This is a genomic window from Caballeronia sp. SEWSISQ10-4 2, assembly GCF_030464885.1.
Taxonomy (GTDB): domain Bacteria; phylum Pseudomonadota; class Gammaproteobacteria; order Burkholderiales; family Burkholderiaceae; genus Caballeronia.
Genome location: NZ_JALPRJ010000020.1, coordinates 1 through 57,671, shown reverse-complemented (window position 1 = coordinate 57,671; position 57,671 = coordinate 1). Strand labels below are relative to the sequence as shown.

Sequence of the window (57,671 nt, the reverse complement as noted above, 5' to 3'; positions counted from 1 at the left end):
AGCCTGCCATCGTCATTCACCGGGCATAACCTCATCGCAGCCAGCGGCGAGTGCCGCGCCAATCGCATCGAGACGCTGTGTGTCGAACACCAGCGGCGGCGAGAGGATGATCGTGGTGCGGACCGGACGCGACAGCACGCCGAGTGCTCGAACCATTTCCGCCACTGCGTTGGCATAGGTGAATGCCAGGCGGATCGGCTCGCGCGTCATCTTGTTCTTGACCAGATCGAGCGCGACCATCAGCTCCTCGAGTTCGTGACGAGCTCATCGGCAATCAAAGGTACTCCATACTTATTCCACACTTGGCAAATCAGCGGCCAATAGTTCTCAGGAAGAACAATCACGCCGCCTGCACCCTGAGCTGGCGGCGTGATACATGCCACGACGGTATCCGGGCCCTGGAACACAATTTCGCGCTCCAGCATCTCCGTACAGATCTGGCCGGGTTCCTCAGGGTCCTGAGTGAACGGATCGCGGAACAACCCCGGTGTCTCGACGTAGAAGCACCCCGCCAAGTTAGGCTCGTAGTTGCGCCGGAACGCCGTATTTCGGTTCACCGACGCCTCGCCGAAATCCGTACCGTGATAACCCTGGTTTAGCGAAATGAACTTGGTGTGATCCGCCTGACTTCAAGTTTCCAGTACTGGCGGGCAAGTGTGAGTGCCGACTCCACGGCGTCCGTGCCCGTCGAGCTATGGTTTGTGCGGCGTATGCCATCGGGTTCGAGCGGGTCGATCGACACCCTCGACAGTTCCTCGGCGCGGATGCGAAATCCCGCCGAACAGCCGGAAGCATTCGAGCTCGTCAAGGTGGCGAACGATCGCCTCAATGACCTCGTGCGGTTATGACCGACGTTGACGTTCCACAGGCCGTCGACGAGCCGCTTGTGGTGCTCGTCGAGAACATAACATCCATCGCCGCGCACACATTGCGGATCGGTTGGCGGTGCTGCATCTCGCCCGGGTGCGGCATCGAGTGCCAGAAAGCTGAATCGTGCGTCCCCGTCGGCTTGGCTCCAGTTTGCTTGCCGGTTCGTGAAAGCTCGTGCGCGGCTCAGTGCGCGATGCAGACGGACTTGGTTTCAGTGAAACCTTCGATAGCGTACTTGCCGAACTCACGGCCGATGCCCGACTGCTTGTAGCCGCCGAAAGGCATGCCCGGATCGAGCGGCACGTGCGAGTTGACCCAGACGGTGCCTGCGTCGATCTGTTGCACGAGGTTCATCACCGCGCGCAGGTCGTTGCTCCACACACTCGCGGCAAGCCCGTATGGAGAGTCATTGGCAAGGCGAAGCACGTCGTCGGTATCGTCGAACGGCACGACCGCAAGCACGGGGCCGAATACCTCATCGCGCATGATCGCGGCGTCGTGCGGCACGTCGGCGATCACGGTGGGCCTAACGTAGAAACCCGGCAAATCAACAGGCGTGCCACCGGCGAGAAAACGCAAGCCATCGGCCTGCGCACGCGCAATATGCTGCTGAACCCGGTCGCGGTGCTGCGCCGACACGAGCGGATTGACCTGTGCGGTCGGGTCTAGACCAGGACCGATTGTCATGGCGTTCACAGCGTCGGCAAGGCCGTTGGCGACCTGCTGGTATTTGCTGCGGTGCACATAGATCCGCGATACCGCGGCACACACTTGCCCCTGGTTGAGAAAGCCGCCGACAAGCACACCCTGGATCGCCTGTTCGACGTCGACGTCAGCCAGCATCACGGCGGGGTTTTTGCCGCCGAGCTCAAGCGAAAAGCGCGTCATGTTCTGTACTGCGGCGGTCCCGACAAGTTTGCCAGTGGGCGTCGAGCCGGTGAACGAGATCTTGCTGAGGCCGGGATGCGCCGCGAGCGCCGCGCCGCACTCGCGGCCGCCCGTCACGACGTTGAACACACCCGGTGGCACCCCTGCTTCGAGTGCCAGTTCGGCGAGCCGCAGCGCGGTAAGCGGCGTCTCCGGCGAGGGTTTGATGACGATCGTGCACCCCGCCGCGAGCGCAGGCACCAGCTTCCATACGGCAATCATCAAAGGGAAATTCCACGGCACGATGCCCGCCACCACGCCGACCGGCTCCTTGCGTGTGAACGCCGTGTACCGGACGCCGGGCGGAAAAGGAATCGACACATCGAGCGTCTCGCCGGTAATCTTGGTCGCCCAGCCGGCCATATACCGCACGTATTCGATCGTCGCACCCACTTCGACCGCGCGCGACACGTTGATCGACTTACCCTGGTTCAGGGTTTCGAGCTGTGCCAGATCCTCCGCGTTGGCTTCCAGGAGGTCGGCGAAATGCAACAGAATGCGTTCGCGGTCAGCCGGACGCAAGCCGCTCCATATGCACGCATCGAATGCGGCCCGCGCATTCCTGACGGCGTTGTCGACGTCGGTCGCATCCGCGTCCGGCACGCTGGCAAGCCGCTCGCCCGTCGCCGGATTGAAGACATCGAGCCGCCGTGTTGAATGCGCGCGTTGCGTTCCACCGTTGATGAACAGTCCGAAGTCGCGCCGAACGAAAGCCTGGACCGCGTCGCTGACGACGATTGCTTTTTCGCTACTCATATCTTCGATCTCTCGTAGGTTACAGGGGAGTTCAGGTGCCCCCGGATAGTGCTGACAATCGGGATGGCACGACTGTGCCATCCCGGTTTGCGCGTCGTTAGCGCAAATCGGCAGGCAGGCGACGGCTAAGGGAAAACATGTAGAAGATGATTCCGGCGGTCGCGTCAGTCAGGACTCGACCGGGCCATCAGGCAAGAGGCAGCGTTCGAACGCCCCGCGATGCCTGAACGGGCGTTCAGGGATCAACACCGCTTCGGCGGCGTTGATCTGCAACAGCAGCGCAAAGCGTGTACCGTCAGCATGGCCGACGATCGCGCAGTTCGCCTTATCAAAGCCACGGTTAAAGCGCGGGTCGCCGGTGAGAATGTCGATCTCATCATGCAGACCGATACAGCGCGCGCCGTCGACGATGTTCCAGCAATCAGGCAGTCGCAGCAGGATGTCCGAGACATCCTCCTCGCGCGAGATCACCGCCGCGAGTGCTCCCGGGCGACGCCGGAACCAGCTGTCCGCGCCAGCCGGATCGACTCGCAATGCGGCGACCGCATAGAGCAGCATCACATCACCGGCGGGTCCTACGCTGGCGAAATTCATAGGCGAGGGGTCCATCATCATGAGGGTGGTGTTCGTCACAGGAACAGGGCGCCGATCAGTTCGGTCCGGCTCGACACACCAAGCTGGCGAAACATATGCGGCAGATGGGTCGTGACAGTCGGCTGCGCGAGGGCAGTATCGCGGGCAATCTGCTTGTTCGACATCCCATCGCGGACACGCTTCGCGATCTGCTCTTCGCGATACGTCCGGGCGGCCGGACACCGGTGTCGGTGCGCGTCGAATGTTCGCCGCGAGCGGCACCAGAGCCGCGTCGAGAACCGGCTGCACCGCCTGTGAACGGTTCAGTTCATCGGCACGGAGCCCTCCGTCGAGCACCATGGGCACCGGCGAAACTGCTGCAACCGTGCGGGCGCTGTCTCGCAGCAACACCTCCGTCACATCTACCACCCGATGCGGCTGGAGAAATCGTCTCCGATAAACTGAACTGCCTCGCGCTGACTCCGGCCATGCGCTGGCGAGCGTCAACACGCTGCGGGTCTGACGGCCACAATGCGAAGGATGTAGAGGATCGAGCGTGCAATAGTGCTGCCGGCAAATGCGATGCATCGTCTCGGCAAGGCCGAACAACTCAAAGTCCGAGCGCTCGTTGCCCGCGCCGAGCGAATAGAAAACCGTGGCCGACGGTCGACCCGGACCCGCTAGCGCCACAGCTGCAGCGTCGATCGTAGCCACGAATTCCCTCGAAGTGACGGGAACATCTCGGTTCTCATTCAACATGCACGGTCTCCCGGGTCGAAGGCTCGGGACTATTGTAGGAAGACACCGTTGCAACGCGTTAGCTCGAATTGGCAAAGCTGAATGGCGGATTGTCGCCATTGCGATCGGCTGGACCGGTGCTGCGTAAGCGTCATGCAGAGGCCGCGCCGCCCGTTCAGAACTCAAATTCCGATAGTCGTTCGTTGACGGCAGCGAGGTCAAACGCATCGGGATCGAAGCTGCCGCCACACCATTCGAGCAGTTGCTCAGGCGCTGTCACGTTGCTCGGGCCGTCGCTTAAGATGATGTGCTGAAGAAATCGAAATCGCTCTGTCACGGTCGTCGCTTTCCGGCCGCCGTTGTCAGCTGCGCCGTGCGCTGGTATTCGCGTCCAATTGAGCCTTCGCGACGTTAAAGAGTTGCTGTTCGAGCGCGGCGTTGTCGTGAGCTATGAAACGATCCGGCGCTGGCGCGACAAAGTTGGCGCGGGCGCGCCGAGCGAAAGTGACGCGTCCTAAGCCTGGCACCACATGGCAGCCCGACGAGGTGTTCGTAACGCTGCGCGGCGAGCCATACCTGCTATGGCGAGCAGTCGATCAGCATGGCACCGAGCTTGATATTCTGCTGCAGAAGCGTCGCGACAAAGCTGCAGCCAAGCGGTTTTTCAAGCGCGTGCTGGCCTCGTGTCCCGAAGTGCCCCGCAAGATCGTGACCGACCAACTCCGTAGCTATCCGGCGGCAAAGGCCGAGATCCCCGAACTGGCGACCGTCAAGCACGTCTTCGTAAAAGCTAGTGCACGGCTAAACAATCGGGCCGAAAATAGCCATCAGTCCACGCGCGAACGCGAGCGTCGGATGCGTAGCTTCCGAGTTCCGGAACGCACGCAGGCTTTCCTGTCGAGCTTCGGTCCAATTCGGCAGCACTTCGCGCTCAAGCGACATCTATTACGCGCATCGCTTTACCGCAAGCAACTCGGCAACCGCTTTGCCTCTTGGCATCGTTTGACTGAGCTCATCCAAGATCCGTCTGCGTTCTGAGCAACAGTGCATCCTATAGGCTTTTGCGGCTTCAACTATTCAACGTATCAAAGCCGATTCAATGTCCAGTCGCTGCCTGAAGGATTTTGAGCACTGCGCTGCCCGTTGCCACGATGGTCATCGACACCATCAGCTCGCCGCGCACGAAAGCGATCTCCCGCGTTTTTTTTACCACCTCTGCTCGTGCTTCCACAAAAGATCCTGCTTTGACGGCCGAGAGAAATTGCGTATCAAGCTGAATGGTGACGCACGGTAGGCGTCCAGCTGCCTGCCACGCAGCAGTGCTAAGCACCTGATCAAGGAGCGTTACCAGCATGCCTCCGTGAACAAGTCCTGCAGGATTCAAATGATCTTCCCCCGCGATAACTCCAAATGCAAGAATGTCTTGTTCAGTCCGACTCCAAAGCGGACCGATCAACCCGGTGAAGCCCTTTGGAGCGTGCCTGCGCCATCCCTGCTGCATCAGCCTCTCGGCTGTTACGGACACGTCCATGATCAACGTACCGATATGACGGTCGACGCCAGTTCGATCGACGCTTTACTGAGATCGTTCGCAAGCGCGCTCACCTGGGTTGCGCTCAGCTGACTCATCAGTCCAACCGCGGCAAGACCAAACACCATCCGTTGCTTCGAGTCCAGCACCGGCGCCCCGACGACGGTTACGCCAGCGATGTAATTTCCCCCGTCGATGCCATAACCGTGCGTTCGGGTAATTTCGACTTCTTTCATCCAGGCATCGAACGTCGGCGGGTTCTGCCATCGAAGCGACTCGAAACCGCTTTTCAGTTCGGCAGGCGTGTAGTCGCCGAATGCGGCTACGCACCGTCCCGTCGCGCTGATCAGGGCCGGAAAGCGGCTTCCCAGCTCCACATGCAGACTGACCGGTAATTCGGACACGGATAGCGCCTTCACGACCATGTGTTTAAGACCGCTCGGCTCGACGCCCATTGCGGTGACGCCATATCGCGACGCCAGATCGTCCAGGTAGGGCTGCACGAGATCGCTGAAACCACCGCTCTTCAGTGCGCTTCGTGCGAGCGACAGCATGCCGGCACCCACTGAGTAACGCTTAGTAGATGGGTCGATCTTGACGAGCTCCTCGTCGACCAATACCCGCAGGATGTGCAAACACGTACTCGGGACCAGTTGCAGTTCGTCGGCGATCGCCTTGACACCGAGCGGCGCCGCGCTGTTGCCAAGTAGCCGCAGGATCGCAATTGATCGCGTGACTGCCGGCACAGGGCGCACACGTGGGCCTACTGTCTTCTTCTCATCGTTCTGTGCTGTCTTCCTGATGACTACCATCTTGCCTCCTTTTGTATATATACAAAAATATATGCTATTTGACAAAAATACAAGTGACGCCTAAAGTGAGTTCAACAAGATGATTCAGAAAAAAGCGGAGACACATCAAGATGACCAAACTGACGGCATACACGTCTTATGCCGATGCCCAGAAGCACTTTAGCGCACAGAAACTGTGGGAGCTCGTCGATGGAGAACCCCCGCTTCTGAACATCGCTCACGAGTGCATCGACAGACACGTAGACGGGGATCGAACCGCTGTCATCATCGCTCATGCTGATGGGCACGACGAGATTCTGAGCTTTCGTGAAATATCGGAAACCTCTTCGCGGGTGGCCCACTACCTGCATGCACAGGGGATACGGGCGGGGGACCGCATCGGCATCATGCTCGAACCCTCTCTTGCTTTCTACGCATCCTTATTCGGCGTCCTGAAGCTGGGCGCGATTGCGGTGCCGCTGTTTACGCTATTCGGTCCCGATGGGCTTCTACTTCGCATTAAGGACTGCGAACCGAAAATCCTCATCACGAACGAGACGAAAGCATCTGTGGCTGCAACGGTCGGCGAAGTCAGGACGGTTATCGCCAACGTGGACTGGCTGAATGAATTAACAGTTTATTCACCGCATTTTTCGACAGCAACTCATAGTGACGACCTGTCGATATTTCAGTACACCTCAGGCACGACACGCGAATTGCCCGACGCCGTCCGTCACACCCATAGGGCATTGGTCATGGTGCTGCGCGCGGCGCTGTATGGGACCGGTGTGCGGCCAGGCGAGCGTTTCTTCTGCCCCTCGTCGCCGGCTTGGGGGCACGGACTATGGCACGGGACACTCGCGCCTCTCGCACTTGGAGCCACTATCGGTGCCTATGCCGGGAAATTCTCTGCGGAGCGCTTGCTGAGAGCGCTGCATGAACATCGCTTCGTCAACATGTCCGCTGCAGCGACCCACTACCGGATGATCAAGAACTCCGGTGCCGCGGATCGATATACCTATGCAATCGAAAAGCTATCATTCACGGGCGAGCCGATCGATAGCGACACGACCGAGTTCGTGCAGGAGGCCTTTGGCCGCCCGGTATGCAGCATGTACGGCACGACTGAGATTGGCGTGATCCTGGTCAGCTATCCGGGCGCATCTGATTTTCCGGTGAAGGCCGGCTCGCTCGGCAAGGCGGTTCCCGGCGTGCTCGTTGAAGTCCACGATGTGGAAGCGCGCCCGTGCGATCCCGACGTGACAGGCGAGTTGGCGGTATGGCGCGGCAGCAAGTGGGTGCCGACAAAGGACCTTGGCCGGATCGACGAGGACGGTTATTTTTATCACCGCGGCCGCGCCGACGACGTGATCATTTCCGCAGGCTGGACCATCAGCGCGGTGGAGATTGAGGACGCAGTTCTTAAGCATCCTGATGTGCGCGAGACCGCGGCCATCGGCGTGGCCGATGCGCTAAGAGGTCAGGTTGTCAAAGCGTTCGTGGTAGCAGAACGCCCCGGCGATGAAGCTTTTACGAAAGAAATTCAGGACTCCGTACGAGATCGCTTAAGCCAGCATGAATATCCGCGGGTAATCGCGTATGTGAGCGAACTCCCAAAGAATCCCGCGGGTAAGGTCAATCGAAAAGCATTGCGTGACCGCGAGCGGGCCGCTTCGGAAATTCCCAATTAATACCACCAGGAGAAACGCATGGCCGAAGATCAGGTAATGTTCCCCAAGATCACCGAAAGTGGTCTCGAAGAGTTGAGCAGGCGAATCGGTGTGGAGGTGGGAGCAACGGCCGAGCCGTGGTGCTACGAAGCTACGCGTGACAACATCCGTCACTACGCACACGGCATTGGTGACGACAATCCGCTTTGGTGCGACCCGGACTATGCTGCACGAACCCGTCACGACGGAATCATTGCGCTACCCAGTTTCCTGTTCACGACGAGCCGGATCGTTTCCGGATACGTCGGCGGCTTACCAGGTGTTCACGCAATGTGGTCAGGTGCTGACTGGAACTGGCATAAGCCCGTGAAACGCAATGACGTGATCAGGACTGAAGCGAAGCTGAAAGACCTGGTCGAGCATGACACCCGCTTCGCCGGTCGTGCGATCCAGCAGACCTATCACGTCGACTTTTATAACCAGCACGGGGACCTTGTCGCCGATGCGGATAGCTGGTGTTTCCGCACGGAACGCGATCATGCGCGAGAGCTCGGCACAAAATACAGCGACGTCAAATCAAGGCCGCCACGCGTCTACACAGAAGAAGAGCTTGCAGCATCCTACGAACTTTATCGGAACGAGAAGGTTCGTGGTGCGGAGACACGCTATTGGGAAGATGTCGCCGAAGGCGAGGCGCTTCCCGTGATGTTCAAAGGACCCATGACGGTAACCGGCTTTATCGCCTACGCCCAGGGCTGGGGCGGCCTGTACATCCGTGCCAACAAACTTGCGTGGCAACTGATCGATGCGCATCCGGGTGTCGGCATCAAGAACCGGTTCGGTATTCCGGATTGCCCCGAGCGCGTGCATTGGGAAGAGGATTTTGCGCTACGCGTCGGCGCGCCAGGCGCCTATGATTACGGTCCGGAACGCTGTTCGTGGTTGACGCACCACCTGACAAACTGGATGGGCGACGACGGATTCTTGCGCCGCGCCACGTGCAAGATTCGACGCCACAATCCTGCCGGTGACATGTTGTTCATCAAGGGCCGGGTCAAGCGCAAGTTCGTCGAGGACGACCGCCATCTGGTCGAGATCGAGCAAGAAGCACGTAATCAGGACGACGAGCTCTCCGTGCTTGGAAGCGGCGTCATCGAGTTGCCTAGCCGCGGCTAGGCCGTCGAATTCCAGGGCCGAGTATAACGGCCCATTCGATCACAATCAGGAGACGCCAATGGCCGAAGCACCAGGGGATCCGCTTAACGACGGGAAAACAGCGCGCGGCGCCTTGCACGGTTTAAAGGTTCTCGATCTGTCGAGAGTACTCGCAGGCCCTTTCGCTGCCCAGATTCTTGCCGATCATGGTGCAGACGTCACCAAGATCGAACCGCCGCAGGGAGACGAGACACGCGAGTTGGGCCCGCCCTTCGTGAGGGAGAGCGCAGCCTATTTCGAAGGCTTGAACCGAAACAAACGCGCGATCTCACTCGATCTTTCGCATCCGGCGGGCCGCGATGTGTTGTTGAAACTGCTCGCCGACGCTGACGTACTGGTGGAAAACTTTCTCCCCGGGACGATGAAGAAATGGGGGCTGGACTATGCCGACGTCATGCAGAAGCAGTTTCCGCGGCTTATCTATTGCCGCATTTCTGGCTTCGGCGACAACGGGCCACTTTCGTCGATGCCCGGCTACGATGCCGTGCTCCAGGCGTTCTGCGGATTGATGAGTATCAACGGTCATCGCGAATCGGGGCCCACCAGAATTGGAATCCCGATTGTGGATACCGCGGTAGGCTTGTCGTCGGTGATCGGAATACTGCTGGCAGTGGCGGAAAGAGCATGCTCAGGCATGGGACAACTGGTCGACACGTCCCTATTCGAGACTGCGCTGAGCCTGCTGCATCCGCATCCGGCGAACTGGTTCGCGTCTGGCAACGCACCAGTCCTCACCGGCAACGCGCACCCCAACATATCTCCTTACGACACGTTTGCCGCAGCACACGGCGATGTCTTTATTGGCGTCGTCAACGACGGCCAGTTCCAGCGATTTTGCAATGTGATCGAACGCGCGGATCTTGTCAGCGATCCGCGCTTTAACACCAACCGTGCCCGCGTCGAGAACCGGGTCGCGTTGCGCTCGGAGATCGAACCTGCGTTACGTGACATCGACGCGATCGATCTGTGCCGCAGGCTGACGAATGCAGGCGTATCTGCATCGCAAATCAACTCGGTTGCAGACGTGCTGCAACATCCCCACACGTTGGCCCGCGAGATGGTTGTCGAGCTCGCCGGCTACAAGGGCGTCGGCATACCGGTCAAGCTTTCGCGTACCCCTGGTTCGGTGCGTAAAGCCCCTCCGGATTTTGCTGCCGATACTGAATCGGTGCTGCGCGAAGCCGGCTATGACCGCGACGCCACCGATGCGCTCATCGCGTCAGGCGTTGCACCGAAACAAAGACGCAAAAAGACATGACGTACCACGTCGCGCCTGCGCGCATGTACCGTTGAATAACAAGGCTGCCCGACGCGGCAGACGGAAGGAGACAGGAATGGCTAACAACGATGGCCGGGGCGCGCGCATGTCGCGCGACGACAGGCGTGTTCTTATTGCGTCGTCTCTCGGCGCGGTCTTCGAGGCCTACGATTTTTATCTGGCCGGCTCTCTCGCGGTGATCATCAGCAAGCAGTTCTTCTCGGGTGTCAATCCCGGCGCGGCGTTTGTATTCACGCTTCTCAGTTTCGCCGCAGGCTTCGCCGTGCGGCCGTTCGGGTCAATCGTATTCGGCCGCATCGGCGACAAGATCGGACGCAAATACACGTTTCTGTTCACCATTTCAGTGATGGGGATCTCCACGTTTCTCATTGGCCTGCTGCCGGGCTTCAATCAAATCGGCATTGCTGCCCCAGTCATCTTCATTGCTCTTAGACTGCTGCAGGGCCTGTCGCTAGGTGGGGAATACAGCGGCGCGGCGACCTATGTCGCCGAACACGCTCCCGCTGCCAAGCGCGGAGCATGGACCGCGTGGATACAAACGCCCGCGACCCTCAGCCTGTTGCTCTCACTGGTGGTTATTCTTGGCGTGCGGTACATCGTAGGTGACGACGCCTTTTCCGCCTGGGGTTGGCGCGTGCCATTCCTCTTATCCGCCGTCCTGCTTGCAGCCTCCGTATGGATCCGGTTGAAGCTCCACGAATCGCCCGTGTTCAGCCGCATGCAGGAACAAAACAAAGGCTCCAGGGCACCGCTGAAAGAGGCGTTCGGTCAATGGCGCAATTTGCGGCTTTCCTTGATTGCATTGTTCGGACTTGTCGCCGGGCAAGCGGTCGTCCTTTATACAGGGCAATTCTATGCGCTCTTCTTTCTAACCCAGACCCTTAAAGTCGACATCATGACGGCGAACATGCTGATTGGTATCGCATTGATCGCATGTACACCGTTCTTCATCATATTCGGCGCACTTTCAGATCGAGTCGGCCGCAAGCCCCTGATCATGGTCGGCTTGCTGATTGCGGCGTTCGCCTATTTCCCTCTGTTCAAGGGACTCACGCACTACGTCAATCCCGCATTGGAGCATGCGCTCGACCAATCTCCGATTGAAGTCGTCGCCAACCCGGCCGATTGCTCCTTCCAGTTCAATCCGACCGGTACGGCCCGTTTTACGAGCTCCTGCGACATCGCTAAACAGGCGCTTGCGAAAGCCGGTCTGAGCTACCGAAATGTTGCGACCAGTGATTCGTCGACTGCGTTAATTCGTGTTGGAGCCGATAGCGTCCCAGCCTATGTGGCAACTGGCCCACGGGCAAAAGAAGAGGAAGGACGCTTTACGGCCGCGTTGACCGACGCACTGTCCAAAGCCGGGTACCCGCGCCGCGCCGATCCAGCACAAATCAACTGGGTCATGACGCTGCTCATCCTGATCTGTCTCGGTTTGCTCATCACCGCGACGTACGGCCCCGTCGCGGCCGTCCTCGCGGAAATGTTTCCAACCCGCATCCGCTACACGGCTGTCTCGCTGCCGTACAACATCGGCAACGGATGGTTTGGCGGCTTTCTGCCCGCCACCGCGTTTGCGATTGTCGCTGCTAGCGGCGACATCTATGCGGGCCTGTGGTATCCGGTCAGTATCATCGCGCTCACGTTTATCGTTGGCATTTTCCTGCTGCCAGAAACGAGGGGCACCGATCTCGAAGCGGAGCCGGCATTCCCGTCTCTCGAACCCGACAATGAGCGATATGGGTCTGTCCACTCCCCGCCCAAGCCGGAAGGAGCCGACCCGGGATAAATACCACTCTCATCGGGAGTAGCTAATTTCATAATAATTAGTATTACTTATATAAAATCAGACATAGTTTCTCTGCGCAATTGGCTCTACAGGCTTAAGGCTCTGCCGTCAGACTGTACGCGATGGCGGCCCGCCTGCTGCCACGTCTGCAAGAAACAAAAACAGGAGTGAATAAATGAAGACGAGCGCTCTATTTATCGCAATTGTGCCTGGCCTCCTTGCATCCACAGGTGCCGTCGCGCAATCTTCGGTCACCATTTACGGGATCATTGATCAGGGCATCAACTACATCAGCGACGCGCAATCGATAAATGCATCGGGTCACCGCGTGGGACGGGCGCAGTACACCACGAGCAGTACCGTGATGGCGGGCAACCAGTTGGGGCTGCGCGGAACCGAGGATCTCGGTCAAGGATACAAGGCGATCTTCACACTGGAAACCGGCTTCGACATCGGCACGGGCAAGCTGCAGGAAGGCGGTACGTTTTTCGGGCGGCAGTCGTTCGTGGGCCTCAGTGCACCGTTTGGAACCTTGACGCTTGGCCGGCAGTATGATTCCGTCGTCGATTTTCTTCGCCCATTGAGCGCTGCGGCCGCGGGAGGCGGTGGAACTTTTACAGCGCACGGCAACGATATCGACAACTTCGCGGACACCTACCGCACCAACAATGCGGTGAAATTCACGAGCGCGTCATTCCATGGTCTCGTTGTAAGCGGCATGTACAGCTTCGGTGGAGTGGCAGGCTCGGTATCGCGAAACAGCATCTATTCGTTCGGCGCGTCATTCGCGAACGGACCAGCCAAGGTCGCAGCCGCGTACCTCAAGGTTCGCGATCCAAATCAGTCATTCTTCGGCGACAACCAGCTCAGCTCACCAACGGCGAATAACCTTGGTGCCACCGCCGGGGTTCAGGGTAATCCTGTATATGGTGGTTTTGCGTCGGCGAGCACCTATCAGGTGATTGCGGCAGGCGGTCAGTATGGAACCAGTACGTTTTCTGTAGGCGTGAACTACTCAAATATCAAATTTGGCTCCCTTGGCGATCCAGCGTCCGGGACGCTTTCATTGACCAACCCGTTTGGATACAGTGGCAATGCGGTGTTCAATAGCTACGCCGCATACGTCCGCTATCTCGTGACGCCGGCGGTTGTGTTAACGGGCGCATATGACTTTCTGACGGGCGGCGCAATCGATGGCAAAGCGCCTGCACACTACAACCAATTCAACGCGGCTCTCCACTATCTGCTTTCGAAACGGACGGACATCTATTGCCTTGGTACGTACGTGATGGCGGGCGGCACCGACTCCACACGACAGTCTGCGGTTGCGTCCATCCTTACGGTGACGCCATCGGACAGCGCGCGACAATTTATTTTGCGGTTTGGCATCATGCATTTCTTTTGAACTGCAGAGCGCAACGCTTGGTGGCGCGTAAATTCGCGCTTGCTTTCTGCTCTATTGGCGGCGACGATATTTGAGTCATTCCCCGGCAACAGATCGCGCAGCTTCCCTCCGAAGGCACTGAAGAACTGCAGGCATTATGTTCGGCGATTGGGCGGCCGCAGTGCTGTTTGCGTGCCTGAGACCTCGTCTGCAAACGTCATCACCGCCTCACTCTTCACAATGGAGATGACGCAAGGGCCGTTTACTTTTGACTGCAAGCGATGCAACGGGCAGCTCGTTCCTTCAACGTATGCAATTCATACCTAAACCGATATAGATCTTCCAATTCGATATTGGCCTTGCGCGAGCGACGCCTCTTATAATGGCCCGCCTATCGCCGAGGACAGCAGATCTCGCGCCGACGGCCTTTTCCGGAGGAAACCTTCAATGTCCACACTGTCGGCATCCCGCCGCCGTTTGCTTAGGCTCGGCGTAGCGCTGGCGGCAACCCCGCTTGCGCCTTGCCTTGCGTTCGCGTCCCCCGCACCGGCGAATGCTGAGGTGCTTGCTGGCGTCACATTACGCGTCGCCACCTATAAGGGCGGCTGGACGCCGCTGCTCACCGCGTCCGGGCTTGCAGACACACCATACCGAATAGAGTGGCACGAGTTGAACAATGGCCTGCTACATATCGAGGCAATCAACGCAGATGCGCTCGATATCGGTTCTGGCAGTGAGATTCCCGCGGTATTCGCCGCACGCCAGAAAGCAAACGTGAAGTTCATTGCGCGTACCCGCGAAGATCTGAACAATCAGGTGACGCTTGCTCGCAAGGACACTCCTATCCGGCGCATCGCCGAACTGAAAGGACAACGCGTCGGGTATGTGCGCGGGACCACGTCGCACTACTTCCTATACCGGCAGTTGACGGAAGCGGGCTTGTCGTTCGATGACATCCGCGCGATCAACCTCGCACCGGCGGACGGGCTATCCGCGTTCGCCGGCGGGGACATCGACGCATGGGCGATATACGGCTATAACGGCCAACTTGCACGCAACCGCTATGGTGCACGCGAGTTGGCAACAGGAGAGGGGTATCTGTCGGGCAATTTCCCAATCTACGCGAATCCGCGCGCGCTGGACGATGCGCGGCGCCGTGCCGCGATCAGTGACCTGCTCGTGCGGCTGCGGCGTGCGTATGCGTGGGCAAATCCGCACTTCATTGACTATGCACGTGTACAAAGCGCCGAAACGCGCGTACCGGTCGACGATCTGGTTGCCATGTTCAATCGACGCAGCGATGATTTTGAGCTACTGAACGTAAGGCCCGATGTGATTGCCAGACATCAGGAAGTTGCAGACGTGTTCGCGCATATCGGTGTGCTGGACGGCCCCGCGAACGTCGCCCCGTTCTGGGATGCGTCGTTTGCATCGATCATCCAGTCCGCGTGAAGCGAACAAGCCACCCCAGCATCACCCCTACGCCGCGGCTACCGGCGTTGTTGAATAAAGAAAAATTTGAGCAAAGCGCGCCGGTGTTCGCTATTTTTTAGACTTTCACGGACACCGGCATACCGAGACTGGTCATTCGGTTCAGTGCCGACACACTGATCCATGCCTCGGTGTTCTGCTGCGGCAGCGCGCGCGCCTTCATGGTGTTGCCGAAAATGCGCTTGTAGCGCTGCATCGCAAGCTCGGCATAGTTGCGCAGGTTGTAGCCGGTGATGCGCTGCCAGGCGAGGCGGCCTTGTTGTGCAATGACCTGAATATGGCGGTCTCGCTGCGTGTCGCCAGCGGCTGAGAGCAAGGCCGTTTTGTGCGGTGGAATGACCACCTGAACGTTGGGCTGATGATTCAGAACAGCTTGCGAAACCGGCTCACCATCGTATGCACCGTCGCCCATGAAGGTCTTAAAAGGGGTGACGATTTGGGCGAGCAGATCCGGTACCGCGCTCGGATCACCGACTTCTGGGGGGTCAGTTCGTAGGCAACAATTTGATGATGTTCGTCGACCGCAAGATGGAGCTTGCGCCAGGTCCGGCGAGCCGCAACGTCGTGTTTCTCCTGATGCCATTCGTCTTTGCCGTAGACCTTCAGTCCGGTGGCGTCAACGATCACGAGGCTACCGGGACCCATCGCCCGGCTCAGGACGTGCCGGGGTAGTGAAATGCTGATGGTGCTCTTCATGAGGCAGCTAAGCGAGTTCATGAAACCTTCAGTCTGACGTAGCGGCAGATGAAAGACCTGGCGGATGAACAAAGCGGTTTCTATCGCGAGATCAGAATATTCCTGCGGCCTGCCACGAGCGCCAGTCTTGGCCAAATGCCATGCGGCGAGCGCCACCTCGGTAAGCCAGATCGTGATATCGCCACGCTGGCGCAAGGCTTTGTTATATTCTGGCCCGTTGGTCACCTTGTAACGCGCTTTTTCGATCTTGTGTCGGCGGCTCTGGTTGCGTTTGTACGGCATCGGCTCTTCTGCAGGTCAAGTCAATTGCCGATCGTGCCAGATCGGCCGCCTTCGGGCTGAAAAATCGATTTATTCAACCACGCCGTCTGAAAGGCGGTTCTTTCAGCTCGATGAAGTAACGGTGAATTTGCCGTCTTTCGTTCATCGTCGCTACCTGCAGAGCCATCAGCTTCACGTCAAAGCGAAGTATTTTGCGCGGGATCGTGTGCGGTTTCGAAGGTAATGAACTGAGCGGATGACCAGACTTTGCTATCGTCCCGTTGCCGACCAAAGAGGTAGACCGGCCGAAAACCAAACGGCGAGTTCAGCGGCGCAATCTCCAGGCTGCCGGACAGATCCGCCGGCAATGGCTTATCGGTCAGACGCTCCAGCGCCACGAACAGATCTGTCCCACCGAGCTCGTGCCTCGCCGCTCCCTGTGCGAGCAACTCGGCACCACTGATTTCCCAGCGAAACACTGGTGCATGGGCAAACGGATTGCCTTGCAGGGGATCGCCCACCTTCACGAAACTGTCGATAGTCCCTTCGACCACAATGCGGGCGTTCGCGAGATTGCTGACATCGATTTCGACACTGTCGGCGTCGCCGTAGGTATCGCTGTGGAATTCGATGTCAGTCGTGCCCGTGCGCCACGCGGCTTCCTCGACGTGTTCGAAACCCGAGGCTCCGAAGTTGTTGATGGTGCCGTTGACAATGCGGATACGCCCCCGCCAGGAAGCCCAGCGATAGCGGTCGCGAATGCGCGCACCACCCCATCGCACGCGAATCAGCCGCGCCGAGTAGCCCAGTTCCTCGTGCAGGTTGCGCTCCCAGACCAGACCCGAGTGGTCGAACGCTGCTACGTATTCCCAACCGGCACGGCCAAGGAGGCGGTAGTCGAGCATGGCCGGTCCGCGATGCTCGAACGCATCGCCCTGCCAGTGTTCGCCGCAACGAACGAGCGCGGCGCTGTGCTCACCGGTTGTCGCCCATGTACGGCGCGCCCGCAGCGCACGACCCACAGCTTTTCGGTCGAGCGTGTCGGACAGCACGCCGGTCAACCCGCCGTGCACGCCGAACACCTGTACGCCGGGCGCACCACCGGCCGGTCTGCCGCGATGTTCGTCGCCGCTCGCCGCGACGCCGAGTTGATAGCCGCGTGCAATCACGTCGCGGTATAGCCAGTCAAAGTGACCCCAGCTCGAGGCGATCTCGACCAGCCGTTCGAGTTCCGGGTGATGCCAGTCGGGAATGTACCGGCGCCCTCCAACGTGCGGCATGATGAGATGATGCTCGGCGTCGCCGACATACGCGTCCCACAGCTCTTCGACCGGCCAGCGGCCCAGTTCGACGGTGCTGCCCTTCATGTCCTCGTTCCACACCAGTGTCCGGTTATGTTCGCCACGGGCGTTGTACGGGAATCCTGGCGGCTCGTTGCCGAGAAAGACGACATTGTGATCACCGCCCGCCGTCGAACTGCCGCACCACTCCTGAACGGGATAGACCACGAAGCGCCCTGCCTCGTTGAATTGTTCGACGGTATCCACGCCGAGTTTCCAGTTGGCATCGGTGATCTGGAAATCGTTAGCGGTGTACCCCAGCACGTCGATGCCACCGATGTCGCGCGCGTACGCAGCGTTGTAGGCTGGACTGTTGGTGCCGACCGTGTCGTGTGCATGAACATGTAGATCGGCATACAGTGAGCGCGCGACCGGAAAGCTATCGTCGATCGTTAGATAGACTTCCGCCGCGCGCACTTGATGAAGCACGGGCGCGTCTACGACAATGCGCAACCTGCCCTCCGCGCTCGGCAGGTCATCCAGCACGCAAGTGGCCCAGCCCAGCTCGGGCAAGTCCAGTTCGCGGTTATAGACGAGCTGATCGCGACTGTCGTAGGCGAGCACTCGCAACTGCCCGCCGACAGCGCGGCACGCGTTGCCCCATCGATCCAGCAACGACACGCGGAACGGCGCGGCATGCCCCGGGCGCACAAAGCGCGGCCCGTTCAGCAGGATTTGCGACGCAGCGCCTGCGTGAATATCGATCACGATGTCGCCCGGAACGGCCACGAAGCGCGACGTGCCGAGTGGGTCGACATAAAACCGAAACCGGAACTGATCCTCAACGAAAGTCTGAACACGCGTGCCCGGACCACGGCGCCGATCGCCCAGGCGAATCACGATATGATCTCCGGCGTTGAGATAGCCGTCGGCCACGTCGACGATCACCGCCTTCTGGAACGGCCGCTCATGACCTTTCTGGTCGAAGCGCACATTCAACGACTGGACCGTCGCGGGACTCTGGCCCGGCGCAAGCGGCGCCGCGTGATATTCCGCGCTGATAAAGTTGGCCGCAGTGGCATCGCTCGTCTGAAACAGCGCCCAGTCTGAGTAGAACTTGAATGTCGCCTTGAGCCACGCGCCATCGGCGATACCGGAAGCACCGACCTCGTAGTCAAGCACGATCTCGTTCCAACTGCCCGCCTCCAGATGCGTGACGTTACAGCTCACGCGTCCGGCAAAGGGTAACGCCTTATGGCGCTCATACAGTCCCGCGGGGGCAACGTGCCGCCCGAGGCGCTCGCGCAGCGCAACGCCCGCGGCTTCCATGGTTTGCTGTTCTTCACTCATTTTGTGATGCCTCTCAATACTGGTTTCGGTTTCTCGAGCAAACGCAAGTCAATGCGCAAAGGGCCACGGCGCAGCCGGGTTCCATACCGGTACGCCAACGTACGCATACCAGGGCGCCATAACGAAGATGCCATAGACAATCGCGATGAGCACCGAGACAACGCCAACCTTCGCGTAGTCCGCCGTCGTGAACGTACCGCTGCTGTACGCAATGACGCCGGCCGTGATTTGCGTGGGCAGCAGGTAAGCGAAGCTGTCGGTGTCGCTAACCAGCAGAGTGAACGCGACCGGATGCAGACCGAGGCGCGGGGCGAGCGCCAGCGCAATCGGAGCAATCATCGTGACAGCGGCTACGTTCGACAACATACCGATCCGGATCACGTGAGTGGCGACCATCACGATCGCGAGGATGAGCCACCACGCATAGCCGTGTGCAACCGTGTAGATGTGATCCGCAACCCACTGCGCGAGTCCCGAACCGCTGATGGCCGCAGAAAGCGACAGCGCACCGCCAAGCAGGAACAGCGTGCCCCAGATCGTGCGGTTCTGTATCTCCTTCCAGCTAAAGCGCAGCACGCCCGGCGCGAACATCAGCGCAAGCCCGATCAGCGCGACGATTTCGGACTGCAAGCCGTGCAAGGGTTCGGTTGCCCACATCAACGCGACGAAGGCGAACACGGCAAGTACCGCGCAGTCGTTCCGGGCCGCGGGCGGTAGCTTGCGCCGCTCATTGACGATGGCCTGGCGGCCGCCGGGAATCGCCACTGCGCGCGCCTTGAAGTAACGTTGGACCCAGAACTGCGTCAGCACGAACATACCGAGATAAGGCCATTGCAGCGTGAACCACGTGAAATACGACAGCCGGATCCCGAGCTGCTTCTCCAGCAGGCCGGAGACGACCATATTCGGCAGGTGCGCGGTAAGAATGCACATGCCACCGATCATCGAGCCGTAGACGAGCGTCTGAATGACGATGGCCTTCTTCGCATCACGCTCGCGCGCACTATTGCCGAACAGTCCGACGATGCCGTTGGTCACCGGCAGCAGCGCCGCAGCCCGCGCATTGGCTGCGGGAACGACGAGTGACAACACGAAGTTGACAGCGAACATGCCCCAGATCACACCATTTGCCGTGCTCGCTTTGAACCTGTCGAGCAGGAAAAGCGCGATGCGCCGGTCGAGACCGGCCGCCTGCATGATGGCGGAGAACAGGAACGCTACGAGGCATAGAAACACTACAGGCGCGGCAAACCCGCTCGCCGCCTTGGGGAAAGGCGTGACCGCATGGGAGAGAACCAGCAGCATCGGAACGAGTATGCCGCTCACGCCGACCGGAATCGCCTCGACGATCCACACGATGGCCACCCACGCCACGACCGCCAACGTAGCCTTTCCCTGCGCCGATAGGCCCTGCGGTGTCGGCATCAACCAGGCAATGGCAAAGAAACATAGCCACGCGAGCACGAAACCAGCACACGCCTTTAGCGCTACTCGCGGCGCGTGCATGCGCCCTGCCTCGTTCCCTCTTGCTGCGGTGGTCGCGGCGCCCGAGGTCGGCGTCGGGCTCTCTCGTTCCAGCGGCGGATTGCCCGATGTGTCGCTCGTCACTTCCCAATTCCCCCTCATTCGGTTTTAATGCGACGGTCGCTCGACGACCAGAGAGTTGGCATAATACGTATTAATACAAGTTGTCGATCTAACGCGTTTTCACATCGATATCGGAATTTGTGGAAAGGACCGCGTCGGTCAGCATCCTGCTTCGAGGAAACAAAGCAAGTCATGACACTGATTCGTGAAAACGTCACGTCGCTCTACGAACAGATTGCCGAGACGCTGCGTGAGGAGATCGAGCTCGGCAGTTACGAGCCCTCGGGAAAGTTGCCGTCAGAGGCTGAACTGAGCGAGCGTTTTGACGTAAGCCGTGTGACCGTGCGGCTTGCCATCGGCAAGCTGGCGGCCGAAAAACTCGTCGACCGAAAGCAAGGCAAAGGGACGTTTGCCACCGCAAAGCGGTTGCAGCACCGGTTGGATGTATTGCGTGGGTTTTACGACTCCCTCGCACGGCAAGGCGTCGAACCGCACATGGCACTGCTGCGCATGCAGGAACGAGATACCCCTGCTGCGCTGCGAGGCGTGTTCGGCCCGGATGTACGAACTTGTGTGTATATCGAACGACTGCACTCAGTCGGAGGTGAACCCGTCGCGCTCGCGCAAACCTATCTGTTACCGGAAGCACGGACTGTCTCGCGTGAGCAGGTAGCCAACACCCCATCGTACGAGATACTGGAATCGCTGCCTGGATGGCATATCGAGCGCGCCGACATGTCGATCAGTGCCGCTGCGGCGTCCGCTGACATCGCTCGCTGCCTCGCGGTTTCCAAGCACGCTCCGTTACTGGTGATGAAACGCACGACGTACCTCACCAATGGGCGCGCATGCGAATCAACGGTATTCCACATTCGTCCTGAGCGTTACGAATTCATCGTCAGCAACCCCATGAGCGCCATGCTGGTCGCCGGGAATCGATAAGTGCGGCTAAGCAGTTGCTTCCAGTGCCGCGCATCCCGACTGTGAACCAGGTTTCATTCAGCGTCAGTTCACAGGCCGGGATGAGGGCTAGCTGATCGGGCTGCGCCATCAGGTAAAACAGGTATCGGGAAAGTCCGTCAAAGCGTTTAACATTGGCAACAAGAACGATGTAGCAGATGCAGCCGCAACTGGTGGAGTTCCACACCATGCAGATTGACAGTTAGCGCGCCTTGCTCACCGAATACGGCGAAGTGATGAGTATGCACATGATCGCCAAAGGACAGATGAAATGTGCCCGAGGAACCCATCGGACCTGCGCCGATCAATTCTACGACCTTGCAACATAAGCAGCGCTTTGCATAGCGATCAAAATTGCTGTGCGCTCTTCACTGCGACAAAACCCCTTTTTGCGGGAGACTTTGATGCGAATTCTGATTCTTGGAGCAGGCGTGGTCGGTGTCACAAGCGCGTGGTATCTGGCGCGCGCCGGCCACGAGGTGGTGGTGCTTGATCGCCAACCCGCCGCGGCGCTCGAAACCAGCTTCGGCAACGCCGGCCAGATTTCACCGGGCTACGCGTCGCCGTGGGCCGGGCCGGGCGTACCCGCCAAGGCCGTCAAATGGCTACTGCAGAAGCATCCGCCACTGTCACTCCAGCCGGACGGCACCTTGTTTCAGGTGCAATGGCTCACACAGATGCTGGCTAACTGTACTAAAAGGCGCTATGCCGTCAACAAGGCGCGCATGGTCCGGCTTGCCGAATATAGCCGCGACTGCTTCATGACGCTACGCAACGATACCAATATCACCTACGAAGGTCGCCAGCAGGGCACGCTGCAAGTCTTTCGCACGCAAAAACAAATGGACGGTACCGCCAAAGACATCGACGTTCTGAAGGAAATGGGGGTGTCTTATGAGTTACTGTCACGCGACGAACTGGCTCGTGCCGAACCGGCGCTTGAGGGCTCGAAGGATAAGCTGGTCGGTGGCCTGCGTTTGCCAGGCGATGAAACCGGCGACTGCCATGTGTTCACCACCAAACTGGCCGAGATGGCGCAAGCGCGACACGTGCAGTTCCTGTTCAAGCGCAGTATCGATGGCCTGGTAGTCGAAGGCGGCATGCTAAAGGGTGTACGTTCCAACGGCGAAACATTGACTGCAGACGCTTGTGTTGTGGCACTGGGCAGCTATTCCACCGCACTGCTGCGCGGCTTGGTTAGCATTCCGGTCTATCCCGTCAAGGGCTATTCAATCACCGTGCCGATTACCAGCGCGGCGCAGGCACCCGTCTCGACCATCCTCGACGAAACCTACAAAGTCGCGATCACCCGCTTTGAGGATCGAATTCGCGTGGGCGGCATGGCCAATCTGGTGGGCTTCGACAAGGAACTGCACGGCACCCGGCGCGAGACGCTGGAATATGTCGTCACCGACCTTTTCCCGCATGCTGGCGACGTGACCCAAGCCAGCTTCTGGACTGGCCTGCGGCCTATGACCCCAGACGGCACGCCGATTATCGGCCCGACGGCGATCACCGGCCTATGGCTTAATACCGGCCACGGCACTCTGGGCTGGACCATGTCCTGCGGTTCGGGACAACTGCTCGCGGATTTGATGTCGGGCACAACGCCGGCGATTGCCGCAGACGATTTTGCGGTCAGTCGTTACAAGAACTGACACTAACCGGACAGGCAACAGGGTTGCGCGATCTTGACTGCAGGACCTGCTTGGTGGAATCGATGCACATGATCGCCAAGGGGCAGATGCACAACAACTGCGCCCGACAGACTCCCTCCGAGCAGTTCTATTCCTTGTACAAAGGGGCGCTATGTAAAGCCTATGTAAAGCTTTGCATAGCGATCCGTTTCTATCATTCGGCGTTGTATCGTCAACGTCTGCTCCAAGCGGTCAGGCGGACTCTGAGCATCGGCGCTTCACACTAGTCGAGCCGCACCTTTCGGGTCAAATTAGAGCAACCTGCTGGTTGACACGAGATCGATCTGCGACCGCATGGTCAATCTGCGCAGCCGATTGAGCTACCCGATGCGGCTTGCGGCCTCAACTGTCTGAGCGCTTGAGCCGCATCGAAACGGAAAAGCGTTCTGCCGGATGTACGCTGATCGACACCTCGAACATCTCGCCTGCAGCGTCCAAATATCTTCGTACGATTTCGAGGGCGGCCGTTCCCATCGCCACCTGTAAACGGTCCGCCATTTCCTGCGAGATCAACACGGCCCGAACGCCCTGCTGGATCTCCGCTATACACCGGCCGTAGCGCGCCTCGATTAGCGAACTGATCAGCGTGTCCGGTTGCGTGCGCGCTGTCTGCGCGACTTCGGTGTATGCCGGATCGATATACACATCGGTCCAGCCGACCGGCGGACTTTCGTTGTTTGCGTCGATGCGCAGACTCGAAACACGTAGCCAGTGCGTCCCGTTGGGGCATTGCAGGGTCTTGGCGAGCTTACCCGTTGCAACGACCTCCTCGGTCGACTGCACGAGCCGCAGGTGCTCGGAGCCGAACTGCACGAGATCGTCCACCGATGCGAGCGACGGCCGAAAGTCGTTTCTCGGCTGCGCCGATTCGACACGCGTTCCCGCGTTCTTGCGCCGTGAAACGAACCCAAGCTGCTGCAACTCGTGCAGCGCTGCGCGAACCGTATGCCGGCTCGTCTGGTAGTGGTCGCGCAGTTCCAACTCGGTCGGCAGATACGAGCCGACCGGATAGTGGCCGGACGCAATGCCCTCAGTCAAGTCGCGGGCGATATCGGCGAAGTGCGGTCTGTTCATTTCTGTGGCGATACGGTGGATTTGTCGGGGCTAGGGTAAATCATATCTTGCTTGATATGTCCGAACATATTAATTTATATATGTCCGGACATATTGCCAAATGGCGAATGACTCCAGCCCCCTTTTACGCCGGTTTCCTGCAAATTCAAGAGGTCGTCATGACGAGTCGCACTATCCCCATGGCCAGCACAGTGGTCGATTCCATCCTGTTTCGCGATGCGTTCGGTACCGCGAAAATGCGCGCGCTATTTTCGGACTACGCCCTCGTGCAGCGCTACATTGATGTAGAAGTCGCGCTGGCGAAGGCCGAAGCGCAAGTCGGCGTGATTCCGGCGCAAGCAGCGGAAGTGATCGCCCGTGAATCGACGATCGATCGGATCGATTTCGATCACATGCGGGAAGAAACCGACATCGTCGGCTACCCGATCCTGCCGCTTGTACACCAGCTCGTCCACATGTGCGGCGACGCAGGTCACTACGTCCATTGGGGGGCGACGACGCAGGACATCATGGATACGGCGGTGTCGCTACAGGTGCGCGATGCGCTCGACGTGATCGACGGCGACATCCGCGAACTGCGTGCGATTCTGGTGGATCTCGCGAAGAAGCATCGCGATACGCCGATGGCGGGGCGCACCCACTTGCAACAGGCACTGCCGGTCACGTTCGGCTACAAGGTGGCGATCTGGCTCGCCATGTTCGACCGGCACCAGCAGCGCCTCGCAGAACTGCGTCCCAGGGTGGCCGTCGTTGAATTTGCGGGCGCCGCGGGCACGCTCGCTTCGCTTGGCGACAAAGGTTTCGAGGTCCAGAAGGCCATGGCCGACGAGTTGAAACTCGGCGTGCCCGCGACCACGTGGCACGTGGCACGTGATGGTTTCGCCGAAGCGGTGAACCTGCTCGCACTCGTGACAGGCTCGCTCGGCAAGATCGCACTCGACATCATGATCATGGCATCCACCGAGTTCGCCGAAGTGTACGAGCCGTTCGTCAAGGGGCGCGGGGCCAGCAGCACGATGCCACAAAAGCGCAATCCAATTTCGAGCGAACTCATGCTCGCCGCGGCGAAAGCCGTGCGTCAACACGCGGGCCTGATGGTCGACGCGATGATCCAGGACTTCGAGCGCGCCACCGGCCCGTGGCATGCGGAATGGATCGCGATTCCCGAGAGCTTCATCCTGTCAGCGGGCGCGTTGCATCAAGCGAAGTTCGCGCTGGGCGGGCTGATCGTTGACACCGAGCGCATGAAACACAACCTCGGCATCACCAAAGGGCTAATCGTCGCCGAGGCGGTAATGATGGGCATGGCGCCATTCACCGGCCGCCAGCAAGCTCACGACATTGTGTACGACGCCTGCCGCACCGTGAACGAGAAAGGCGGCACGCTCGCTGAAGCGTTGGCAGCCCTACCCGAAGTCACGACGCACTTTGATCGCTCAGCGATCGATCGAATGACCGATCCCGCGAACTATCTCGGCCTCGCGCCGCAAATGGTTGACCGAGCCGTCGAATTGTCCAGCGACATCTAAGGCAAAGGCGTGGAGGAGCACACATCATGAACAACGATATCGCATCGAACGAAGCGTCGAACGTTCCACCGCCCAAAAGGCTGCCGTGGTACCGCAAGCTGGGTATGCAGGTGTTGGTAGGACTGGTTCTCGGCATTGCCGTCGGACTGGTTTTCCCCAAGTTTGGCGCACAGCTCAAAGTGCTGGGCGACATCTTCTTGTCGCTCATTAAGGCCGGTGTCGCGCCGCTGGTGTTTCTCACCATCGTGCATGGCATCGCGTCGGCCGGTGACATCAAGAGCGCAGGCCGAGTCGGATGGCGCTCGATCGTCTATTTTGAAGTGGTTTCGACCATTGCCTTGATGGTCGGACTGCTGGCCGGCAATCTGCTGCAAATTGGAAAGGGCATGACGGCCGTCGCCGTCGGATCGGCACCGCCGGCAGTGGGGAAGACCGCGCCACATGGCTTTGTCGACTTCGTCATGCATATCGTGCCGGACAACTTCATCGGCGCGTTCGCGAAGGGAGAACTGCTTCAGGTGGTCGTGCTTGCGGTGATGGTCGGTATCGGCATCCTCGCGATTCCAGAAGGACGCCGTGTCAGGATCAACGAAGGACTCGATCTCGTGTCGGAAGTGCTGTTCTCGTTCATCAACCTGGTGATGAAGCTCGCGCCCCTCGGCACTTTCGGCGCGGTCGCTTACTCGGTGGGCAGCAATGGAACAGCCGTGCTGATCGCGCTCGCTCAACTTGTGCTCAGCTTCTATGCGGTCGTGGTGCTGTTCATCGGCGTGGTGATGGGGATCATCGCGAAGCTGGCAGGCTTCAGTCTCTGGCGGTTCCTGCGCTACATCAAGGACGAGATCCTCATCGTGCTGGGTACCGCTTCATCCGAAAGTGCGCTTCCGCGTCTGCTGATCAAACTCGAAAGGCTTGGCTGTGCCAAGCAGACGGTTGGTCTCGTGTTGCCCACCGGATATGCATTCAATCTCGACGGGACGTCACTGTTCATGTCGATGGGCGTGCTGTTCATCGCTCATGCGTACGATGTGCCGATCACGCTCGAGCATCAGATTGGCCTGCTGTTGCTGATGCTGCTCACATCCAAAGGCGCGGCCACGGTTTCGGGTGGATCATTCGTCGTGTTTGCGGCGACGGTGACTTCGACCGGCATCCTGCCCGTTGAAGGGGTCGCGGTGATCTTCGGTGTGTACCGCTTCATGTCAATGGCCATTGCCACCTGCAACACGATCGGCAACAGCCTCGCGACGGTCGTGATTGCGAAGTGGTCGCGCACGTTCGATGCGCAAGTTGCCGAGCGCCATCTCTATCCGGAGCGCCATCCGGTCACGGCACAGGCTGATGAAGGTCTCGCGGATGGTAACTTACTCCCCGAGGACATCAGCGATGCGAATCCGCACCCGAGCGGTATCGTCATGAAAAACTAGGGCACCACGTGATGATCTGTTCTGTTGCCCCCCAAGCGCCCGCTGGAGGCTTCGCGTTTCAGCGCTGCACTGTGACGAGCTGTCCTTTGCGCACACTGCGGCCGTGCGCAGTGGCCGCAGGAGCAGCCATTCCTGTGTAGTTCTCAAACGTCGCAAGGTGCCCGGTCTCGGTCCGCAAGCCAGCCGAGCACGATGCAAGGCGGTCATTGCGTGCGTCAGAAAGCGAGTTTTAGCTTAAATTTAAGTTATCAGCCTCATCCGAACCTCGTGAAACCATCGGCGCTCCAGCGTTCGCTCCCTACGCCGTGATGAACGAAGAACAAACCATCGGGATCGTACCGATCTTTAACGGCGAGGAGCCTCCTGTAATTCGAGCCCCAGAAGGACCGCTGCCAGTCGACCTCGAAGAAATTGCTTTCGGAGACGTAAGAACCGGGGTCCGGAACCAGCTTGCGCACTTCGTCCATTGCGCGTCCGATGGACCGCGCGTGCCTGCGCGCCAACTCGGTGTCGGGCTCATGGCCCTGAATGCCCGGATAGGCGGGCGGCCCCTCCGCCCCGGCGATAAGCAACGCGAAGGCGTCCAGCACGGCCGGGTTCGTGGCGGTGTCCCTCGCCGCAGCGACGGTCTCCGCCGGCGCGCCCGCCAAGCCCTTGTTGACGTGCAGCGACACGCTCCATTGGCGGGTCGCGGCAAACAGCGTGTCGGCGAGCAATTGACGCTGGTCATCTTGTAGCAAGGCCGCAGGAAGCCACGCGGACTCGTAGCCGTGCAGCACTTGTCCCGCCTCTTTCCGATTCCCCGTCCAGAAGACATTGTCCTTGGGTGCGCCCGACCGGTCGTCGGTGCTGATGAAGCCGAGGAGTTTCTTGAACAGGTTCGGCGCCCAGAAGCTACGGGCCGAGATGGCGACGATCTTCAGTGGCGAGAATTCAACCTTGAAATCGTCCGGGGCTGCGGCAAGCGTATCCATGAACGGTTGCCAGACCGCTTGCGCTTCGCTGCGGCTGAGCCCCTGAAACACCATTGCGATCTTGAGGACGTTGTCGTGGCGCAGCGTGATCTGTTCGCCCCAGTGCGGATTCAGCAGGTTCTGGTGATAGAAGTCGACGATCACGCCAATCAGCCGGCGGAACGCAGGCGCCGATGTGGCCTTGATCGTCATGTTCACCGCGCCGAAGGTCTCAGGCAATTCGTGGACGCGTAGCGTCAGCCGCGTGAGCACGCCGAGGCTTCCGCCACCACCGCCTTTCAGCGCCCAGAACAAGTCGGGATTCGTGCAGGCATTGGCGATTCGAACGACGCCATCCGCGGTGACGACTTCGGCTTCGAGTAGGCTTCCCGCCGCCAGTCCGTAGGCTTTCGAAAAGCTGCCGAACCCGCCGCTCTGGACGAGGCCTGCCACGCCGACCGTCATGCAGCCGCCGCCTTGCACATAACCGCCCGCCTGCGTGGTGACCGCGTCATAGACGTGCGCCCAGAGCGCGCCGGCCCCGACCGTGACTGCTCGCACCGGCAAGGCGTGTCCCTCGCATCCCTCACCAACAAACGCGTCCTGCAGGGTGATGTCGTTCATGTTTCGCGTCCAGACCAGCAGAGAGTCCGGCGCATTCGAAGTGCCTTGATAGCTGTGGCCGCCGCCCTTCACCACGAAGCGGAGATTGTTCCGGCGTGCGAAGTTGACAGCGGCGACGACGTCGTTCGTGTTGCGGACAGCCACCGCGTAGACGCTGGGCATCGATGTCCACGCATCTACCCAGCCGAGGGCCTGCGTCAGGCTCACCTCGTCGCCGAGAAAATAGGGATTCTTGAGTTCCTCGAATAGCTGCCTGCAGTCGTCACTATCGGGCGAGTTCAGGCAAGTCACCAAGGGCGATTGCACTTTGACCAGTGCATCGCCGACTTGCTGGCTGAGTTCGTTCCACTGCGTCTCGGACGGCCAGCCCGGATCGCCCGGACGCACGCGAGCAAACGCACCGGATGCCCCCGCTTGCGCCGATGCGAGCCTCTGTTTCCAAGCCCCAGACAAAAATGTGAGTCCAACTGCGAATTGCAAAAGACGTCGTCTTTTCGGGGACGTGGTTTCGTTTGAAGGTTTCATTGATACGTGTGAAATCTCAATGTGGTCGCCACTCGGATGACTGAGAAAACAGCAGAACACTTCGAATAATGGAGCGACTGGAAGACGTGGTCTAACGTGTCAAAATGATCAGGTTCTACCGATCGGTAACGGACGGCATGCGGCGGACGGCATGCGGCACTGTGTGGCGGTTGATCGCCGTCAATGGCCAAGTCCGCGAAACGGTGTTCCGGCACGAACCCCTCGTGTTTGACGGTGATGCTGTTGCTGGATGAACCGAACAGACCCGTGGCCTGATATGGTACATGGCATCAACGTCGATGTGACCGACCGCCCCGGGACCGTGCGCGCCGCCGAAGAGACACTCCGCCGTTTCGGCAAGGTTCACATCTTGGTCAACAACGCCGCCGTTGGGACGATCACGGGGTTGGCCGACGCGACGTTTGATGATTGGCATTGGGCAACGAGCGTCAACATTGATGCGTCTTCAATGGTATCAGGGCGTTCCTCCCTTTGATCCGTGCCCATGGCGAGGGTGGTCACATCGTTAGCACATCCTCGATGGGGGGCTCGTCGTAGCCGGCGACGCCCGTGACCAGGACTTGTTTGGGACGGGAATCGCAAAAACCCCGGAATGGCTCGTGCAAAAGCAATCTTGAAGGGTGAGTGCAAATGGAGCGTGCGAGCGGTGAGCCGTCGTATTGCCGGCCATCCCAAGCAAGCTAAGAGCATAGTTATCCAATCTGCATCACAACCATTTCGGCTCTCTTTGTGTCTCAGCCTAGACAAGCTGACAGCGTCGCGCGAGCCCGTTCGCCCACTCTACCGGTTGGCCCAGCCAAATGCCGATGTCCGCCATCGCCAGGCGGCCCTGCGTGACCCACGGCCGTCGTGGCGTTTGCGCTTTTCAGAATATGATCGGCCCGCTCGGCAATGCGAGCATGCGGAACGGTGACCACGGCCGCTAATTTATGTCGCCGTTTGCGTCCGCATTGAGACTCGGAAGCTGTCCGAGTTGCCGGCCACTGGGTGGGAGGGGAGCCCAAGTGGCCGTATTTTCTGGATGACGGAATACGCGACTCAGAAAGACGCGCGTGCGCTTGCGGTTGACGGCATTTGATATTTGCAAGGCTCACTCGGTACCTCCTTTGACGAAGTACCAGCGATATTGGCTAGTTTACAAAGTTGACAAATACGACATTTGCGACTATATTATGAGGCCTAGAGATTAGTCTGGAGAACGCCATGTCAGCAACGACTTCGTTCGTGGGGGCGGATTGGCCGGACGTCACACTTGAAGAAGTGCATCGCTTCGAAAAAGCCGCGAAAATCACGGATCCGGAGACTTTCACCGCCCAGTTGAACGCGCTGATCCGCGAAAAAATCACTCAAGCCAAACAGGCGAAACCACGGCCGGAATCCCTTGCGGAAGTTTTTGCTCACAAGGCGCAGGCACTTCGGGCTGATACCCGCTGGAGTCCGAGCCCAACGGACATCCAGCGAGGCCGTCGCGCCCAGCTACAGGCGTTCGACGAGCCGCAGAACCTGCCGCTGGCCGAGTTCGCCCGCCTCGCGCATAAGTCACGTCAGCAGATCTACAAGGATCTTGCCTCCGAGCCGAAGCGCCTGCTCGCGCTCAGCGTCGGCTCCCGAAAACAGCGCCTGCCGGATTGGCAGCTCGATCCGGTCCGCCTACAACTGACGCAGGCGGTATTGAGCGGTGCGCCGGACATCGATGCCTGGACGCTCTTTCATACCCTCTCGGAACCGCTCGAGGTCCTGCGCGATCAGGCGCCCGTTGAAGTCGTGACCCGCACCAGCGTCGACGAGGTCACCAGTGCCGTCCTTAACGCCCTTGGCATTCACGCCCGAGGGAAAGCTTGAGTCCGGTCCTGCCCTTCGTGATACTTCCTGCCGGCACACTGCTACAGCACGTCAGCCGGACGCCTTACCGGGATACCCCTCTTCACTTTGGTCGTAGCCGCGTCAACCGATACGATGCCCCGGATGGCACATACGGCGTGCTTTATCTCGGGCCGGACCTTGCCACAGTCCTGATGGAATCGGTGTTTCATCAGCATCAGTGGCATCGCCGGAAAACCCGCACCATGACCATGGCCGAAGTACAAGGCCGGGTCGTGCGCGCGGTGGGCGTCATGGACGATATCAGGCTGTTCGATCTGACTGCACCCGGTGTCATGGTCCAGCACTTCGGCCTGAATCTCGAACAGTTATCATCGCGCCGTTACGTGCATACACAGCGCATATCGCACACCGTCTACGGCTTCACAGATGATGCACAGGCATCGTTGTTCGATGGCCTTGTCTATCCGTCCCGCAACAATTTTCCCGCGATCTGCATTGCATTGTTCGAGCGTGCACGGCCTAAGGTCGACGCTGTCGCAGACATCGACCTGGCGGATCATGTCGACTGGCCAGCATTCGTGACCACCTATCGTCTGGGCATCATTCCGGACATAAAGGCGCGCTGAAGTGCCATCGGCAGCCTCCACAGCAAATGATCATCTGCCGCGCGATCGCTCCGTTCTTCCGGCGCTTACTGAACTGGGTTCTTCAAGTGTGTTGGAACAGCGCGACGGGCTACATTGTCCGCTGCCAAAAACGGGGGCACTCAATGGCAACATACCTTGAACTGAAAGCCCAGGCTGAAACGCTTCTGCGGCAGGCCGAAGAGGCACATCTGGCCGGCCTGCAGTTCGTCCAGTCGCATAGCATGCGGTTTAGCTTGCCCACCATCGAGACCAAGTACTCGACCGAAACATCGCCAACAATAAGGTGGAGGCTTCTTGCGCGTCAGCGCTCGACGGCAGGGCCCCACTCCCCGGGCTTCGGACCGTGATCGAGCGCCGACCGGTCTTGAACCTCGCGCGGTGCGGTGCGCGAACGTCCCGCCTCGGGTCTGTCCCGCTGAACGGGCATCGCCCACACGAAATTCACGACCTCAATCGCCATCTTCCGGTCCTCAAGCAAGTGCGACCTAGCCATCGCCCGCGCCACCTCGCGCCACGCGGCAAACACACCGCCCTGAGCTTGCCATCCGGCACGCCGCTGCGTGTCATTCGCGACGGCACGCCAGTAGCGGGGTGCCTCCCCACGCGCGGCCATATGCACAACCGCCTGCTTCGGGTACCGCTGGGTCACCCCCCGTGTGAGCCGTGAAGTCGCGTTCGCCTCCACCCCGTGCGCGCGCAAGCGTTCGGCAAACCGCTCCCGCCAGCGCTGCAGATCGCGCTTGTACAGGTGCAAGCGCCGGCCATCCGGCCCCCTGACCTGCACGCACAGATGCACGTGTGGGTGTGCCTCGTCATCATGTGCGGCAAACACGTAGGCACGGCCATCGCCAAACTCCAGGCGCGCGAAATCCCTCGCCGCATCACGCACAGCCCGACGCTCCGTTCCCGGTGGCATGGACAGCACGATATTGAAGGCCTCGCGGCGCGCACTCTTTTCCGGGATGCCCCAACCGCCCAGTTGCCACGCATCGGCAAGATCACCCAATGCATGTGCGCCGACGATGATCTGCCCGTCCTGATCCTCCAGCTCAACTTGGCCGCTGCGCGAGATGTAGCGCAGGTGCTGGCGCACCGCCCCCATGCCCTGCGTGCTCGACGCCTTGTTGGCGATCTTGACCATAACTTCCGGCGCTCGCTTGAGCGTGCGGGCGAGCTGCGCGCGCATTCGCGCTGCCTGCGCTGCCTCATCGCCCAGACGCGCACCGGATAGCCGAGGCGCACCGACGTGCCTGAGCGGCGCGTGAAAGAGGCGATCGCCCCAGTTAAGAAGCATCGCATCGATGTAGATTTTCGGATACGACATGCTATCGACTCCAGCGATCGAGGTTGGCGCGCACGAGCGCTGCCACTGCGCGTAGATGAGCATCGAGCTCTTTCTTCATTGCTGCGAGCTGCTGCTGGTCGACGGCGTCGGTGCATCCAGCCACCCGCGCGCCGTCCCGGGCGATGCAGCCCAGCAACCTGCCGATCGACGCGAGTTGCTGGTTCGATGTCGCGAGCAGCATCATTTCATGTTCGCCGAACTGTGGCTCGTCTGTCAGATGCGCACGAATTAGCGCGACGATCCACCGGTTTTTCTTGAATCCCAACGCAGCGGCACGCTGTTCCACTGCTGTCAGTTCGGTCGTGGTCAACCGGATTGCGACGCGCTCCCGATGTTCCCTAACGACCGTCCAACGCACGGAAGATTCTGGCATCGCGTCGTGCAAGGCAGCGTCGCCCAGCATGGCCTCAAAAATCAGTTGCCGCGCGCCCGCGGCAGGCGTCAGACCGTGCCGCGCGCACCAACGGTCCCAGTGGGGCTTCGCCTCTCCCAACTCGATGTACAGATGCGCACGGGTTCTCACGGCTTACCCTCACAGCGGCGGCGCTGACGGCTCAGACAGTGCGCGCTCGATCTCACGGCTGGCGGCGCGATCCGGCGCATTCGGGGCGTGGCGGCCCCGGACGGATGGAGCCAACGGATCAAAAACCCTCGGCGGTGGGATCCGGACGCCTTCGGCGTGAAATGCATCGATCATCCGTTCCGCGTGCCGCTCCACACGGGAAATCGACCGTTCGCTAAACCCTTGCGCACGCATTGCCGCAACGATCACCGCCAGTTGCATCGCGCGCTGCGCGGTCACCGACTGCTCGCTTCTGCTGTGCCGCGGTGTGTGCGTCGGCGCGCGGGGTGCCCCTGACACGATCTCCCCCGGCGCCCGGTCGGCAGCCCCGTCGCGGGACGTCGATTGCACCGATCGTGTCTGTTCCGCACGCTCGACATCAATCTGCCAGGTGTTGCGGTAGGCCTCTTTTTCTTGCTGACCGATCACCCGGCCTGTGGCCTCAACCACTGGCGCCTCGACGCTCACCCGGCGCTTGCCGAGGTTCTCCAGCGTGATGCGCTCACCGAGCGCCGCCCGGGACTGCACGAGCGCGCGTTCAAGATCCGTGCCCGATACCACATGGTTCGCACCGACAGGATCCTGATACACGACATAGTCGGACTCGCTTCGTGCCGGATTGTGCTGGAGCTGGGCACCACCGTGCTCGACCCACTCGCCGCTCTCCCGGTGCGAGTCGGGTACATCATCGCGCGCGCTGCCTCGATCGTTGGCATCAAGCGGCGGTGCTGTTGTCAGCGCCGCTGCAGCCGCGGCGACGGGCAGTTCCGCGCCTACGCGACCGGAATCACCGACCTGCGGCACGGGTGGCACGGGCGGCACGGGTGGCATGTGCCGTATGTACGATGAGGGCTGCTCGGGTACGGCCGCGTCATCCGCTTGGCCGCTGCTACTGGCATCCGGCAGCTTCGCACTGCCTTCGATACGGTTGCTCAGATGTTCGCGACGCGCGTCGCTCAGTCGCGCGAGCTCTGCTGTCTTCGGCTCATAGCCGCTCACCCGGATACCGAGGAGCGTCGCCTGCAACCACGTCTCGCGGCGAAACGCCGTATGACCCGCCACGCGGATGCGCTGCCACGATTTCGCCTGCACCAGGTCCATCATCGACGTCACCACGTCGGACCGATGGTGCTCGGTGACGAGGGAGGGCCCGAGATCCTCGAAGGCGAACTGGTACGGTGCGTCCTTCACATCGAACTCACGTCGTCGGTGAGCCGCCACGGCATCGCGTGCTGCCTGCTCAAGATTGCCAACGCGCTCGCGGCTGCCAGATGAAGCGCCCGCGTCATTGGCCACGGGTGGGTCCTGCTCGATGATGTTGATCACCGGATCTTGCTGCGCAGCAGTTGCGAAAGTGGATGAAGCGCTCTCAGTCATGGTACCGCCTCGTATTGGTTTAGCCCCGGCCAAACGTCCCGTTGTCCGCCCACGGTGTTTATCTGTCGGGCTCATCCTTGGGTTCCCGGGCAGCCCGTTCCTTCGACTGCGCAAGCGCGCTTGCACGAGCCTGCCGTATCCGTGTCCACGAGTTCGCCTGCAACTGCTCGAGGGTGCCGTCAAGGTCCGTGCCAAAACCGAGCTCGCACGCCGATTTCTTCAGCGATGCCACGGTGCGCTCGAGCTGGTCACGCACGCGGTCCCATGGGTACACCTTCGCACGATCAGCGTCGTAGCCGATCTGCACGTCGGCCCCGTTCATCCTCAGGTTCTCGTCCATCCATTTCAGGCGGTCCGACACGAATTCCATCCGCTGCTTCGCGTGAAAGACGACACTGCGTGTGGCCACCTCCTGAATCAGGTAGTGCTCCGTGTTGAAGACCTCGCCCCGGTACGGACCGCCATTCTCACGTGGCGTCGCCATACGGATCTGCGCGCCAAAGCGGTGCCGCGCGAGCGTCTTCATCTCCGGCGGCACGTCATCAAGCCCGTATAGCGCTTCGCCGATCTCCCGGCGAGTCCACGGCGCCTTCGGTGGATCCGCCGATGGATCCGTCGGTGAGCTCTCCGCAGATGCCTGTGGGAGCTGCCCGTCCTGCGAGATCGGCCTCACCAGGGACTCCTGCGCTGCTTGCGGCGCGACCTCCTTCGGCGCCGCCTTGCGACGTTTCGTGCTGCCAGCGTCGTTCGCCATTTCCTCTTTCACGTGACCCATTTCACTACCCTCCTTCGGTTTATCCGCCCTTGCTTCGGCGCAAGGAATCGGCTCTGGTTCGGGCGTCACGTCCGCGCTCACCACCTCGCGAAACGCCACGTCCCGCAACAATCGACGTACGGCGTCCGAGCCGCACAGCACAGCCATGTCGTTGAAGTCGGTCGGCCGGGAACCGTCGATCAGCGCGTGCGGTGCAAACACAGGAAGGGCAAGCTGCGCTGCAACGTGCCTGGCCGCCTGACGCGCTGACTCCTCACCATGGCCGAGATCTCCGAGCACGATCAGCCCGGCATCAGGAAAGCGCGCGCGCAGGATACTGGCAAGCTCGCCGAGATTGCGGCTCGACAGGGCTGCCGCCGCGAGCCATCCGGTTGCCCGGTGTGCCGAGAGCACCGTCGCCACTCCTTCTCCGATCAGCATTGGAGACGCGGTTTCGCCGCTCACTGGTTCAGGCCGCGTCATCCAGTACCCACCCTTCTTCGCGCCTCCGGCGAGCGACGACTTGCGCCCGTGTTCATCGATAAGCTCAAGCGTGGACAGGCCCTCGCCCCTCCATACCGGCACGATCAACACGCGGCCCGTGAGAATCTCTTCCCCGCTCGATGCCTCATAGCCGAGCAGTGTGCGCAGTTCGAGGGCTTCCAGTTCTCGCAACGTCTCTGTCGCTTTGAGCTGCTTGCGCATCAGATACGGATGCTGCGGTCCGACAGGCCGCGCCCATTGCCAGATGGATGCGGCCTCACGGGCAACTGCGGCGTGGCGGGCACGCACCTTCCGTTCTTCTCGTTCAGACTCCTGCGCACGACGCTCCAGCGTCAGCCGGTCGGGACCGGCCACCCCGTGCGCGACGGCACCGGCGACTCTCGCGCCTTGCAGATCGAAGCCGTGGCGCTCAGCCAGCCAAAAAAGCGACGCAAGCGTCTTGCCTCCCGATGCGCTGGCCGAGCGCCACGTCACACGTGCAGCACGCTCGCTGTAGTTGTGCGCGCTACGGCTCCACTCATCCCAGATGTCAAAGCCCGCATCACCGAATCCCTGCCTCACTGCGAAGGCCATATCGACCCACGTCGAGTAGTCTTCCGAAGGAATCACGGCGAGTGCGGCCCGCGCGCGAGCGCGCTCATCAACGAACTGCGAGGTCATCGATGCTCTCCGCGTATTGGTGCAACTATTGGCGCAACTATGGGTGCAACGTCTGAGTGCCCGGACGGGTCAATCGCGCGAGCGGCCCGCGCATCCTTTGCGACGCGCGCCTTGCCGCCCGCGGCTTGTGTCTGCCCTGACGTGCTGCTTGCCCGACGGTCTCTTGAGCCTGCCGCCGGCCTGAGTTCCGCCACGTCCGGATCCGCCGCCGAGCGCCTTTGCCTTGCCTGCTCGATCTGCTCAACCGGAACGCCAAGCAACATGAAGTGCCGCTCCACGTACGCGCTCGCCTCCTCCTCGCTGATATCGGCAAGCCGCGAAGGCAGGTCTCGCGGATCCCAGGCCTGCAACACCTCCAGATACTCGACCGGCACGTGGATCGGTCCCGACGCATCCGCCTCGATTTCGTCCATCCTGAGTTCACGCACGCGCCGCTCGATCTGTGCACGAAAGCCGGCAAGATCCATCGCCGGCACGCGGGGCGCGGCGGCAAGCCGCGACGTGAAGGCGGGCTCGCGCCAGTAGCAGATCTTCTCGGCGAGGATCGGTTTGGTGTTCTCGAGCAGGATGATCTCCTTGTCCCGGCCAAGCTCTTTTAGCTCCTGCGGCAGCAGCAAGGCTCGACGCTGCTCGGAGATGCTCTCGCTCGACCCACCACGCCCCCCGAAGATGGCGTTGGAGCGGCTCACGCTGCGCGACTTGTCGGTGAAGGTGCCGAGCATCTCGGAATACTCATTGGCGTCCTTCTGCTCGCGCGGCGCATACAAAATCTGCATCGCGTGGTTGGTGACGAACGTGCGAGCATCCGCGCGGCCGTAGACCGACTCCAGTTGTGAGACCGATTGCACGATGGAGAGCATGCGCAGGTTGTAGCCGGCCATATAGGCGACTGCGCGCGCGATGATGTGGATTTTGCCGATCGCGGTGAATTCGTCCATGACCAGCAGGCACTGGAATTTGAGCGCCGGGTTCTGCTGTGGCAACTGCTTCGTGTTGAGGTTGACGAGCTGCGAGAACACCAGGTTGACGAGCAGCGCCGACTCGCTCAGATGATCCGGCGTGATACCGATATAGACTGTCATGCGCTGCTTGCGGACATCTCGCAGGTCAAAATCGTTCGCGCTCGTCGCGGCATCAACGATCGGATTGGCCCAGATGGTGAGCGGCGCATTGAAGGTTGCGAGGATGCTTGCCAGTACCTTGTCGTCATTGGCGAGGAAGCGGTTGAGCGCATCGACGCAGGGCCCCGTGAGGAGGTTGCGGTATTGCAGCAATGCCTTTTGCAGATACGCCTTCACGGGCATGCCGTTGCCCGATGACTGCCTCAGTATTTCTCCCATGGTGACGGGATGCTCAGGGATATCCGTCCTCCCGATACGCCGCGCATCGCGCCATTCGCACAGCAGCAACACGATACCCAGAAAGAGATTGCGCGCCTGGTCCTTCCAGAAATCGTCGTGGCCGCCCACCGGATAGAGGGCGTAGCCGATCGCAAGGACGTCACCCACGCGAAACACCCCATCCGAAATGGCCGACAGCGGGTTATAGCGGTGCGTTCTCCCATCTTCGGCGAAAGGATTGAACAGGTAGACCGCGTGCCCGTGGGCGCGCCTGAAGCCCGCCGTGATGGCGTAGTTCTCCTGCTTGATGTCGAGCACCACAGCCGAATCCGGATAACTCAGCAGGTTCGGAATCACGATACCGACGCCCTTGCCCGAGCGCGCGGGCGCCGCGAGCAGCACGAACTGCTGGCCCACAAAGCGCAGGTACTGCCCGCGCCACAGACCCACGACGATGGCCGGTCCCATTCCAGCACTGGCTGTCATGAGGGCACTCATAGCAGCCCCGCCGCACGGATTTCCGCGTCGCTCGCGAACCGCGCACTGCCGTAAAGACGGCGATGAGCAGAGCGGCTCCACAGTGCGCACGAGCCGAGTCCCGGTCCACCGAAGGCGACCAGCAAGCCAAACAGCGCCGAGCCGGCAAGCCGCCTGCCTTCTTTCGGCAGCGCGCCGTCATGCCAGGCGCGAGCAGCGTCCAGCCAGCCCCATATCCCCGCATGCAGCGGATTGACCTTAAGACTCGCGTAGAGGAAGAACGACGCGAGCCAGAGCGCGGCCAGAAGCGCCGTGCCCAGAACGACGAGAATCGCCAGCGTCTTCGCCGCCATATAGACGTGATGCCAACTGCGATTTTGCATGATCTGCTCCATCCTTTTCGCGCGGGTTCACCCAAACATTCACTTAACATTCACTCAAACTCGGTCCGGTACTTGCGCAGCGGATCGAACCAGACTTCCGTCATGGACCAGCGTTTGCCAGTCTGCACGCCCGCCTCGTCGAACACCGGCTGCGCCTCCATATGTGCGACCACGTCGATGGTCAGAAACAACAGGCGCTTGAGCGCGGCATCGTCATACGCGGCCGCCTCCGGGTGTTCCTTCGCCATCAGCGCAAAGCGCTCGATCGCCACCACCGCACTCGATGCGTGATAGCTCGTGATGGAACCCGAGTGCCCTGTGGTCAGTAGCTTCAGGAAGTCGTACGCTTCCGCGCCGCGCAGCTCCGCGAGCAGCACGCGATCGGGACGCATGCGCATGGTGCTGGCGATCAGCTCCGCAGGCGTGATGCGAGCCTGTCCGTGGCCGCCCTTGTTATAAATAAGATGGACACAGTTCTCGATGTGACGGATGAAAAGCTCGCGCACATCCTCGATGGTCACGACACGCTCGCTTGCCGGGATGTGCTGACAGAGCGTTTTCATGAAGCTCGTCTTGCCGGAACCGGTGTTGCCGACGATCACGATATTCAGTCGGGCAAGCACCGCCAACTCAAAGAAGGCCGCGAAGTCGCCCTCGTCTAGCCTTCGTACGAGATGCTGGTCCGTCGCTCGCAACACCTTCGCGGCCTCGTCGAGCCCCACCGGCCGGTGCCACTCGCTACGCGCAAAGAGTCCCTCGGCACGATAGAGACCGAGCGTCTTCTCCCGCGAAGACGGGCGGCGGATCGTGACCGACACCGTGCGCGCGGGCACGACCGGCGGTATCACGATCTGGATGCGCGCGTTGCCGGGCAACAGCGCCGAGAGCACCGGATTTTCGGCCGAGACTTCCTGGTTTGTGAGCGTGGCGATGGCCACCGCGAACGACATCAGGCGCTCGAAATCCAGGTCGCGATAGTCGAAGCTGTGCCAGCCAAGATGCGTTTCGGTGAGCACACGCTGCGGCCGGTTGATCACGATCTCAGTGACCTCTGCATTGTCGAGCAGTGATGCGAACGGGCGCATCAGCTCGCGCACGGACGCGTCGTCCGGCACCCTCGCGAGCAGGGTCTGCTCGGCCCAACCGGCAGTCAACACAGGCGTATTCATTGGAGCGCCTCCGGCTGCAGTGCATAGACGGAGCTGAAGTCGAGATCGCGCGCGAGCACGATCGTGAACTCAGCACCCTGGTTCTGCGTGAGCGTCGGAGCAATGTTGATCGTGCCGTCGAGCACGCGAGCGGCCATGTTGTTGCCGGTCTGCTGCGTGTTCTCGAAGACCGTGGAGCTGTTGTTGTTACCACCGCGCGTCGCCAGGTAGCCGATCGCGTCCTGCGTGATACTCAGCAGGAACGCCGCGCCCACGCGCTCGCCCCAGTGGTTGTTCACGTAGCCGCCGATGCCCGTGCGCCCGAGCGCGTCCGCGGCTGGAGAATCGATCTCTACGGTCACGCCGTTCGGCGTCTTGATGCGCGCCGACAGGATGAACACGCGCTTTTGCCCGGGAGATAGATTCGAGCGGTACTGGCTGTTGATCTGCGAGCCGCGTTCGATCAGGACCACCCGTCCATCGTCGGAATAGACGTTTCTGGTGACCGTGCAGGTGGATAGACCCGCTTCACTGGAGTCGAACGCGGTGTCGCCCGCGCAGTCGATCTTGGCGCCCTGCGCGAGGATGAGGCTGCGGTTGCCCAGACGCCCGGCGCTCACGCGCGGCGTCAGTGTGGGCGTGAGCGCCTGCCCCAGCGAGCTGTCGGTCTGGCCTCGCGTCGCCGCAAGCGGGCTCACGCCGACATTGGGCACCGACGCCCCAGCGAAAGGCGCCGCTTTATCGTCGAGTGGGCCTGTTGGAGCGCCCGCGGCATCGGCAACGCCCCCACTGGGAGCGCCACCCGCGAGCAGTGGAGCGTCGTAATAACTGCGCCCGGACATCGCGTGTGCGACGCGAGCAGGCGGCCGGCTTGCAACCATGCTCGGCACCGACGCCGGCACACCAACTGAAGATGCCTCATCGCCAAACACGCGCCCCTGCGAGGGCTGATCGAGCGCGGCATCCCGACGCGCCTTGGCTGCCGCGTCATGACGCGCGAGAAACCCGTGCACCGTCCACACTGCGCCAACGGCGACCACGACCACAATCGCGAGCGGTGTCAACCACCATGTCCGCGGACGACCTCGCAGCTGCCCCAGATCGGGCATGCCGCGATCGGCCACGGGCGGCGTGCGCGTATCGCGAGCATTGCCGCTCTCGCCATCGCCTCCATCGCGAGGCGTGCCCTCCGGCTCGATTGTGTTGCGCGTGGTGTCGTTACTCATGGCCACTGCTCCGCAGCACGCGTTTCACGCCGTTGAGCGTCGTGCCATCTTTCGGCGGCACGCCGTCCATGTCGTACGCGTCGTTCCACAGTCCCACTACCTCATTGGCCAGGCGCAACACGAAACGCTTCGCGACCTCGTGAACGACCACCACATCGCCGTCCATGTGTCTGTCAACCACGCTTTCGGTATCGTCGTCCGCGACCCGGAAAATCGCAGGCATTCGCCGGTTATTCGGGATGCGGATATAGGTAAAGCGCCCATCGTCCCATGCTGCGCTCGGTGCGATATCGTCCGAATGCGGCATCGCCTGCATCGAGTACCGGGCGTTGCGCACGACCGGCGACTGCGCGAGGCGCTCTTGCAGCAGCGCCTGCTCGCCATCGAGGTGAGTCTTCGCCTGTTCCTCATCGGGATACATGAACGTGACGCGGTACATCTCCCGGGCACTACCAAACCTTGTCCTCAGAGGCAGCACGCGCAGATCGAAGCTGTAGCTGCGCCGGTCCGTGCGGATCTCGAGGTTCGTGTCGTGCGCCGCAAGCTGCGGCTTCAGATAGACGTCGTGATCGCCCTTGTTCGCCACCACCTGCCAGCCGTCACGGTCGCCGGGTGCCACCACCAGAATCTGTTCGTGCGCATCCAGCGCGATGTGGGTGGCGAACCCGCGCTGTGCATTGATGCGCACCACTTCGTTTTGCCGGTACGGCACCTGCCGCACGCGCGAGTCGCTCGTCCAGCCGGGCAGATCATAGGCGCTCGCGAGCCGGCAACCCAGCGCGAGCATCACGACTGCAGGCGTCAGAGCCGGTTTCATCGGGTGCCTCCTTCGGCAGGCGAGGGCGCGGGCGGCGTGGGTAGTGTGGGCGGCGTGTATTCAGGATCGCGACTGTAGGCCGTCACCTTGAAGCCGAAGGGGTTTTCGACAGCCACGTTCTCCCGCGTGAACACCGGCGGCCGGTACATGAAGGCGAGCGTGACGACAAAGCGCTGTGGCGCTTCGGCGTTGTCGACCCCGTTCTTGCGCGTCGTGCGCTCGATATGCACCACCGCGCGCCCGGGTTCATCGGGCGGCAGCGTCGTCGAAAGAATCCGGATACCCTTTTCGGTACCGGCACCGAGTTGCCTGTCAAGCGCATCGGGACCGCTATATATCTGCCGGTAGTCCCGCGCGACCGTCTCATCGCTCATGTTGAGCACGCGGTCGTAGTCCATCTGCAGCAGACCCCAGTCGTAGCGCTCGCGCGAGCGTACGTACACCTCGACCCAGTGCTTGTCCTGGATCTCCTTTGTGTGAACGTGCGTCGCGTCGAGCACGTCGATTACCTGCGACTGACCGGTGAGCCGGTCCACCTCGATGGGCAACGGTACTACCCGGTAGAAGGGAACCATCACCGCGAGCGCAGTCGAACTGAGCACGGCGACGCCCACCGCCGCGTATGCGATATGCCACGCGCGTCGCTCCGAACGCTGCTGCATGTCGGACAGGCACGCCTCGATATCGAGCACCCGCGCGTAATCGGCGCCGACTTTCATAGTCCAGCTCCATCAGTCGATGACGCTGCTCGCGCCTTTGATGCCGAAGGAACCGGAGGCACGCGGTTCACCGGGACGCGGTGCAACCCGTCCGGCAGAACCGGGTTTGGTGGATTACCGCCACACGATGTAATTAGTATTACAAATTGAATAATCAGCATGATCAGAGAGATATGTCTCACGGTTGCGCTCCGTCAGTTCCCGAATGTGGCGGGGACCATCTGGTCCTGCAGCCGCGTCGTGTTTGCGGCGCGGCTCAACACCAGTTCGCTCTGCTGTTCGGCGATCAGCTTGTCCTCGCTGTCTGCGAGCATTTTGAAGAGCTGCAGCTTTGTCATCTCGTTGCCGACCGTCGTGCTCTCGGACTGAATGCGCGCCTGTAGTTCCGCGACGCCCTTAGGGTCCTGCGTCGCGTCGATCTGCCGCATCAGGCTCTGAATCTGGTTCAGTTCCTGCAGTTCCGTCTGATACGCCTGCATCCCGAACGCCTTGTCCTGAAACGGCTTGTTGAGCGCACGCTGGCAGATCTGCGCGTCGACGCCGCTCTGGTCCTGGCAGTTGTAGAGCTCGCTTGCCGAGCGCAGCGCCTGAGCGCTGCTCGTCAGGCCCGAGTAGCCGCCGTTCTGGACCGAGGTGTAGACGCTCATCCAGTTCGACGGCAGCGAGTTGGCAAGAACGGGGTTGCTGAGCAGTTGACCGAACCCTCGCGTGCCGTTCATCGACTGGTAGAGCCGGATTTCCTGCTGCACTTCCTGTTCGAGTTGTGCCACCGTTGCGATCGCCTGCGCGACGTTCTGCGCGTCAAACACCGGAATGCCCTGCGCGCTCACCGATGGCACGACTGCCGCGCCCGTGATGAGGAGCAGTGCGGCATAGGCAGACAGCCTGTAGAGTTTCGTCATGGTGATCGCCTGTGATTCCGTCGCTGTGATTCCGTCACTGTGAGTCCGTCACTGTGATTTAGTCGCTGTGATTCACTCGCCCTGCTGCCCGAGGTGTTCCCGGGCAGCCCGCTGATAGGCCGGCACCGACCGGTTCCCGGCAGGGCTTCCGCCAGAACCCGACTGGTGATGGATCGTTCCACCGGGCCTCTGTCTGCCGCCAGCAAGCGCACGGCCGAGCGCGCTGGCGAGCCGTTGGGACGTCACCCCGGCAACGAACGCGCCGAAACCGGACAGGGTCGCGCCTCCGGCAAGTCCGGACGCGACAGCCGGCAACTGCCAGCCGACCATTGCGAGAAACACGCCGGTCACGAAAAGGCCGATTGCCGCCACATCGGCCGCCGACCCTTCCAGCACGCTGGTGACGCCCGACATCAGCGACGCGGCATCCGATGCGGGAGAGGCATCGGTGACGTGCAACGGCGCGAGATAGGCGGAAAAAGCGGTCAGTGCCATGCCGAGAAAGGCCGCGACCAGCACCTGCAGGAGCGCGTAATTGGCGACCTTGGCGCTCCACGCCTCGAAGAACCGTGCCGTCGGCGCGAATGCGGCGCACGCGATGAAAATCGGGCCGAGCCCGAGAACAAGCTCGAGCAGCATCCTCGCCATCACGACCTCGAAGGCGAGCACGATCAGGAAACAGGAGCCGCCAAGCGCGGCCACGAGCCCGCACAGGAAATCGCCGATGCCGGCAATCATCCCGCTCAAGCTCAGGCCTTCGTGTGCCGCCTTGTCAAAATAGGCGTCCATCACGAGGTCGATCTGCTGGTCGTAACAGTCGAGGGTCTGGTAGATGCTGCTCGCGCTCGTGCCCGTCACGCTGGTGCCGTTCACCGAGCCGCACCCAGGGTTACCGGTGCCGCTCACGGCGGCCGCGTTCTGGATCGTCTGCGCGAGCCCCGCTGTCGCACCGTTAATCGCCGTGACCACCTGCCCCTGATAAACACCGGTGCTCAGCGCGAACGCGAGCGTGATGGCAAGCTTCAGTGCGCGCCACGCAAATGCGGGCACGGCCTCATGCGCCTCGCCACGCACCACCGCCAGTCCGTAGGTAACAATCCAGATCGTAACGGTCGTAGTCACGACTGGTACCAGTGCGCTCGATAGTGCCGCTGACACATTCGTCACATAGGAGCTCGTGCCGTTCTCCAGCGTCTCGCCAATCGCCGTGAAAAGACCGCTCATCGCACACCTCCCCTCACCTGCACCATCGCTTGCTGCGCCATTACCTGCCCAGATGCGCGCATACGGGCTTCCGTGGCCCGGCGTTTCGCAAGCGCCTCGTGGAAGACGGGCAACCAGTCTTGGGGGGCGTCACCCACCCGCGCGCGAATCGTGTCAAGCAGTTCAACGTTGTCCGTCGTCCCCGAGAGCACGTCGAGCACATCGCCAAGACCCGCCAGATCCAGCCGACCAATCGCCGAGCGGTGTCCCTGCTTGACAAGAAAGCACCGGCTGTTCTCGCCGAGATTGCGCACGATGTTGAATTCCGCCTCGCTCAGCTTGAAGCCATGCACATAATCGTCGTAGTCCGCGCGCGGGTTCGGCAGGAAAAAGAAGGTCGCGGTCTGCTCGATGAGCGCGCGTGCGATATCGCTTCTGAGCACATCGGCTGGCGACTGCGTATCGAAGATGCCAAGTCCGTTCTGCTTGCGGATCGTCTTCTGCTTGTTGTTCGCGAAATCCGTGAAGACGGGGTCGCCCAGGCGCTTCCAGAATTCGGTCATCACATAGATGAAACGCCGGCCATCGATGAGGCTCTCAGTCAGGTGCAGCAGGTACATCGTGACTGGCGTGGACACCTGCGCATCGCCCAGCAACTCGGTATCGTCGAATCCGAAGAGGCGCGCACCGGTGAAATCGAGCCGCTCGACCGGGTTGTCGAGCACCCACCCCAGTCGAGCGCCGGCGCACCATTTGGCAAGCCGCGCGTGCAGGCTGTTCTCGCCCACGTTCGGGAGCAACTGGCGCACCATTGACAGGCGCCGCAAGGGCCTGGCCATGCGGGCGACTTCCCGCACTGCACGCGAGACGTCCATCTCGTCCTTCGCCGAGAGGGGCGAACCGCTATCGACCAGCTTGCGCACGAGCCGCTCCCAGAAGTCGAGCACGGTTTCGCTCGGCTCCAGCTGAAAGGGATTGAGCCCCGTTGGCTCGCCACGCCGGAACACGGTGTAGATGCCACCCATCGCGCGGATCGCGATCTCGGTGCCGCGGTCCTTGTCGTAGAGCACTGCCGTGATGCCGTACTTCATCGCCATCGCGAGCAGGAACAGTTCGAGCACTGTCTTGCCCGCGCCGGCCTGGCCAATGATCTGCGTGTTGGCCAGAGCCTTCTCGTCGGCCGAGTCCTTCTTCTGGGGCGTCGCGTGGAAATTCAGATAGAGCGGCTGCCCGCTCGGCGTCTTGACGATCGTGATCGCCTCGCCCCACGGGTTGCCCTCGCGCTTGCCCGTCGCGAAGTTGTGCAGGCTGCCGAGCCCGCAGAAGTTGCGCGATGTCAGCTTCGCTTCACGTGGCCGGTAACGCCAGTTGCCAGGTAACTGCGCGAACCACGCCGCATCGGACACGAGGTCAATGAGTGCGCTCTGAAATCCGACGTCGGCCAGCTGTGTGCGCGCCTTCGCAACGTGCTTGGTGACTTCCTCCGGCGCATCGCCCAATACCGCAAGCGAATAGTGGTACTCACCAAGGACGAAGTCACCGTTGATCAGGTCGTTGAGCGCCTGATCCATCGAGGCCACCTGCGACACCGCGACATCCTCGCCGGCAATGAGCTGGTTGCGCTGGCGCTCGAGTGCGTCCTTCGCACTCGGTCGATCGAGAATGGCGAAGCTCTGCGTCTCGATGTACTCGAAGTCACCGTACAGCAATCCGTTGAGCATCCCCGGCTCGGTCTCCTCAGGGTAGTCCTTCAGATCGATCAGTGCGGCGTGGCGCGTGGCTGCCGGCATGCGGATCTCAAGCTTCTCGGCGCCGAAGAAAAGGCGTGAAGTCGGCAACGCCTCACAGATCCGGCCCGCGGGCACCGGTACGGGCTCCCACACGGCGTTGACGAGATAACCCAGGAATTCAAGCGACGATGAATAGGCGCGCGGGCGCTGCGCGTACTGGATCTGTTTCGTATAGACACCAAGCGCCACCGGATCGTAGGGCCTCAGGCTCGCTTCGAGCTGCGCGGCGAGTTCGGCCATCGCCTTGAGCGCCTCGTGCTGGTCTTGCCGGATATCGTCGAGCGTGCGGCGCGCCGCCTGACTGAGGATCCGTCCAAGTCTTGTCCGGTTGGGTCGATAGACGAGCGTCAGATACAACTCGTTGGCCATCATCCGGTAGCCCGCGAAGCTCGCGTAATACCGCCTCGCGAGTTCCTGGCAGAACGGGTCGGCGTAAGGTGTGGCGAAGTGATCCGACACGCGCCGGCGCACGCGGTGCGACCACAGCGCCACATGGCCGCCGGCCAATCCACGGATGAGCTGGTTGAGCCCCTCGTGGCGCACCAGGATATCTGCGGGGTCCGCCGCCTCGAACGCGATGCCCGCGACGCGCCAGATGCGCAGGTAATCGCCCTCGCGCGTCTTGATGACGTGATCGGTCACATGCGTCGAATAGGGAATGAAGTCTGCCAGTTGCACTTCCCGGTGCGCCACGGCTGCGAATTTCGCTTGGGCGTGCATCTCAGGTCCTCCTCTTCAGGCGCACCGGCGCATATGCGTGCGCGCCCCAGAACCCGCGGTTGCGCTGGCGCAGCTTCATGCGCAGGCGCAACGCACGCTGCGCGAGGCGCTGATCGTCATGACGCGCCATCGCGCGCATCGTGACGAACACCGCGAAGATCAGAAAGAGCATGGCGACACCGAGCGGTGGACTCGCGATCAGCGCCCAAATAGCCGGGATCAGCATGCCGCCGCCCACCATCAGAAAGGGCACAAGCGGCACTCCCCACAACATCGCGGGTCGGGTACAGCCCTTGAACACGGGATCGTTTAACGGGTTCATGATTCGCTTTGCATCTCGCATGGATCACGTTGTGGAGATCAGCATCGCGGCGATGACCGTCGCGCAGCCTACGAACAGCCCGCCGATAAACACGTTCGCGATGTCGCCAAACCGAGCGTGCTGAAACATCATCTTGAAACCCGCCCAGATGATCGAGATCGAGCAGACCACGCCCCCGACGCCAAGCAACGTTGTCTGGATGGTCGTGAGCAGCGTATTGACTTGGGAGAGCTCCGCGTAGGCTGGTGAAGCCATCACCAGCACCGGCACGCAGCTCGCCACCAGCCTGGCAGCTTTGGCATCCACAAAAAAGCGCCTCTGCAGTGCGTTTTTTTTCTTCAAAATATATAGGATAACTGATTTCATGATTCACTCCTGTCTACCCGTTGTCCAATGCGCTATCGGATCCGGCATTCGCTAGAACACGACCGCGCTGCTATCCGGCTTCTCCTCTTGGCCGCCCTGCCGCGGATCGGTCCGGTTGGTGCCGGGTTGACTGTGTTGTATTGCTCGCCTCCTCGTTTGGTCCGCAAGACCATTTGAGTCCAGTGGCACGACCGGCATGGGCGAGGCGCTCGGCACGATCGCCGGTACCGTGGGGATCGAACGTGCTACGGCGTTGTCAACGACCCGCTGCACATAGCCGGTGCGATAGCCCATCGAGAAATCTCCACTCGCGTAGCAAGACAGGCTTTGTCTCAACGCCTGCTGGACGTCAGCCCGCGAAGCACTTGCCTGCCGAAAGCAGTCCTGCAGGATGGCAGCTCCCGCCGCCAGATTGCGGCAGGAGTCGAATGCGTTCTGCGGTGTCAGTCCGAGTCGCGACCAGTTCGACCGGTTCACCTGCGCAAGTCCCACGCTGTAGTTCCAGCCGTTTGCATCCAGCGCGCGAACCGTAGCGATCGCCTCGTCGAGACTGGTTGGCTGGCGTAGCAGCCGGCCTCGCACCACACCAATCGCATAGGGGTTGAATCCGGACTCGGTGCGTACGATCGCAGCAAGTGTTGAGGATGCGACCTGCGGGGCACACTGCTGCGCGAGCGTGATGAAGTCGATCGCCATCATGAGGCGCCTCCCCCACCAGTGCCGTCATTTTCTCGAACCACGCGCTCGATAAACCCACGCGCGGCCGGCCTTAGGTCATACGGCACCTGGGTGTTGCCTTGGGAACTGCTCGCGTCATAGAACTCGGTGATCGTGCGGCCCTCGGCTTTGGCGTCCCACCACACCCGGGTATAGAGCTGGCCGGTGATGTCAACGTTAATGGCGCCTCTGGCTCCGCCTAGCAGTTCGCTCTGCTCGGGATCACCCCAGTAGATCGGGTCCTCGCGACAATACACGGCGCTCGCATCGGTGTTCGACGCTGACGTGCCTGGCGAGTCGCCCACAGCAAAATCACATGTCGGAAACGGATCACCGTGGCGCAGCGCATTCCAGAGCTTTTCGATCGGAGGTACACATTCGCCGTACTGCTCGGGTCCACCCGGATTGGACAGGCACAGGATCACCTGGCAGCCCCAGTCGTCGGCATGCGCGAGTCCCGGCGCACACACCGAAGTCGCGAGGTAGATGACAGAAGCGACTGGCCATCGGCACCGCGAGCACCACGCCTTCGAACGAATGAATCGATCACGCATGAAACGCCTCCCTGTTGAAGGCTTGCACATCTGCAAGACGCGTCTCAACCGAGTCGAGCTGACGCGCGATGACATCGAAGCAGGCGCACATGGCGCGCCACGCCATGTGCGCTGTGTGATCGGTGCGCGTAAGGTCCCATACCGATACGCCAACGGCCTGCGCCTTCGCGATCTCATCCAAGCGCGGCATGTGAAGATATCCATGCGGGTCTTGGGGATCGGGGATCAACCAGACGCTCAGTCGTGCCTCGAGCGCGCGGGCCTGCGCCTGCTGAAGAGGTGTGCGCTCCACCATATTCGGCAACAGACCGATAAAGCGCAGCGATGGGTTGAGTCTCGCGCGTACGTCACGCACACCCTGAACCCCGTTGATGAGCTCAGCGGCACTATCGAATGCCTCCTGTGACAGCAGGATGGGGCTTAGCATCGCGTCCACCGTCGCTTCGATGCAGACAGCGCGCATATCCGGCAGTGGCGGGCAGTCGATCAGGCAGACGTCGACAAACGGCGCCACGACACTCAAGAGGTGCCGCAGGTTGGCGTGATAGCGTGCGCCACCATCACCGCGCTCGAACGTCAATCCATGGATGGCGCGCGCCGGTAGCACCTGGATGCATCCCTTCGACGTGCTGCGCGGCGGCTCGCCTGCGAGCGTAGCTGCCCATTGCCCGCCCAGCACAGCCGCCCTGCATGCACGCGCGAGTGACGCGGTGCTGCACGCGGGCTCCGCGAGGTCAATTACCAGCACTCGCAGTTTGCCCACCAGACAAAAGTAATGGGCGAGCTGGCACAACAGTGCAGTTCTGCCGGTGCCGCCTTTTTCGGCGGCGATCAAAAGTGTCTTCATGCTCAGTTGCTCCATCGGTTTGCGCACCGAGCAACCGACATGAAAACTGCGAGGTGAAAAAAAGAACCCGCGACGCCCGGAGAGGCTGAGCGCGGGCTCAACGGGGATTGTTCCAGCGCCAGAAAACACAAAAAGCCTGCAGATGCAGGCTTTTGATGGTCTTGCGGCACACCAACGTCGTCGCAGAAAGCTCGGTACTTCGGGGCCGCTAACGCGTACTCGGTCGTGCTGCGCACGTTGACCGGATCAGATTGTTAGGTTCAATGTAGAAGGTATCCGGCGCGCAGACAAGGTGGGAAAAGAGCGTTGGGCACGGTGCCTGTTCCGTGCTGCTCCGTGTTATTCCTCGCTGTTCCTAAATTTATTTTTTCAGGCGGCACGCGATATCGTGCAAGCGAGCCCTCTGAGCATGCGACATGCCTCGCTTGTCAGCGAGATGCGAAGTGCCCAGGCGACAACAGAAACGACGCACGAATCCCGGGCCGCTTTTCTCGCGCCGCCCGTCCAGGCTTGCCACATTGACACCCATCACCCGTCGGGAGATCAAGCTTTTCGTTGCCGATAACGGGAAACAGACTGCCAACGCCATGCCACGCCACGCCACGCCACAGAGACTGACGAGAACCGTATGAGCATGGTTGAGAGCACCCTGTGCCCGGTTTCGCGGCCACTGGGCGTGTGGTGCACGACACTGCTGGCAACGCGAAACCTGCACGCGGTATTGCGGGTGGATCGTTGCGATTCAGGGTTTTCCACCGCGTCCCAGAGAATAGTGTTTCTATAGATTTCGCGTGATCGCCGGCCTCGGCCCCGCAGCACGGACGAACTCATCAGGATTTAAGGTAGCGCAAGCGCACGGGCGAGCGCTGAGCGTGCCATCGCAAGTTCAAGCTCGAAAAGATGAGGTGGGTGCCGCGTTATACGCAGACGACGGCATACGACTTCGCGATTGGCGTGCCAGAGATAAACCATGCGCAATATTTCCCGATGGTGCGGCATGAGCGTGCGCCACGCACGCGTGAGCCGCACGGCGTCATTCGCGTCAAACGCGCCACGGTTTGAGCGCCCCCAGTTCGCCAGGCGATCATCGAGGGTGGACGTGCGATTAACAGCCGACATGGTCGCCCCCATCCTGATCCACGTCACCCGAGATGCGTCGCGCGCGGTAGCGTGAGGGGTTCGCCAGGAAACGCTCGATCTCCTCCACGCGCCACCCCACCATACGTCTACCTAACGGTACCGCGGGCGGAAACGTGCCCTCCCTCATCCGCTTGTAGATAGTGGAGCGGGACAGCCCCGTTTTCTGCTCCACCTGCCGTCGCCGCAGGATGCTCTGTGACACGCTCTCATGGTCGGCCATCGCTTGCCCCCGGTTACGCCGGCCGCAACATGGCCGGGTCACAGGAGCATTTAATCAATAGAAGTCACCGTCCGCAAAACCCGACTTATCGACGGGATGATCCGACGGACGTCTGCAGACGAACCATAGCGCACATCAACTCTCTCGCACGCGAGCCTACCAACAACGGTATCGCATGCATTCTGGCGCCTCGCGAACGTGGCAGCCGTATTCGCAAAGAGGCTTTGCAGCAAGATTGCTATTGCAGTGTCGGGTGCCACCATGCCTGAAAAGTCGGCCCTTGAATTTGAGAGGTCTTTTTGGCAAGCGTGGCACCGGCAGATAAGCACGTGCCTCGGAAAGTGAAATATCCTTCTAGCTCGGCCGCGTTAAATAAAAAAAACCGACGCGCATGAGCGAAGTCCACAAGGCCTCGTTGTCGGAGATGGATTCGCTGTCAGACGGCCGCGACTGATCCCATGTCGCCGGTCAGCGACAAGGAAAACCGGCCAGCAAGAGCCGGTGACGAACTGGCGTCGAGCGTCGGAAATCAGTGTGATACCGGGCGCTCGGCGATGGGTGCCGAGGATACCGTGCGCAGCCGCTTTCGCATGCAAGAGGCCGTCGACGGACACAGCGCCGCGAATTGCCTGCATAACCGCACTTCGCCTGGGACGTCTTCGCGGCTCACCCGCTCGTAACCGGTTCGCTCAAAAAATCGCTCCGCCGTCGTTGTCAGTAGCCAAACATCCTGTCGCCCGCATGAGCGTGCGTTGTCTTCGAGGCGTGCGACGAGTGCACGTGCGATTCCGATTCCGCGTGCCTCCGGCACGACGGCAAGTGATCTCAACAGCACGCTGGAGCCGAGCTGTTCAAGTCCGCCGATGCCGATAACCGATCCGCTTGCATCTTCTGCAACCAGAAATTCTTCGATGAGCGCCTTCGAAATGTCTTCTACAGGCAAGTCATTCGCGCGTAAAAGGCTTTGGATCTCGCTCAGGTCGGCCTCATCGGCCATTCGTATCTTCATGGCAGCGCGCTCACTCGAAGTTGACTTGCCGGTCGCCGAACTTTTCCCCGGAGGCGAGCCGTGTCGCCAGGATGAACGCAACCGCTGAAACCAGAGACACCAGCAACACGCTCCATTCGACCGGGAGATAGTTTCCGCCGACCGTCCAGATCGCAGCGGCGGAAATCGGCGCAATGCCCTTGGCAATATTCGAGGGCATCGAGAGCAGTCCGCTCACGGCTCCATAGCCCTCTGTCCACATCACGTCCTGCACGATCGTTCCGCGCAAGATCGTCATCATGCCGTTGGCGCCGCCGTAGAGAATCGCAAACAGGATAAGTAACGCCGGCGAAGTGCCGGCGCACATGAGAACGATGACCGAAGCCGGGAAGGCGGTGGTAATCACCATACCCACGTTCGACGGTCTCATGTTGCGGCCTATCGTGAACCACAGCACGCGCGCCAGAACCTGTGCCGGCCCGATAACGGCCATCGTCGTCAGGATCAGTGCAGGCGACACGCGCCGCTCCATCATGAGCGGTACGAGATGGAACGTGAGCGCGGCGAATGTCGCGTAGTAGGCTGTGAAGCACACTGCGAGTGCCCAAAATGTTGGCGTACGCAGTGCGCGCTGCGTGGCCGCTGCATTGACAGCTTTCTGTGTCGACTTGTAATTTGATTCGTCATCGCGCGGTGCATCTCGGCCGATGGCGAAAACGTGCAGCGGCAGGCAGATCGCCAGATTGAACGCGGCCAGCGCAAGCAACGCGCCGCGCCAACCGAACCATTCGATGAGGCCCTGGGTCAGCGGGATGAAAACCGTACTGGCAAAACCGGCTACCAGAGTGATCAGCGTGATCCTGGTGCGAAAGCTGTCTGGAAAATCGCGTGTGACCACCGCGAAGACCGGATCGTAGAGCGTGGCAGCCATCGCGACACCAAGACCGGCCCAGACGACGAACAGTATCGCGAGGCTATGAGCCTGCGACCACAGCGCCAACATCGCTGCAGCGATGATAGAGCCGCAGACCATGACGCGTCGGCCGTGACCGCGATCGATCCAAGTTCCGATGGGATAGGCCGCGAGTCCCGAGATCAGCAGACCGATCGAGAGCGCTGCGTTGGTGGCGGTCCGGCTCCAGCCCAGCGCACTTTCCATCGGCACGACAAACAGCGAGAACGCGTAATAGGTCGAGCCCCATGACACGAGTTGCGCGGCTGCGAGCGCCCGTGTCGCGATAGCGCCACGGGCGCCGTCACTCCGTTTCGCTGTCATCGGTATCGGCGTTGACGCTCACCGCCTCCTGGTTCATCGCCGCGCTCGCCAGCGTCGTGGCAAGCTCCGGATGCGCTTGCCTGCGCTCGCTGTAACGGTCGGTCAAGTAACCCGAGCGATCGCGCACGAGCAGCGTGAACTTGAACAGCTCTTCCATCACGTCGACGACGCGATCGTAATAAGCCGATGGTTTCATCCGACCGTTCGCGTCGAATTCCTGCCAGGCCTTCGCCACCGACGACTGGTTCGGAATGGTCACCATGCGCATCCAGCGGCCGAGCACGCGCAACGCATTGACCGCATTGAACGACTGCGATCCGCCGCACACCTGCATCACCGCGAGCGTGCGGCCTTGTGTCGGACGGACGCCGCCGCTTTCAAGCGGTAGCCAGTCGATCTGATTCTTAAAGACGGCCGTTAGCGTGCCGTGACGCTCCGGGCTGCACCATACCTGTCCTTCCGACCACGCCGACAGTGTGCGCAGTTCGGCCACTTTCGGATGATCGGCAACGACGCTGTCCGTCACCGGCAGGCCGTGCGGATCGAAAACTCGCGTTTCGGCGCCGAAATGGCGCAGGATGCGTTCGGCTTCCAGCGTTAGAAGCCTGCTGTATGACGTGGGGCGCAACGAGCCGTAGAGCAGGAGAATCCGTGGCGCGTGTTGCGAAACCGCACGCGGTTCGAGTTTGCGCAGATCCGGCGTGTCGAGGTGCGCCGTGCTGATGTTGGGAAGATCCTGTGTCATTCGCGGACCCTGCGTCCTTCGCTATTGATGACCGGTTCGCCGTCCTCCTTGGCAAGAGCACCTTTTTGCGCTGCGGGCAGGATGTCGAGAACGACCTCGGAGGGCCGGCACAGGCGCACGCCAAGCGGTGTGACGACCAGCGGGCGATTGATGAGGATCGGGTGTTCCAGCATCGCGTCGAGCAGTTGCTCATCGCCTAGTGACGGATCGCCTAGACCCAGATCGGCGTAAGGCGTGCCCTTTTCACGCAACGCGGCGCGCACCGTCAGGCCAGCGCGTGCGATGAGATCTGTGAGCACGTCCCGCGTCGGCGGGGTTTTCAGGTATTCGATGATCTCCGGCTCGATGCCCGCGTTGCGGATCATGGCCAGCGTGTTGCGCGACGTGCCGCAGTCCGGGTTGTGATAAATCGTGACGCTCATACGCGTTGTCCTTTGATGCTGTGTTTTGCTTCGTACCAGTGCTGCGAGCGATTGACGACGCCGACGACGAGCAGCATCACCGGCACCTCGATCAGCACGCCGACCACGGTGGCCAGCGCCGCGCCCGAATGGAAGCCGAACAGGCTGATTGCCGTGGCTACCGCGAGTTCGAAGAAATTGCTCGCGCCAATCAAACTCGAGGGCCCCGCGACGCAGTGCGCGACGCCAAGCCGGCGATTCAACAGGTACGCGAGGCCGGAATTGAAAAACACCTGAATGAGGATCGGCACTGCGAGCATCGCAATCACGAGTGGTTCCTTCATGATCGCCTGCCCTTGGAAGGCGAAGAGCAGCACCAACGTCGTGAGCAGCGCGCAGATCGAATAGGGGCCGAGGTGAGCGACGAGATTCCGAAAATGCGCCTCGCCCTTCGCCATCAGCATCCGGCGCAGGAGTTGAGCGAGGATGACCGGGATAATGATGTAGAGGCCGACCGAAATAATCAGCGTATCCCACGGCACAGTAATGGCGGACAGACCAAGCAACAAGGCGACGAGCGGCGCGAAGGCCACGATCATGATGGAATCGTTGAGCGCCACTTGCGAGAGCGTGAAATACGGATCGCCCTTGCAGAGCTGCGACCAGACGAACACCATTGCTGTGCAGGGGGCTGCAGCCAGCAGGATCAAGCCGGCGATGTAGCTGTCGAGCTGATCGGCGGGAAGCCACGGCGCGAACACATGGCGGATGAAGATCCAGCCGAGCAACGCCATGGAGAACGGTTTGACGAACCAGTTCACAAATAGCGTGACGCCAATACCACGCCACTGACTCTTGACCTGAGTCATCGCGGCAAAATCAATCTTGACCAGCATCGGAATGATCATCACCCAGATGAGCACGCCGACCGGAAGATTGACCTGTGCCACTTCCATGCGGCCGATCGCCTGAAAGAGCTGGGGAAGCACCTGCCCGAGCAGAATGCCGCCCACAATGCAAAGGGCGACCCAGACCGTCAGGTAACGCTCGAAAAATCCGATCGCCGGCCGATTGCCGCCGACCGCCGTGTCAGTGCTGCTCATTTGATTCCTCTGCAGGCCTTTCACCAACCGCGCGCATCTCGTGTTGAATCGCGTTGCTGTCAAGCACATGGAGCGGCAGGTTCACGAACTGGCTCACGCGGCTCATGATTTGTCGATATACCTTGGTGAATACCTTGCGCTTGTCTTCATCGCTGCCCTCGAACGCGGCCGGATCTTCAAAACCCCAATGCGCCGTCATCGGTTTGCCCGGCCAGATTGGGCAGACTTCGCCCGCCGCTTGGTCGCAGACGGTGATTACAAAATCCATCTGTGGAGCGTCAGGTGTTGCGAACTCATCCCAGCTCTTGCTACGCAGCCCCGACGTGTCGTAGCCGAGCGCTTCGCATCGTTCAATGGCAAACGGATTGACCGAGCCGGTGGGATGGCTACCGGCGCTGTACGCCCGAAACTTCCCTTTCCCCAACACGTTAAATAGCGCCTCGGCCATGATGCTGCGCGAGCTATTGCCCGTGCAGAGAATCAGAATCGAATAAGGTTTATCGCTCACGTGCGGCTGCGGATCGTCACAATGGATTCAGCAGGCGAGCAGCATGCGGCCGTTGATTGCGCATGTGCTTGCGCTCGATCGTGGGACTCACCGTAGACCGGTGCAGCTTCGAGGGTTCTGAACGTCTCCCACGCGACGCCCTGCGGATCGATCGTCCACGACTTATCCGACTTGGCGTAACAACAGGTTGTCTCCGTCTGCTCCTGTAGCGGCAGCTTTGCCGCAGTGAAGCGCGCATTCATCTCTTCCAACTCCGCGTCGGTTTCAACCTGGATGCCGATGTGATCGACGCCCGGTTTCGCGCCGCGCTGCGAAATCGCAAAATTGACGGCCGGATCGGTCAGCTCCCATTTGCAGTAATCACTCTTGAGAACCGTGGGTTCCATGTTGCCGAACATGGCGCGATAGAACCGAATGCTGTCGTTGAGGTCTTCGACCGCGACATGGATGTGCATGCGCTTCATGGTGTATCTCCGCAGCAGTTGGGAAGATCGCTCGCGGCGCAGCTCGCGCCGGCGCAGCAGTTCTCCGTCAGGAAGCCAATCAGGCCCGTCATCGCGTCAAAATTCGCCGTGTAGATGATGAAGCGGCTTTCTTGTCGTGGCTTCACCAGATCCGCATGCGACAGATCCTTGAGGTGAAATGACAGGCTTGAAGGGGAAAGCCCGAGCTGCTTCGCGATTTCACCAGCGGCCATGCCGTCCGTCCCGGCGACGACCAGCAGGCGAAAGATCGCGAGACGCGATTCATGGGCGAGCGCGCTCAGGGCGCGTACAACGAGATTGGAGTCCATGCGCTGAACCTTAATCCGTTCATTTCTATATTTCAAGTAATATTGAAATCAACAGTAATGGCGAACCTCATAGCGATAGCGGGGCGGGTAGGCCGCGAGCTTCTCGTGGTCGGAGGCAATTGCGTGGCTGCGGATCGACCAGCGACCGTTGCAGGCGGCTGAAGCCGCGCGAGGAATTCCGGTCGCGCGGATTTTTGCACCAACCGTGTCAGTAGTTTTCACTTACCTGGCACAGATTCACTTTATCAGGTTGCGCGAAAGACCTCGGCCTTCAGGCCGGGGATGGACAGCGCGC

48 protein-coding genes and 8 pseudogenes are annotated in these 57,671 nt (G+C 60.9%); 17 read left to right on the top strand and 39 right to left on the bottom strand.

Annotation, left to right across the window (positions count from 1 at the left end; genetic code table 11):
- Positions 1-12 precede the first annotated feature (12 nt).
- The 4 genes and pseudogenes from M0D69_RS15700 to M0D69_RS15685 all read right to left on the bottom strand — a co-directional run.
- Positions 13-972, bottom strand: a pseudogene (locus M0D69_RS15700) (aminotransferase class III-fold pyridoxal phosphate-dependent enzyme).
- A gap of 81 nt (positions 973-1,053) precedes the next feature.
- Positions 1,054-2,553, bottom strand: coding sequence for an aldehyde dehydrogenase (locus M0D69_RS15695; RefSeq protein WP_301782877.1), 1,500 nt, complete (start codon positions 2,551-2,553; stop codon positions 1,054-1,056).
- Between the two features lie 168 nt (positions 2,554-2,721).
- Positions 2,722-3,147: a hypothetical protein gene (locus tag M0D69_RS15690; protein ID WP_301782876.1), complete on the bottom strand. Its 426-nt coding sequence runs from the start codon at positions 3,145-3,147 to the stop codon at positions 2,722-2,724.
- A 35-nt stretch (positions 3,148-3,182) separates the two neighbouring features.
- Positions 3,183-3,341 (bottom strand): annotated as a pseudogene (locus tag M0D69_RS15685) (helix-turn-helix transcriptional regulator); the annotation flags it as partial.
- Positions 3,342-4,174: 833 nt separating this feature from the next.
- Here M0D69_RS15685 and M0D69_RS15680 point away from each other — a divergent pair.
- Positions 4,175-4,902, top strand: a pseudogene (locus M0D69_RS15680) (IS6 family transposase).
- Positions 4,903-4,960: 58 nt separating this feature from the next.
- Here the strand turns inward: M0D69_RS15680 and M0D69_RS15675 are convergent.
- Positions 4,961-5,395 (bottom strand): PaaI family thioesterase, encoded by a 435-nt coding sequence (locus M0D69_RS15675; RefSeq protein WP_301782875.1) that lies wholly within the window; start codon positions 5,393-5,395, stop codon positions 4,961-4,963.
- A 2-nt stretch (positions 5,396-5,397) separates the two neighbouring features.
- Positions 5,398-6,207, bottom strand: coding sequence for an IclR family transcriptional regulator (locus M0D69_RS15670; protein WP_301782874.1), 810 nt, complete (start codon positions 6,205-6,207; stop codon positions 5,398-5,400).
- 110 nt (positions 6,208-6,317) lie between these two features.
- On the opposite strand from M0D69_RS15670, the gene M0D69_RS15665 reads away from it, so the two are divergent.
- From M0D69_RS15665 to M0D69_RS15640, 6 genes and pseudogenes are all read left to right on the top strand, one after another.
- On the top strand, positions 6,318-7,877 hold the full coding sequence (locus tag M0D69_RS15665) for an acyl-CoA synthetase (protein ID WP_301782873.1): 1,560 nt from the start codon (positions 6,318-6,320) through the stop codon (positions 7,875-7,877).
- Positions 7,878-7,895: 18 nt separating this feature from the next.
- Positions 7,896-9,032, top strand: coding sequence for a MaoC family dehydratase N-terminal domain-containing protein (locus M0D69_RS15660; protein WP_301782872.1), 1,137 nt, complete (start codon positions 7,896-7,898; stop codon positions 9,030-9,032).
- Positions 9,033-9,090: 58 nt separating this feature from the next.
- On the top strand, positions 9,091-10,329 hold the full coding sequence (locus M0D69_RS15655; protein ID WP_301782871.1) for a CaiB/BaiF CoA-transferase family protein: 1,239 nt from the start codon (positions 9,091-9,093) through the stop codon (positions 10,327-10,329).
- Positions 10,330-10,405: 76 nt separating this feature from the next.
- Positions 10,406-12,052: pseudogene (locus M0D69_RS15650) on the top strand (MFS transporter); the annotation flags it as partial.
- 262 nt (positions 12,053-12,314) lie between these two features.
- The gene (locus tag M0D69_RS15645) at positions 12,315-13,544 is read left to right on the top strand and encodes a porin (protein ID WP_301782870.1); all 1,230 of its coding nucleotides are present in this window, start codon (positions 12,315-12,317) and stop codon (positions 13,542-13,544) included.
- Positions 13,545-13,970: 426 nt separating this feature from the next.
- Positions 13,971-14,975, top strand: coding sequence for an ABC transporter substrate-binding protein (locus M0D69_RS15640; protein ID WP_301782869.1), 1,005 nt, complete (start codon positions 13,971-13,973; stop codon positions 14,973-14,975).
- Between the two features lie 97 nt (positions 14,976-15,072).
- Here M0D69_RS15640 and M0D69_RS15635 read toward each other — a convergent pair.
- The 3 genes and pseudogenes from M0D69_RS15635 to M0D69_RS15625 all read right to left on the bottom strand — a co-directional run bounded on the left by M0D69_RS15635 (position 15,073) and on the right by M0D69_RS15625 (position 20,209).
- Positions 15,073-15,992: pseudogene (locus M0D69_RS15635) on the bottom strand (IS5 family transposase).
- Positions 15,993-16,168: 176 nt separating this feature from the next.
- Positions 16,169-18,601 (bottom strand): hypothetical protein, encoded by a 2,433-nt coding sequence (locus tag M0D69_RS15630; protein WP_301782868.1) that lies wholly within the window; start codon positions 18,599-18,601, stop codon positions 16,169-16,171.
- Positions 18,602-18,649: 48 nt separating this feature from the next.
- Positions 18,650-20,209, bottom strand: coding sequence for a DASS family sodium-coupled anion symporter (locus tag M0D69_RS15625; RefSeq protein WP_301782867.1), 1,560 nt, complete (start codon positions 20,207-20,209; stop codon positions 18,650-18,652).
- Positions 20,210-20,380: 171 nt separating this feature from the next.
- Here M0D69_RS15625 and M0D69_RS15620 point away from each other — a divergent pair, with 171 nt between their 5' ends.
- From M0D69_RS15620 to M0D69_RS15600, 5 genes and pseudogenes are all read left to right on the top strand, one after another.
- Positions 20,381-21,130: a GntR family transcriptional regulator gene (locus tag M0D69_RS15620; RefSeq protein ID WP_301782866.1), complete on the top strand. Its 750-nt coding sequence runs from the start codon at positions 20,381-20,383 to the stop codon at positions 21,128-21,130.
- 100 nt (positions 21,131-21,230) lie between these two features.
- Positions 21,231-21,344 (top strand): annotated as a pseudogene (locus tag M0D69_RS15615) (IS110 family transposase); the annotation flags it as partial.
- Between the two features lie 46 nt (positions 21,345-21,390).
- A pseudogene (locus M0D69_RS15610) lies at positions 21,391-21,477 on the top strand (IS6 family transposase); the annotation flags it as partial.
- 75 nt (positions 21,478-21,552) lie between these two features.
- The gene (locus M0D69_RS15605) at positions 21,553-22,806 is read left to right on the top strand and encodes a D-amino acid dehydrogenase (protein ID WP_301782865.1); all 1,254 of its coding nucleotides are present in this window, start codon (positions 21,553-21,555) and stop codon (positions 22,804-22,806) included.
- Between the two features lie 53 nt (positions 22,807-22,859).
- Positions 22,860-22,949 (top strand): annotated as a pseudogene (locus M0D69_RS15600) (IS6 family transposase); the annotation flags it as partial.
- A gap of 238 nt (positions 22,950-23,187) precedes the next feature.
- Here the strand turns inward: M0D69_RS15600 and M0D69_RS15595 are convergent.
- The gene (locus M0D69_RS15595; protein ID WP_301782864.1) at positions 23,188-23,919 is read right to left on the bottom strand and encodes a GntR family transcriptional regulator; all 732 of its coding nucleotides are present in this window, start codon (positions 23,917-23,919) and stop codon (positions 23,188-23,190) included.
- Between the two features lie 158 nt (positions 23,920-24,077).
- On the opposite strand from M0D69_RS15595, the gene M0D69_RS15590 reads away from it, so the two are divergent.
- Both M0D69_RS15590 and M0D69_RS15585 read left to right on the top strand, forming a co-directional pair.
- Entirely contained in the window at positions 24,078-25,448 is a 1,371-nt protein-coding gene (locus M0D69_RS15590) for an adenylosuccinate lyase family protein (protein ID WP_301782863.1), read from the top strand.
- Positions 25,449-25,474: 26 nt separating this feature from the next.
- Positions 25,475-26,875: a cation:dicarboxylase symporter family transporter gene (locus tag M0D69_RS15585; RefSeq protein WP_301782862.1), complete on the top strand. Its 1,401-nt coding sequence runs from the start codon at positions 25,475-25,477 to the stop codon at positions 26,873-26,875.
- Between the two features lie 254 nt (positions 26,876-27,129).
- Here M0D69_RS15585 and M0D69_RS15580 read toward each other — a convergent pair whose 3' ends face one another.
- Positions 27,130-28,905, bottom strand: coding sequence for an FAD-binding oxidoreductase (locus M0D69_RS15580; RefSeq protein WP_301782861.1), 1,776 nt, complete (start codon positions 28,903-28,905; stop codon positions 27,130-27,132).
- Positions 28,906-29,227: 322 nt separating this feature from the next.
- Between M0D69_RS15580 and M0D69_RS15575 the strand changes: the two genes are divergently transcribed.
- The 3 genes from M0D69_RS15575 to M0D69_RS15565 all read left to right on the top strand — a co-directional run bounded on the left by M0D69_RS15575 (position 29,228) and on the right by M0D69_RS15565 (position 31,448).
- Positions 29,228-29,473 (top strand): SDR family NAD(P)-dependent oxidoreductase, encoded by a 246-nt coding sequence (locus tag M0D69_RS15575; RefSeq protein ID WP_301782860.1) that lies wholly within the window; start codon positions 29,228-29,230, stop codon positions 29,471-29,473.
- Between the two features lie 728 nt (positions 29,474-30,201).
- Positions 30,202-30,840: an integrase gene (locus M0D69_RS15570; protein ID WP_301782859.1), complete on the top strand. Its 639-nt coding sequence runs from the start codon at positions 30,202-30,204 to the stop codon at positions 30,838-30,840.
- The gene (locus M0D69_RS15565; RefSeq protein ID WP_301782858.1) at positions 30,837-31,448 is read left to right on the top strand and encodes an RES family NAD+ phosphorylase; all 612 of its coding nucleotides are present in this window, start codon (positions 30,837-30,839) and stop codon (positions 31,446-31,448) included. Before M0D69_RS15570 ends, M0D69_RS15565 begins: the two co-directional genes overlap by 4 nt.
- A gap of 322 nt (positions 31,449-31,770) precedes the next feature.
- Here M0D69_RS15565 and M0D69_RS15560 read toward each other — a convergent pair whose 3' ends face one another.
- The 28 genes from M0D69_RS15560 to M0D69_RS15425 form a co-directional block, all read right to left on the bottom strand.
- Complete coding sequence (locus M0D69_RS15560) at positions 31,771-32,793, bottom strand: relaxase/mobilization nuclease domain-containing protein (RefSeq protein WP_301782857.1); 1,023 nt, start codon at positions 32,791-32,793, stop codon at positions 31,771-31,773.
- A 1-nt stretch (position 32,794) separates the two neighbouring features.
- Positions 32,795-33,337, bottom strand: a complete 543-nt coding sequence (locus M0D69_RS15555) for a plasmid stabilization protein (RefSeq protein ID WP_301782856.1) — start codon at positions 33,335-33,337, stop codon at positions 32,795-32,797.
- A 9-nt stretch (positions 33,338-33,346) separates the two neighbouring features.
- Complete coding sequence (locus M0D69_RS15550; protein WP_301782855.1) at positions 33,347-34,753, bottom strand: LPD7 domain-containing protein; 1,407 nt, start codon at positions 34,751-34,753, stop codon at positions 33,347-33,349.
- A 58-nt stretch (positions 34,754-34,811) separates the two neighbouring features.
- Positions 34,812-36,671 (bottom strand): PriCT-2 domain-containing protein, encoded by a 1,860-nt coding sequence (locus tag M0D69_RS15545; RefSeq protein WP_301782854.1) that lies wholly within the window; start codon positions 36,669-36,671, stop codon positions 34,812-34,814.
- Positions 36,668-38,509, bottom strand: a complete 1,842-nt coding sequence (locus M0D69_RS15540; RefSeq protein WP_301782853.1) for a type IV secretory system conjugative DNA transfer family protein — start codon at positions 38,507-38,509, stop codon at positions 36,668-36,670. The genes M0D69_RS15545 and M0D69_RS15540 overlap by 4 nt, the downstream gene beginning before the upstream one ends.
- Positions 38,506-38,841 carry a hypothetical protein gene (locus M0D69_RS15535; protein WP_301782930.1) on the bottom strand — a complete coding sequence of 112 codons (336 nt, stop codon included), beginning with the start codon at positions 38,839-38,841 and terminating at the stop codon, positions 38,506-38,508. Before M0D69_RS15535 ends, M0D69_RS15540 begins: the two co-directional genes overlap by 4 nt.
- A gap of 80 nt (positions 38,842-38,921) precedes the next feature.
- Positions 38,922-40,040 carry a P-type DNA transfer ATPase VirB11 gene (virB11, locus tag M0D69_RS15530; RefSeq protein WP_301782852.1) on the bottom strand — a complete coding sequence of 373 codons (1,119 nt, stop codon included), beginning with the start codon at positions 40,038-40,040 and terminating at the stop codon, positions 38,922-38,924.
- Positions 40,037-41,245, bottom strand: a complete 1,209-nt coding sequence (virB10, locus tag M0D69_RS15525; protein WP_301782851.1) for a type IV secretion system protein VirB10 — start codon at positions 41,243-41,245, stop codon at positions 40,037-40,039. Before virB10 ends, virB11 begins: the two co-directional genes overlap by 4 nt.
- Positions 41,238-42,062 (bottom strand): TrbG/VirB9 family P-type conjugative transfer protein, encoded by an 825-nt coding sequence (locus tag M0D69_RS15520; RefSeq protein ID WP_301782850.1) that lies wholly within the window; start codon positions 42,060-42,062, stop codon positions 41,238-41,240. Before M0D69_RS15520 ends, virB10 begins: the two co-directional genes overlap by 8 nt.
- Positions 42,059-42,781, bottom strand: a complete 723-nt coding sequence (locus tag M0D69_RS15515; RefSeq protein WP_301782849.1) for a virB8 family protein — start codon at positions 42,779-42,781, stop codon at positions 42,059-42,061. Before M0D69_RS15515 ends, M0D69_RS15520 begins: the two co-directional genes overlap by 4 nt.
- A 194-nt stretch (positions 42,782-42,975) precedes the next feature.
- Positions 42,976-43,683 carry a P-type DNA transfer protein VirB5 gene (virB5, locus tag M0D69_RS15510; protein ID WP_301782848.1) on the bottom strand — a complete coding sequence of 236 codons (708 nt, stop codon included), beginning with the start codon at positions 43,681-43,683 and terminating at the stop codon, positions 42,976-42,978.
- A 72-nt stretch (positions 43,684-43,755) separates the two neighbouring features.
- A complete protein-coding gene (locus M0D69_RS15505) occupies positions 43,756-44,907 on the bottom strand; it encodes a type IV secretion system protein (RefSeq protein ID WP_301782847.1) in 1,152 nt (383 codons plus the stop codon).
- Complete coding sequence (locus M0D69_RS15500) at positions 44,904-47,396, bottom strand: VirB4 family type IV secretion/conjugal transfer ATPase (protein WP_301782846.1); 2,493 nt, start codon at positions 47,394-47,396, stop codon at positions 44,904-44,906. Before M0D69_RS15500 ends, M0D69_RS15505 begins: the two co-directional genes overlap by 4 nt.
- 1 nt (position 47,397) lies before the next feature.
- The gene (locus M0D69_RS15495; RefSeq protein WP_301782845.1) at positions 47,398-47,718 is read right to left on the bottom strand and encodes a type IV secretion system protein VirB3; all 321 of its coding nucleotides are present in this window, start codon (positions 47,716-47,718) and stop codon (positions 47,398-47,400) included.
- Between the two features lie 24 nt (positions 47,719-47,742).
- Positions 47,743-48,084: a TrbC/VirB2 family protein gene (locus M0D69_RS15490; protein ID WP_301782844.1), complete on the bottom strand. Its 342-nt coding sequence runs from the start codon at positions 48,082-48,084 to the stop codon at positions 47,743-47,745.
- 51 nt (positions 48,085-48,135) lie between these two features.
- Positions 48,136-48,783, bottom strand: coding sequence for a lytic transglycosylase domain-containing protein (locus tag M0D69_RS15485; RefSeq protein ID WP_301782843.1), 648 nt, complete (start codon positions 48,781-48,783; stop codon positions 48,136-48,138).
- Complete coding sequence (locus M0D69_RS15480; RefSeq protein ID WP_301782842.1) at positions 48,780-49,355, bottom strand: hypothetical protein; 576 nt, start codon at positions 49,353-49,355, stop codon at positions 48,780-48,782. Before M0D69_RS15480 ends, M0D69_RS15485 begins: the two co-directional genes overlap by 4 nt.
- On the bottom strand, positions 49,348-50,202 hold the full coding sequence (locus tag M0D69_RS15475; protein ID WP_301782841.1) for a ParA family protein: 855 nt from the start codon (positions 50,200-50,202) through the stop codon (positions 49,348-49,350). The genes M0D69_RS15480 and M0D69_RS15475 overlap by 8 nt, the downstream gene beginning before the upstream one ends.
- Positions 50,203-51,039: 837 nt before the next feature.
- Positions 51,040-51,321, bottom strand: coding sequence for a hypothetical protein (locus M0D69_RS15470; RefSeq protein WP_301782840.1), 282 nt, complete (start codon positions 51,319-51,321; stop codon positions 51,040-51,042).
- The gene (locus M0D69_RS15465; protein ID WP_301782839.1) at positions 51,308-51,562 is read right to left on the bottom strand and encodes an AlpA family transcriptional regulator; all 255 of its coding nucleotides are present in this window, start codon (positions 51,560-51,562) and stop codon (positions 51,308-51,310) included. The genes M0D69_RS15470 and M0D69_RS15465 overlap by 14 nt, the downstream gene beginning before the upstream one ends.
- Positions 51,563-52,091: 529 nt before the next feature.
- Positions 52,092-52,571 (bottom strand): arsenic resistance N-acetyltransferase ArsN2, encoded by a 480-nt coding sequence (gene arsN2 / locus M0D69_RS15460; RefSeq protein ID WP_301782838.1) that lies wholly within the window; start codon positions 52,569-52,571, stop codon positions 52,092-52,094.
- A gap of 10 nt (positions 52,572-52,581) precedes the next feature.
- Positions 52,582-53,826, bottom strand: coding sequence for an MFS transporter (locus tag M0D69_RS15455; protein WP_301782837.1), 1,245 nt, complete (start codon positions 53,824-53,826; stop codon positions 52,582-52,584).
- Positions 53,807-54,571 (bottom strand): arsenical resistance protein ArsH, encoded by a 765-nt coding sequence (arsH, locus tag M0D69_RS15450; protein WP_301782836.1) that lies wholly within the window; start codon positions 54,569-54,571, stop codon positions 53,807-53,809. The genes M0D69_RS15455 and arsH overlap by 20 nt, the downstream gene beginning before the upstream one ends.
- Positions 54,568-54,993 (bottom strand): arsenate reductase (glutaredoxin), encoded by a 426-nt coding sequence (gene arsC / locus M0D69_RS15445; RefSeq protein ID WP_301782835.1) that lies wholly within the window; start codon positions 54,991-54,993, stop codon positions 54,568-54,570. Before arsC ends, arsH begins: the two co-directional genes overlap by 4 nt.
- On the bottom strand, positions 54,990-56,075 hold the full coding sequence (gene arsB, locus M0D69_RS15440; protein ID WP_301782834.1) for an ACR3 family arsenite efflux transporter: 1,086 nt from the start codon (positions 56,073-56,075) through the stop codon (positions 54,990-54,992). The genes arsC and arsB overlap by 4 nt, the downstream gene beginning before the upstream one ends.
- Positions 56,062-56,583: an arsenate reductase ArsC gene (locus M0D69_RS15435; protein ID WP_301782833.1), complete on the bottom strand. Its 522-nt coding sequence runs from the start codon at positions 56,581-56,583 to the stop codon at positions 56,062-56,064. Before M0D69_RS15435 ends, arsB begins: the two co-directional genes overlap by 14 nt.
- Positions 56,580-57,047, bottom strand: coding sequence for an ArsI/CadI family heavy metal resistance metalloenzyme (locus M0D69_RS15430; protein WP_301782832.1), 468 nt, complete (start codon positions 57,045-57,047; stop codon positions 56,580-56,582). Before M0D69_RS15430 ends, M0D69_RS15435 begins: the two co-directional genes overlap by 4 nt.
- On the bottom strand, positions 57,044-57,376 hold the full coding sequence (locus M0D69_RS15425; RefSeq protein ID WP_301782831.1) for a helix-turn-helix transcriptional regulator: 333 nt from the start codon (positions 57,374-57,376) through the stop codon (positions 57,044-57,046). Before M0D69_RS15425 ends, M0D69_RS15430 begins: the two co-directional genes overlap by 4 nt.
- Positions 57,377-57,671: the final 295 nt, after the last annotated feature.

Bases quoted from the DNA above. Each gene is read 5' to 3' on its own strand.
- M0D69_RS15695 (WP_301782877.1), bottom strand. From the start codon at position 2,553: ATGAGTAGCGAAAAAGCAATCGTCGTCAGCGACGCGGTCCAGGCTTTC.
- M0D69_RS15690 (WP_301782876.1), bottom strand. From the start codon at position 3,147: ATGAATTTCGCCAGCGTAGGACCCGCCGGTGATGTGATGCTGCTCTAT.
- M0D69_RS15675 (WP_301782875.1), bottom strand. From the start codon at position 5,395: ATGGACGTGTCCGTAACAGCCGAGAGGCTGATGCAGCAGGGATGGCGC.
- M0D69_RS15670 (WP_301782874.1), bottom strand. From the start codon at position 6,207: ATGGTAGTCATCAGGAAGACAGCACAGAACGATGAGAAGAAGACAGTA.
- M0D69_RS15665 (WP_301782873.1), top strand. From the start codon at position 6,318: ATGACCAAACTGACGGCATACACGTCTTATGCCGATGCCCAGAAGCAC.
- M0D69_RS15660 (WP_301782872.1), top strand. From the start codon at position 7,896: ATGGCCGAAGATCAGGTAATGTTCCCCAAGATCACCGAAAGTGGTCTC.
- M0D69_RS15655 (WP_301782871.1), top strand. From the start codon at position 9,091: ATGGCCGAAGCACCAGGGGATCCGCTTAACGACGGGAAAACAGCGCGC.
- M0D69_RS15645 (WP_301782870.1), top strand. From the start codon at position 12,315: ATGAAGACGAGCGCTCTATTTATCGCAATTGTGCCTGGCCTCCTTGCA.
- M0D69_RS15640 (WP_301782869.1), top strand. From the start codon at position 13,971: ATGTCCACACTGTCGGCATCCCGCCGCCGTTTGCTTAGGCTCGGCGTA.
- M0D69_RS15630 (WP_301782868.1), bottom strand. From the start codon at position 18,601: ATGAGTGAAGAACAGCAAACCATGGAAGCCGCGGGCGTTGCGCTGCGC.
- M0D69_RS15620 (WP_301782866.1), top strand. From the start codon at position 20,381: ATGACACTGATTCGTGAAAACGTCACGTCGCTCTACGAACAGATTGCC.
- M0D69_RS15605 (WP_301782865.1), top strand. From the start codon at position 21,553: ATGCGAATTCTGATTCTTGGAGCAGGCGTGGTCGGTGTCACAAGCGCG.
- M0D69_RS15595 (WP_301782864.1), bottom strand. From the start codon at position 23,919: ATGAACAGACCGCACTTCGCCGATATCGCCCGCGACTTGACTGAGGGC.
- M0D69_RS15590 (WP_301782863.1), top strand. From the start codon at position 24,078: ATGACGAGTCGCACTATCCCCATGGCCAGCACAGTGGTCGATTCCATC.
- M0D69_RS15585 (WP_301782862.1), top strand. From the start codon at position 25,475: ATGAACAACGATATCGCATCGAACGAAGCGTCGAACGTTCCACCGCCC.
- M0D69_RS15575 (WP_301782860.1), top strand. From the start codon at position 29,228: ATGAACCGAACAGACCCGTGGCCTGATATGGTACATGGCATCAACGTC.
- M0D69_RS15570 (WP_301782859.1), top strand. From the start codon at position 30,202: ATGTCAGCAACGACTTCGTTCGTGGGGGCGGATTGGCCGGACGTCACA.
- M0D69_RS15560 (WP_301782857.1), bottom strand. From the start codon at position 32,793: ATGTCGTATCCGAAAATCTACATCGATGCGATGCTTCTTAACTGGGGC.
- M0D69_RS15550 (WP_301782855.1), bottom strand. From the start codon at position 34,753: ATGACTGAGAGCGCTTCATCCACTTTCGCAACTGCTGCGCAGCAAGAT.
- M0D69_RS15545 (WP_301782854.1), bottom strand. From the start codon at position 36,671: ATGACCTCGCAGTTCGTTGATGAGCGCGCTCGCGCGCGGGCCGCACTC.
- M0D69_RS15540 (WP_301782853.1), bottom strand. From the start codon at position 38,509: ATGAGTGCCCTCATGACAGCCAGTGCTGGAATGGGACCGGCCATCGTC.
- M0D69_RS15535 (WP_301782930.1), bottom strand. From the start codon at position 38,841: ATGGCGGCGAAGACGCTGGCGATTCTCGTCGTTCTGGGCACGGCGCTT.
- virB11 (WP_301782852.1), bottom strand. From the start codon at position 40,040: ATGAATACGCCTGTGTTGACTGCCGGTTGGGCCGAGCAGACCCTGCTC.
- virB10 (WP_301782851.1), bottom strand. From the start codon at position 41,245: ATGAGTAACGACACCACGCGCAACACAATCGAGCCGGAGGGCACGCCT.
- M0D69_RS15520 (WP_301782850.1), bottom strand. From the start codon at position 42,062: ATGAAACCGGCTCTGACGCCTGCAGTCGTGATGCTCGCGCTGGGTTGC.
- M0D69_RS15515 (WP_301782849.1), bottom strand. From the start codon at position 42,781: ATGAAAGTCGGCGCCGATTACGCGCGGGTGCTCGATATCGAGGCGTGC.
- virB5 (WP_301782848.1), bottom strand. From the start codon at position 43,683: ATGACGAAACTCTACAGGCTGTCTGCCTATGCCGCACTGCTCCTCATC.
- M0D69_RS15505 (WP_301782847.1), bottom strand. From the start codon at position 44,907: ATGAGCGGTCTTTTCACGGCGATTGGCGAGACGCTGGAGAACGGCACG.
- M0D69_RS15500 (WP_301782846.1), bottom strand. From the start codon at position 47,396: ATGCACGCCCAAGCGAAATTCGCAGCCGTGGCGCACCGGGAAGTGCAA.
- M0D69_RS15495 (WP_301782845.1), bottom strand. From the start codon at position 47,718: ATGAACCCGTTAAACGATCCCGTGTTCAAGGGCTGTACCCGACCCGCG.
- M0D69_RS15490 (WP_301782844.1), bottom strand. From the start codon at position 48,084: ATGAAATCAGTTATCCTATATATTTTGAAGAAAAAAAACGCACTGCAG.
- M0D69_RS15485 (WP_301782843.1), bottom strand. From the start codon at position 48,783: ATGATGGCGATCGACTTCATCACGCTCGCGCAGCAGTGTGCCCCGCAG.
- M0D69_RS15480 (WP_301782842.1), bottom strand. From the start codon at position 49,355: ATGCGTGATCGATTCATTCGTTCGAAGGCGTGGTGCTCGCGGTGCCGA.
- M0D69_RS15475 (WP_301782841.1), bottom strand. From the start codon at position 50,202: ATGAAGACACTTTTGATCGCCGCCGAAAAAGGCGGCACCGGCAGAACT.
- M0D69_RS15470 (WP_301782840.1), bottom strand. From the start codon at position 51,321: ATGTCGGCTGTTAATCGCACGTCCACCCTCGATGATCGCCTGGCGAAC.
- M0D69_RS15465 (WP_301782839.1), bottom strand. From the start codon at position 51,562: ATGGCCGACCATGAGAGCGTGTCACAGAGCATCCTGCGGCGACGGCAG.
- arsN2 (WP_301782838.1), bottom strand. From the start codon at position 52,571: ATGAAGATACGAATGGCCGATGAGGCCGACCTGAGCGAGATCCAAAGC.
- M0D69_RS15455 (WP_301782837.1), bottom strand. From the start codon at position 53,826: ATGACAGCGAAACGGAGTGACGGCGCCCGTGGCGCTATCGCGACACGG.
- arsH (WP_301782836.1), bottom strand. From the start codon at position 54,571: ATGACACAGGATCTTCCCAACATCAGCACGGCGCACCTCGACACGCCG.
- arsC (WP_301782835.1), bottom strand. From the start codon at position 54,993: ATGAGCGTCACGATTTATCACAACCCGGACTGCGGCACGTCGCGCAAC.
- arsB (WP_301782834.1), bottom strand. From the start codon at position 56,075: ATGAGCAGCACTGACACGGCGGTCGGCGGCAATCGGCCGGCGATCGGA.
- M0D69_RS15430 (WP_301782832.1), bottom strand. From the start codon at position 57,047: ATGAAGCGCATGCACATCCATGTCGCGGTCGAAGACCTCAACGACAGC.
- M0D69_RS15425 (WP_301782831.1), bottom strand. From the start codon at position 57,376: ATGGACTCCAATCTCGTTGTACGCGCCCTGAGCGCGCTCGCCCATGAA.